56 protein-coding genes and 3 pseudogenes (1 of these 59 running past the window's edge) are annotated in these 57,671 nt (G+C 63.9%); 45 read left to right on the forward strand and 14 right to left on the reverse strand.

Annotation, left to right across the window (positions count from 1 at the left end; translation table 11 throughout):
- Positions 1–585 precede the first annotated feature (585 nt).
- Complete coding sequence (locus tag BST13_RS21090; protein WP_083165971.1) at positions 586–1,116, reverse strand: PaaI family thioesterase; 531 nt, start codon at positions 1,114–1,116, stop codon at positions 586–588.
- Between the two features lie 4 nt (positions 1,117–1,120).
- Positions 1,121–2,020 (reverse strand): quinone oxidoreductase family protein, encoded by a 900-nt coding sequence (locus BST13_RS21095; RefSeq protein WP_211296140.1) that lies wholly within the window; start codon positions 2,018–2,020, stop codon positions 1,121–1,123.
- Positions 2,021–2,159: 139 nt separating this feature from the next.
- On the opposite strand from BST13_RS21095, the gene BST13_RS21100 reads away from it, so the two are divergent.
- Positions 2,160–2,837 (forward strand): TetR/AcrR family transcriptional regulator, encoded by a 678-nt coding sequence (locus BST13_RS21100; protein WP_211296141.1) that lies wholly within the window; start codon positions 2,160–2,162, stop codon positions 2,835–2,837.
- Between the two features lie 6 nt (positions 2,838–2,843).
- Complete coding sequence (locus BST13_RS21105; protein WP_211296142.1) at positions 2,844–3,614, forward strand: DUF899 family protein; 771 nt, start codon at positions 2,844–2,846, stop codon at positions 3,612–3,614.
- Positions 3,615–4,058: 444 nt separating this feature from the next.
- Here BST13_RS21105 and BST13_RS21110 read toward each other — a convergent pair whose 3' ends face one another.
- Positions 4,059–4,493 carry a pyridoxamine 5'-phosphate oxidase family protein gene (locus BST13_RS21110; protein ID WP_211296143.1) on the reverse strand — a complete coding sequence of 145 codons (435 nt, stop codon included), beginning with the start codon at positions 4,491–4,493 and terminating at the stop codon, positions 4,059–4,061.
- 276 nt (positions 4,494–4,769) lie between these two features.
- On the opposite strand from BST13_RS21110, the pseudogene BST13_RS21115 reads away from it, so the two are divergent.
- From BST13_RS21115 to BST13_RS21125, 3 genes and pseudogenes are all read left to right on the forward strand, one after another.
- Positions 4,770–5,158: pseudogene (locus tag BST13_RS21115) on the forward strand (nitroreductase family deazaflavin-dependent oxidoreductase).
- Positions 5,159–5,268: 110 nt separating this feature from the next.
- Positions 5,269–5,820 (forward strand): YaeQ family protein, encoded by a 552-nt coding sequence (locus BST13_RS21120; protein ID WP_083165974.1) that lies wholly within the window; start codon positions 5,269–5,271, stop codon positions 5,818–5,820.
- Positions 5,821–6,473: 653 nt separating this feature from the next.
- Entirely contained in the window at positions 6,474–6,743 is a 270-nt protein-coding gene (locus BST13_RS21125) for a hypothetical protein (RefSeq protein ID WP_083165975.1), read from the forward strand.
- A 544-nt stretch (positions 6,744–7,287) separates the two neighbouring features.
- Here BST13_RS21125 and BST13_RS21130 read toward each other — a convergent pair.
- Positions 7,288–7,698, reverse strand: a complete 411-nt coding sequence (locus tag BST13_RS21130) for a MerR family transcriptional regulator (protein WP_083165976.1) — start codon at positions 7,696–7,698, stop codon at positions 7,288–7,290.
- Positions 7,699–7,759: 61 nt separating this feature from the next.
- Between BST13_RS21130 and BST13_RS21135 the strand changes: the two genes are divergently transcribed.
- The 6 genes and pseudogenes from BST13_RS21135 to BST13_RS21160 all read left to right on the forward strand — a co-directional run bounded on the left by BST13_RS21135 (position 7,760) and on the right by BST13_RS21160 (position 14,578).
- A complete protein-coding gene (locus tag BST13_RS21135; RefSeq protein WP_083165977.1) occupies positions 7,760–8,641 on the forward strand; it encodes a polysaccharide deacetylase family protein in 882 nt (293 codons plus the stop codon).
- Between the two features lie 98 nt (positions 8,642–8,739).
- A pseudogene (locus tag BST13_RS21140) lies at positions 8,740–8,997 on the forward strand (hypothetical protein); the annotation flags it as partial.
- Positions 8,998–9,281: 284 nt separating this feature from the next.
- Positions 9,282–10,862, forward strand: coding sequence for a purine-cytosine permease family protein (locus tag BST13_RS21145; protein WP_083166066.1), 1,581 nt, complete (start codon positions 9,282–9,284; stop codon positions 10,860–10,862).
- The gene (locus tag BST13_RS21150; protein WP_083165978.1) at positions 10,862–12,172 is read left to right on the forward strand and encodes an NtaA/DmoA family FMN-dependent monooxygenase; all 1,311 of its coding nucleotides are present in this window, start codon (positions 10,862–10,864) and stop codon (positions 12,170–12,172) included. The genes BST13_RS21145 and BST13_RS21150 overlap by 1 nt, the downstream gene beginning before the upstream one ends.
- A gap of 264 nt (positions 12,173–12,436) precedes the next feature.
- Positions 12,437–13,474 (forward strand): acyl-CoA dehydrogenase family protein, encoded by a 1,038-nt coding sequence (locus BST13_RS21155; RefSeq protein WP_245839757.1) that lies wholly within the window; start codon positions 12,437–12,439, stop codon positions 13,472–13,474.
- A gap of 294 nt (positions 13,475–13,768) precedes the next feature.
- Positions 13,769–14,578, forward strand: a complete 810-nt coding sequence (locus BST13_RS21160; RefSeq protein WP_083165980.1) for an LLM class F420-dependent oxidoreductase — start codon at positions 13,769–13,771, stop codon at positions 14,576–14,578.
- Positions 14,579–14,628: 50 nt separating this feature from the next.
- Here the strand turns inward: BST13_RS21160 and BST13_RS39795 are convergent.
- A pseudogene (locus tag BST13_RS39795) lies at positions 14,629–14,804 on the reverse strand (NAD(P)(+) transhydrogenase (Re/Si-specific) subunit beta); the annotation flags it as partial.
- A 302-nt stretch (positions 14,805–15,106) separates the two neighbouring features.
- Between BST13_RS39795 and BST13_RS21165 the strand changes: the two are divergent.
- The 17 genes from BST13_RS21165 (at position 15,107) to BST13_RS21245 (ending at position 34,085) form a co-directional block, all read left to right on the forward strand.
- Complete coding sequence (locus tag BST13_RS21165) at positions 15,107–15,898, forward strand: IclR family transcriptional regulator (protein ID WP_245839758.1); 792 nt, start codon at positions 15,107–15,109, stop codon at positions 15,896–15,898.
- An 84-nt stretch (positions 15,899–15,982) separates the two neighbouring features.
- On the forward strand, positions 15,983–16,963 hold the full coding sequence (locus BST13_RS21170) for a zinc-dependent alcohol dehydrogenase (protein WP_158087174.1): 981 nt from the start codon (positions 15,983–15,985) through the stop codon (positions 16,961–16,963).
- Positions 16,960–17,688, forward strand: a complete 729-nt coding sequence (locus tag BST13_RS21175) for an SDR family NAD(P)-dependent oxidoreductase (protein ID WP_142282819.1) — start codon at positions 16,960–16,962, stop codon at positions 17,686–17,688. The genes BST13_RS21170 and BST13_RS21175 overlap by 4 nt, the downstream gene beginning before the upstream one ends.
- 287 nt (positions 17,689–17,975) lie before the next feature.
- The gene (hisD, locus tag BST13_RS21180; RefSeq protein ID WP_158087175.1) at positions 17,976–19,313 is read left to right on the forward strand and encodes a histidinol dehydrogenase; all 1,338 of its coding nucleotides are present in this window, start codon (positions 17,976–17,978) and stop codon (positions 19,311–19,313) included.
- 147 nt (positions 19,314–19,460) lie between these two features.
- Complete coding sequence (locus tag BST13_RS21185; protein WP_158087176.1) at positions 19,461–20,906, forward strand: purine-cytosine permease family protein; 1,446 nt, start codon at positions 19,461–19,463, stop codon at positions 20,904–20,906.
- The gene (locus tag BST13_RS21190) at positions 20,903–22,117 is read left to right on the forward strand and encodes an alpha-hydroxy acid oxidase (RefSeq protein ID WP_083165986.1); all 1,215 of its coding nucleotides are present in this window, start codon (positions 20,903–20,905) and stop codon (positions 22,115–22,117) included. The genes BST13_RS21185 and BST13_RS21190 overlap by 4 nt, the downstream gene beginning before the upstream one ends.
- A gap of 88 nt (positions 22,118–22,205) precedes the next feature.
- Positions 22,206–23,774, forward strand: coding sequence for a histidine ammonia-lyase (gene hutH, locus BST13_RS21195; protein ID WP_083165987.1), 1,569 nt, complete (start codon positions 22,206–22,208; stop codon positions 23,772–23,774).
- A gap of 35 nt (positions 23,775–23,809) precedes the next feature.
- Complete coding sequence (locus BST13_RS21200; RefSeq protein WP_083166067.1) at positions 23,810–24,916, forward strand: aminotransferase class I/II-fold pyridoxal phosphate-dependent enzyme; 1,107 nt, start codon at positions 23,810–23,812, stop codon at positions 24,914–24,916.
- Between the two features lie 60 nt (positions 24,917–24,976).
- Positions 24,977–25,186: a hypothetical protein gene (locus BST13_RS21205; RefSeq protein ID WP_083165988.1), complete on the forward strand. Its 210-nt coding sequence runs from the start codon at positions 24,977–24,979 to the stop codon at positions 25,184–25,186.
- Positions 25,183–26,472 (forward strand): MFS transporter, encoded by a 1,290-nt coding sequence (locus tag BST13_RS21210; RefSeq protein WP_083165989.1) that lies wholly within the window; start codon positions 25,183–25,185, stop codon positions 26,470–26,472. The genes BST13_RS21205 and BST13_RS21210 overlap by 4 nt, the downstream gene beginning before the upstream one ends.
- 148 nt (positions 26,473–26,620) lie before the next feature.
- Entirely contained in the window at positions 26,621–27,883 is a 1,263-nt protein-coding gene (locus BST13_RS21215; RefSeq protein ID WP_083165990.1) for an ATP-binding protein, read from the forward strand.
- 620 nt (positions 27,884–28,503) lie between these two features.
- Positions 28,504–29,937 (forward strand): ferredoxin reductase domain-containing protein, encoded by a 1,434-nt coding sequence (locus BST13_RS21220; protein ID WP_211296145.1) that lies wholly within the window; start codon positions 28,504–28,506, stop codon positions 29,935–29,937.
- A gap of 113 nt (positions 29,938–30,050) precedes the next feature.
- A complete protein-coding gene (locus BST13_RS21225; protein ID WP_083165991.1) occupies positions 30,051–30,524 on the forward strand; it encodes a MarR family winged helix-turn-helix transcriptional regulator in 474 nt (157 codons plus the stop codon).
- Positions 30,524–31,390 carry an isocitrate lyase/PEP mutase family protein gene (locus BST13_RS21230; RefSeq protein ID WP_083165992.1) on the forward strand — a complete coding sequence of 289 codons (867 nt, stop codon included), beginning with the start codon at positions 30,524–30,526 and terminating at the stop codon, positions 31,388–31,390. The genes BST13_RS21225 and BST13_RS21230 overlap by 1 nt, the downstream gene beginning before the upstream one ends.
- Positions 31,387–32,787 (forward strand): 3-isopropylmalate dehydratase large subunit, encoded by a 1,401-nt coding sequence (locus BST13_RS21235; protein ID WP_083165993.1) that lies wholly within the window; start codon positions 31,387–31,389, stop codon positions 32,785–32,787. Before BST13_RS21230 ends, BST13_RS21235 begins: the two co-directional genes overlap by 4 nt.
- Positions 32,788–32,790: 3 nt before the next feature.
- Positions 32,791–33,441 (forward strand): 3-isopropylmalate dehydratase small subunit, encoded by a 651-nt coding sequence (gene leuD / locus BST13_RS21240; RefSeq protein ID WP_083165994.1) that lies wholly within the window; start codon positions 32,791–32,793, stop codon positions 33,439–33,441.
- Positions 33,432–34,085, forward strand: a complete 654-nt coding sequence (locus BST13_RS21245; protein ID WP_083165995.1) for an isochorismatase family protein — start codon at positions 33,432–33,434, stop codon at positions 34,083–34,085. The genes leuD and BST13_RS21245 overlap by 10 nt, the downstream gene beginning before the upstream one ends.
- A 57-nt stretch (positions 34,086–34,142) precedes the next feature.
- Here BST13_RS21245 and BST13_RS21250 read toward each other — a convergent pair whose 3' ends face one another.
- The 4 genes from BST13_RS21250 to BST13_RS21265 all read right to left on the reverse strand — a co-directional run bounded on the left by BST13_RS21250 (position 34,143) and on the right by BST13_RS21265 (position 38,496).
- Entirely contained in the window at positions 34,143–35,309 is a 1,167-nt protein-coding gene (locus BST13_RS21250) for a 4-hydroxybenzoate 3-monooxygenase (protein ID WP_083165996.1), read from the reverse strand.
- Between the two features lie 147 nt (positions 35,310–35,456).
- Positions 35,457–35,996: an AraC family transcriptional regulator gene (locus BST13_RS21255; RefSeq protein ID WP_245839762.1), complete on the reverse strand. Its 540-nt coding sequence runs from the start codon at positions 35,994–35,996 to the stop codon at positions 35,457–35,459.
- 362 nt (positions 35,997–36,358) lie between these two features.
- Positions 36,359–37,468 (reverse strand): oxygenase MpaB family protein, encoded by a 1,110-nt coding sequence (locus tag BST13_RS21260; protein ID WP_083165997.1) that lies wholly within the window; start codon positions 37,466–37,468, stop codon positions 36,359–36,361.
- A gap of 461 nt (positions 37,469–37,929) precedes the next feature.
- Positions 37,930–38,496 (reverse strand): TetR/AcrR family transcriptional regulator, encoded by a 567-nt coding sequence (locus tag BST13_RS21265; protein ID WP_083165998.1) that lies wholly within the window; start codon positions 38,494–38,496, stop codon positions 37,930–37,932.
- 95 nt (positions 38,497–38,591) lie between these two features.
- Here BST13_RS21265 and BST13_RS21270 point away from each other — a divergent pair, with 95 nt between their 5' ends.
- The 5 genes from BST13_RS21270 (at position 38,592) to BST13_RS21285 (ending at position 42,706) form a co-directional block, all read left to right on the forward strand.
- Positions 38,592–39,446 (forward strand): alpha/beta hydrolase, encoded by an 855-nt coding sequence (locus tag BST13_RS21270; protein WP_083165999.1) that lies wholly within the window; start codon positions 38,592–38,594, stop codon positions 39,444–39,446.
- Between the two features lie 56 nt (positions 39,447–39,502).
- Positions 39,503–39,649, forward strand: coding sequence for a hypothetical protein (locus BST13_RS38325; RefSeq protein WP_095533647.1), 147 nt, complete (start codon positions 39,503–39,505; stop codon positions 39,647–39,649).
- Between the two features lie 102 nt (positions 39,650–39,751).
- Entirely contained in the window at positions 39,752–41,437 is a 1,686-nt protein-coding gene (locus BST13_RS21275; RefSeq protein WP_083166000.1) for a GMC family oxidoreductase, read from the forward strand.
- Between the two features lie 143 nt (positions 41,438–41,580).
- A complete protein-coding gene (locus BST13_RS21280; protein ID WP_245839759.1) occupies positions 41,581–42,129 on the forward strand; it encodes a GNAT family N-acetyltransferase in 549 nt (182 codons plus the stop codon).
- Between the two features lie 61 nt (positions 42,130–42,190).
- Positions 42,191–42,706: a GNAT family N-acetyltransferase gene (locus BST13_RS21285; protein WP_083166001.1), complete on the forward strand. Its 516-nt coding sequence runs from the start codon at positions 42,191–42,193 to the stop codon at positions 42,704–42,706.
- A 46-nt stretch (positions 42,707–42,752) separates the two neighbouring features.
- Here the strand turns inward: BST13_RS21285 and BST13_RS21290 are convergent, their stop codons facing one another.
- Positions 42,753–43,367, reverse strand: coding sequence for a hypothetical protein (locus BST13_RS21290; protein WP_083166002.1), 615 nt, complete (start codon positions 43,365–43,367; stop codon positions 42,753–42,755).
- A 163-nt stretch (positions 43,368–43,530) separates the two neighbouring features.
- Between BST13_RS21290 and BST13_RS21295 the strand changes: the two genes are divergently transcribed.
- The 9 genes from BST13_RS21295 (at position 43,531) to BST13_RS21335 (ending at position 50,087) form a co-directional block, all read left to right on the forward strand.
- On the forward strand, positions 43,531–44,097 hold the full coding sequence (locus tag BST13_RS21295; RefSeq protein ID WP_083166003.1) for a hemerythrin domain-containing protein: 567 nt from the start codon (positions 43,531–43,533) through the stop codon (positions 44,095–44,097).
- Between the two features lie 130 nt (positions 44,098–44,227).
- Positions 44,228–45,598 (forward strand): NAD(P)/FAD-dependent oxidoreductase, encoded by a 1,371-nt coding sequence (locus tag BST13_RS21300; RefSeq protein ID WP_083166004.1) that lies wholly within the window; start codon positions 44,228–44,230, stop codon positions 45,596–45,598.
- Positions 45,599–45,733: 135 nt separating this feature from the next.
- Positions 45,734–46,189 carry a hypothetical protein gene (locus tag BST13_RS21305; protein ID WP_083166005.1) on the forward strand — a complete coding sequence of 152 codons (456 nt, stop codon included), beginning with the start codon at positions 45,734–45,736 and terminating at the stop codon, positions 46,187–46,189.
- A 56-nt stretch (positions 46,190–46,245) separates the two neighbouring features.
- Positions 46,246–46,608, forward strand: coding sequence for a metallopeptidase family protein (locus BST13_RS21310; protein ID WP_083166006.1), 363 nt, complete (start codon positions 46,246–46,248; stop codon positions 46,606–46,608).
- Positions 46,609–46,776: 168 nt separating this feature from the next.
- A complete protein-coding gene (locus tag BST13_RS21315; RefSeq protein ID WP_083166007.1) occupies positions 46,777–47,685 on the forward strand; it encodes an acyl-ACP desaturase in 909 nt (302 codons plus the stop codon).
- Positions 47,686–47,929: 244 nt separating this feature from the next.
- On the forward strand, positions 47,930–48,154 hold the full coding sequence (locus BST13_RS40330; protein WP_083166008.1) for a phosphotransferase: 225 nt from the start codon (positions 47,930–47,932) through the stop codon (positions 48,152–48,154).
- Positions 48,151–48,780: a hypothetical protein gene (locus BST13_RS39485; RefSeq protein WP_083166009.1), complete on the forward strand. Its 630-nt coding sequence runs from the start codon at positions 48,151–48,153 to the stop codon at positions 48,778–48,780. The genes BST13_RS40330 and BST13_RS39485 overlap by 4 nt, the downstream gene beginning before the upstream one ends.
- A gap of 275 nt (positions 48,781–49,055) precedes the next feature.
- Entirely contained in the window at positions 49,056–49,247 is a 192-nt protein-coding gene (locus BST13_RS21330) for a CsbD family protein (protein ID WP_083166010.1), read from the forward strand.
- A gap of 21 nt (positions 49,248–49,268) precedes the next feature.
- Entirely contained in the window at positions 49,269–50,087 is an 819-nt protein-coding gene (locus BST13_RS21335; RefSeq protein WP_083166011.1) for a DUF1206 domain-containing protein, read from the forward strand.
- Between the two features lie 12 nt (positions 50,088–50,099).
- On the opposite strand, the gene BST13_RS21340 is transcribed toward BST13_RS21335, so the two are convergent.
- Entirely contained in the window at positions 50,100–50,711 is a 612-nt protein-coding gene (locus BST13_RS21340) for an LGFP repeat-containing protein (protein WP_083166012.1), read from the reverse strand.
- A 266-nt stretch (positions 50,712–50,977) separates the two neighbouring features.
- A complete protein-coding gene (locus tag BST13_RS21345) occupies positions 50,978–51,775 on the reverse strand; it encodes a transporter substrate-binding domain-containing protein (protein WP_083166071.1) in 798 nt (265 codons plus the stop codon).
- Positions 51,776–52,436: 661 nt separating this feature from the next.
- Between BST13_RS21345 and BST13_RS21350 the strand changes: the two genes are divergently transcribed.
- Positions 52,437–53,765 carry a phenylacetate--CoA ligase family protein gene (locus BST13_RS21350; RefSeq protein WP_211296146.1) on the forward strand — a complete coding sequence of 443 codons (1,329 nt, stop codon included), beginning with the start codon at positions 52,437–52,439 and terminating at the stop codon, positions 53,763–53,765.
- A gap of 26 nt (positions 53,766–53,791) precedes the next feature.
- Here BST13_RS21350 and BST13_RS21355 read toward each other — a convergent pair whose 3' ends face one another.
- On the reverse strand, positions 53,792–54,448 hold the full coding sequence (locus BST13_RS21355; RefSeq protein WP_083166014.1) for an AmiS/UreI family transporter: 657 nt from the start codon (positions 54,446–54,448) through the stop codon (positions 53,792–53,794).
- 253 nt (positions 54,449–54,701) lie between these two features.
- Entirely contained in the window at positions 54,702–55,697 is a 996-nt protein-coding gene (locus BST13_RS21360) for a helix-turn-helix transcriptional regulator (RefSeq protein WP_083166015.1), read from the reverse strand.
- A gap of 444 nt (positions 55,698–56,141) precedes the next feature.
- On the opposite strand from BST13_RS21360, the gene BST13_RS21365 reads away from it, so the two are divergent.
- Together BST13_RS21365 and ureC are read left to right on the forward strand one after the other, a co-directional pair.
- A complete protein-coding gene (locus tag BST13_RS21365) occupies positions 56,142–56,843 on the forward strand; it encodes an urease subunit beta (RefSeq protein ID WP_083166016.1) in 702 nt (233 codons plus the stop codon).
- Between the two features lies 1 nt (position 56,844).
- Positions 56,845–57,671, forward strand: the beginning of a protein-coding gene (ureC, locus tag BST13_RS21370; RefSeq protein WP_083166017.1) for an urease subunit alpha. It continues 895 nt past the right edge of the window; 827 of the gene's 1,722 nt are visible here — the first part of the coding sequence; it begins with the start codon at positions 56,845–56,847; its stop codon lies off the right edge, out of view.

Consider the following 57,671-nt stretch of genomic DNA (forward strand, 5'->3'; position numbering starts at 1 on the left):
TGCCCCAGATTCAATGAGAAAGACACGCGGTTGCCCCACATTCAATGAGAATGCCCCAACATCAATGAGAACGGTCAGTGGTGCTTTGAACCCAATTCATCTGTGATACACGGTAACTCGCGACGCTGGAAACATAAGACAATTCGTCACTGTGACGTAATGGCGCCGACGTAAGGCGGCCATCGAAGCGGGGGTCTGAAACAACCCACACCGGATCCATGCGAGCCGGCACCCCGTCGAAGCGCGCAACGTTTCGCCTAACGCCCGAATCACTCATTAAGCGATTGCAACGCGCGCCGATCTCGACGGTCATGCAACCGATCCGGCAGTGTCGGCCCGTCGGTGAGCGCACGGCCATCCGTCTGCCAGCAGGGATGACGACCGAATCGTCAAGGGATGCGAGCCCCTTCAACTAATGCAACCCGGCATGGCTTTCGTACCGATAAGCTACATTATGTCAACTAAAGTCCTCCGCTTTCACCAGATGAATCACGGCGGTTCCGAATGACCCTCACTGTTGGGTGCCAGATCAGTTGAGACTTTGCCACTACATGTGGGACTTGATGTCAGTGATGTGAGACTCCCTTACCCGTACCGCACTTCAATCGACTGCGTGTCGACAACCAGGCAGGTCGTTGTGGCCCGCGCGTAGACCTTGCCGGCCTTGTCGATCAGACTTGCTTCTGCCATGGCTGTCTGGCGCCCGAGATGGAGCACTTTGCCGGTCGCGTGCAATTGGCCGGTCTGCGTGCGCACGGCGCGCAGCATGTTGACCTTGAGTTCCAGGGTCGTGTAGCCCCGCCCTCGCGGCAACATCGAATGGACGGCGCAGCCCATAACCGAATCCAGCACGGTCGATATCGCGCCGCCGTGCACCATGCCGATCGGGTTGTATTGCGATTCATGCGGATTGAAGGTCATCACGACGCGGCCGTCGTCGATCTCCTCGAACGCGAAGCCGATCAGTTCACAGATCGGCGGATGCGGGATATCGCCGGCGAGTATCGCGTCGAGGAAGGCGCGCCCGCTTGTGGCGTGTCCAGCGTTCGCCAGTTGTTGAGGGTCATCCCAATGGATGATGCGTTCCCGTACCTGCGGAGCGTTGCGCACGGCCATGGCATCAGACCTCCAGCACGATCTTGCCGAACGGGCGCTCCTCGTGGAGATAGCGAAGCGCTTCGGCGGCGCGCTCCAACGGGTAGGTCCGTTCGACAAGGGGTACGACTGTTCCGTGGGCGATAAGCTCCATGACCTGGTTCCACGCCTGCAGTTTGGTCGTCGGCGACTGCGCGGCGAGCATGAATCCGAACATGCGGGCCCGCTTCCAGATGATGTCGGTCACGTCGATTCGGGCTTGGCGACCGACGGTGTAGCCGAGCGTCACGTGCGTGCCGTCGAGCGCGAGCGCACCCAGGGCCTGTTCGGTGAAGGCACCGCCGAGGCTCTCGATTACGACATCAACCCCTGTACCGCCGGTGATCCGTCGGACGCCGTCGCCAATGCCTTCTCCACTGAGATCGATGACATTGTCGTAGCCACGCTCTGCGGCGCGCCTGGCTTTTTCGGCACTGCCCGCCGTCGAGATCACGGTTGCCGCCCCAAGCGCCCTGGCCAGTTGGTAGGTCGCGTTGCCGACCGACCCGCCGATCGCCGGCGCAAAGACCGTCTTGCCAGCAGCGAAACCCGCTTGCGTCAGGGTGATCATCGCGGTCAGGTAAGCGACGGGCAGGCTCGCCGCAACGACATCGTCGATGCCTTCCGGAACCGGCAGGATGTCGTCGGACCGGACAGCGACATACTCTTCCCACGATCCGTTCTCGGCGACGCCGTAGGCCCCGGTGAAGGCGACGCGGCTGCCAACCGCCAGTCCCGACGTGCCGGCATCGTCAATGATCCCGGCACCTTCATTGCCCAGCACCAGTGGCGATTTCGCCCGCGGAAAGGCTCCCTCCACGATCGTGTGCTCCAGTGGCGTCACGCCGGCCGCCGTGACGCGCACGACGACGCGATCGGCGGCCACCCGGGGTTTGGGTGCGTCAACCTGTTCGAGGCCTTCGTACCCGTTGAACTGCGTTGCCAACATTGTGCGCATGATTTCCTCCTATAGAGACTGATCTGTCTGCTTTTCAAGATAGAGACAGGTCTGTATCATTGTCAAGGTGGTTGGGCAGATAAGTACGGTGGCACCGGACAGGCGTCCGCGCCGAGGAGCTCCGCGCAAGGGAGAGCCGGGCGCGCGCGAGCGGATTTTGGCGGCAGCGAGCAGACTCTTCTATCAGGAGGGGATCCGTGCGGTCGGCGTCGACACCGTCATCGCCGAATCGGGAGTGGCAAAGGCCAGCTTCTACCGCACCTTCCAGAGCAAAGACGCACTGATCGAAGCCTTCGTGACGGAACGCGACCGCCTGTTCTGGCTCTGGTGGGACAATACCGTCGACGAGCGCAGCGATGACCCACTCGCGATGCTCGACGCACTTTTGGCCGGGGTGGCCAGACAAATCGAGCACCCTGACTATCGCGGGTGCCCGTTCCTGAACACCGCTACCGAATTTCCGGACAACACCCACCCTGGACGAATTGTAGCGCGGGCCAACAAGGACGAATTGCGAAGGCGTCTTACCGAATTGTGCACGCGCGTCGGTGTCGCGAATCCGGAACACGTTGGGGCACAGCTCTTCCTGCTGATCAACGGCGCTTATGCAGCAGGACAGATGGCGAGCGACAGTGACCTTTCCAGCACCCTTGTCTCTGCTGCCCACAATCTGATCAGCCCGCCTTCAACTTCGGTTGCCCCCAGCCAGCAGCGACGCAAAGCACCTCCTCGATCGAAAGGATGAAATGCCATGGTGCCCAAGGGCAAGCCACGCGATATGACCGAGTGGCAGCAAACACTGCGCGACCCGAACGTCACGTTCCCCGGCGAGTCGAGTGAATACCGGTGCGCACGCAACGAACTGCTGAAGGCCGAAGACGAACTGCGTCGATTGAACGAAGAGGTCGCCGCTCGGCGCCGCGCGCTGCCCGCAGGCGGTCTCGTCGAGGAGGACTACCTCTTTGAGTCCGCGGATGACGGCAGCATGGTGAGGTTCTCGGAGTTGTTCACGCCAGGTAAGGGCGCCCTGGTGATCTATCACATGATGTTCCCCCGGTGGTCCAAGGACGAGCGGGCCGGCGCCTCTACAGGCAAGACGGCATTGCTACCCCTAGTCGAACAGCCCTGTCCCTCATGCACTTCGGTCGTCGACGGACTTAACGGTCCCGCCGCGCACCTCGCCGACAAAGTTGATCTTGTGATCGTCGCCAAGGCGGACCCGGCCCGGTTGGGCACCTACGCACAGGAACGTGGCTGGACCAACCTACGGCTGATGTCCTGTCGGAACAACACGTTCAATCGCGACTACCACGGGGAAACCGCCGACGGCGAACAGATCCCCGTCCTCAACGTGTTCTCACGCGACGAGGACGGAATTCGCCACCGGTGGGCGAGCGAGCTCACATTCGTACGCGGAGACAACAGCCCGCTCGATCCGATCTGGCCGATCTGGGGCGTTCTCGACCTGACACCGAACGGACGCGGACAAACAGCCGCCTACCCTTCGATGCAATACGAGTGACAGCAGACCTCCGATCGCAACGACTCCCCCGTCACAATCGGCCAGTGCCAGTCACCAGGTCAGCAGCAAACTCCGTGGAGATGACGCCCCGCACACCTACCCAGGGTTAGTTCCCCCGCAATCCGCAGCCATCGGGGCTCGGCGCCCCCGCTGGGGCGACGCCAATCCGCTGCCCACCTCGGGAATACGGCGGGATCGAATACGGTGGGTTATCAGTAAACCACTGCATACTGCGTCAGCTGAATCATCACCCGCCTTCTTGCCAGCCACCGCCCTCCCGTCGCTTTTGGCTGCGTTCGGACGCGCGCATCTGGTCAGCTCAGTCAGGCCTCTACACCCCGAAGAGCAAACGGTGGCGGAGATCCTCCAGGGCTAGGGATCGGATATGCAGGGGTACCGGTAAACCACTGTGTACACACCACCGCGAACGAGCCATACCGCAAATTAGGTCTTTTTGGAGTAGTCGACGCTGAGCCAGTGCTCGGGACGCATCCGGAACAAAAGCGATTCTGCGTCAGGATTGTCCCTGGCGAACGACTCCACGAAGGCTTGGCCTGCCTCCTCGCCGAGATAGCGAACGGCGATCGCGCTCATGGTGGCGTCATCGGCCGTCTCGATCGAGGTCAACGACCCCTCGGCAGTGACGTAGCGGTACGGATAGGTCTCATCCTGAGCAGTGATGGAGAAGCGCCCGGCGGCGGTGATGAGGCGAGCTTTGAGCGACCCCGCCAAGCTGGAGACGAGAACCTCGCCGCCGGGCTCGTACGCGTACCAGATCGGTACCGTCAGCGGTGCGCGATCAGGGCGTTCAACGCCAATGACGCCAACGTGCAGATCAGCCAGGTAGGTCTCGCGTTCCGTGCTGGTCATCTTCGACATAATCTGACCAACCCCGAGTTCCCCGGCACGATTCCCGACCTCGGGCGCTGGAGTCGAGATGCACGTCGGCCCATCGCGCCGCGTCTGCGCTCCCTCACATACGCGAGTCAGTGAAGATTGTTATCAGCAGCAAGTTGATCTGCGAACTGTCGGCAGACCGCGAGCAGGGAGCGTGAATGGCGGCCCATCGGAGCCTGTCAGCTCGAAAGCTATCTTGGCTGTGCAGGACTCAGCTCGATTCTGCGGCCACTTGAAGATCGTTCAGAAAGGAGTCCCATGCGGGTGCCTCGTGCTGTCGCGCGATTCAATCGCCGCGTCACCAATCCGGTGGCTCGCTCGCTGACCCCGTGGCTCGCCTGCCTGGGGACGCTTGAGCACACCGGACGCAAGTCAGGCAAGCGCTACAAGACTCCCCTGTTGGTATTCAAGACCCAAGATGGCTTCGCCATTCTCCTCGGCTACGGACCTGAATCAGACTGGCTTCAAAACGTTTTGACTGGCGGCCCGACAGTGCTGCACAGACGGGGCAAAGGTGTCGTATTGGGCAGTCCGCGGGTCGTGAGCAAGACCGAAGCCTTACCCCTCGTCGCACCGGCACTCCGACTGCCCTATCGGTTGTTCCCCTCTACAACGAAGCAGCGTTGGTGCTGACGAAAACCCCGTAGGCGCGGGCCACCCATCCCAGAAGCTGGCGTTTCTCTCGGCCCGCGCGGCGGACTAACCACTCAAAGCGGCCCGACTGCTCGGCGTACACCACCTGGGTGGACACTATGACGTGGCCCTTTCTGCGACAGTATTCAAAGTCGAACTTGGCGTCTCCGATGTCGATCACGGTTACTACGCCGATCACACGCTGACCGTTGCCCGTCATCCCAGTGAAACCGATGAGCGAATGGTGGTGCGGTTGTTGGCGTTTGGGCTGCGCGCACACCGGCTCAGCGACGTCGACGGTGAGTTGGCGTTCGGGGCCGGCCTGTCCACCCCTGGCGTACCGGACTTGCGGCTCACTGACTACACCGGCCGGATCCTGGAGTGGATCAACGTCGGCCAGCCCGACGAACGCGTCTTGGGCAAGGCGGCCAGCCAGGCCGACCAGGTGCTGCTGTTCCCGTTCGCCGCCGGCGTGGCCACCTGGTGGCGCACCGTCGGCCCCAAAGTGGCGGGGCTGCCGAACCTGTCGGTGGTGCAGATACCACACGCACCGGTGCAGCAACTGGCCCAGACTGTCGATCGACGGGTCTCGGCGCAGGTGATGGTGATCGAAGGTCAGGTGACGATGACCGTAGGCGGAGTCGACGTAACCTTCACGCCCGAGCCATTGCAGTGAACGTCTGAGCCCGAGGTGCCAAGTCGATGGCGTCAGCGCCAAAGACGCTCACGTCATCATTGTCGGGGCGGCTCTGATCGGAATGGTCGCCGCCAGCGAGCTCGTAGATCGGGGCCAGACTGCCGATCCGAGCGCACCGGGGCCACGCTTTTCCTGAGCTGACCGGGGACGGGTTACGCAGAAATCAAATAGGCAGAGTTACCAGTAGAGGACGCCGTTTTCATCAGGTGAATCACGGAGTAATCGTGTGACTTCGGTACGGGTCGACGGGAACTGGACACCAGCGGTGCTCCCATCAGCGGTGAATGCTTGAACGTGCCAGTCAAAACGTGGTCGTGACGACGGCGTCTACCTTGTGCACATAAGGATTCACGGTCAGCACTTCCATGCCGATCAGCTTCTTGAATCCTCGCCCGCCACAACAATATTCGAATACGGGCCCCGCATCGACTGCAAACGGGAATCCCGCGTCAGAATGCCCGCGTAACCCAGAGAACGACTGCGTGCTTCCCGCGCGAATGCCGCTAAATAGCTGTGAACACTCTTTTTCGAGTAGCGCACTACGCGTGCGTCTTCCAATCGCTGCGCTCAGTCTTTTCCTCACAGAGGCCGACGAAACTCCCGCCGCCTCCCTTGAAAGAAGGGGAAACGAAATGTCACATACACATGCTGACACGCTCGAAGCCAGCATCGTCGCCATGAACGAGGCCTTGGCCGAGCTGTCCCAGCAACTGGTGCAACCAGATTCATCCACCGCGGCCGAATCCGTCGACCTGACCAGCATCATTCGTCGGCCGGGTTGGACGACGATCGCCGAGGCGATGCTGGTCGAGTCGATGGCCGCAACGATCACGCAGCACGCACGCGCACTCACCCATGCCCACAAGTCCCTGATCGCCGGCGCGCTGGCTGTCGGCGATTAGATCCGGCGCGCCTATCGGTGCCCGAATGGCCAGTACCGCCGTCGGCAACATGTTGCGGCCGGTGCCGGTACGGTCGCCGCCAGGCCCGGTGGAACCTTGGGAGCGCAAGCGGGTTACGCGGTCGGCGGGGCGCCGCCGCGCGCCACAACGCCACTCCGGCAAACGGTTCAACATTCATCCTGCCGTCACGGCGCACGTCACCCGCACTTCTACGCCAAGGCCGCAGAGTCAGCGCTAGTGCATGAAACAGCAGCGTCCCTGGCGAGGGGCGGGGACACAACGAGATGCGCAACTGGGACTCTCCCGGAGGTTGTCGGCACGAGCTTCTCGCTCCCGAGGCTTTGTCGCGCGCAACGTCGTTGAACCCGATGCGGCGGCAACTCAGATAGCCAGTTGGCGGACGACCCAGATTCTGTTGCGACCTGTCGGGCGACAATGGAGCCGGGGCAGCTGCGGAGCCCGCCGGCGGCCGCACACCGATCCGCAAGGCCCGACGCTGCCCCCTGTCGTGACGCGTCCCGGTAAGGCGTCGGCCCAACCGTGACTACGCGGGCAGGCCGTCGGAAACTTCTGGCGATTCGGCCACCGACTCATCAGCGGCGCCCGACGCCGCCGCGATCACCTCGTCGAGCACGTCGCGCGAAGCCGCCAATTCCCGCATGGCGCGGTCCAATCGGTCCCGCTCGGCACGGAGCTCGGCCACCAGTCTCGGTGTGGCCTCTCGGGCGGGTCCGCCGTCGGTGTCGCGCATGCACGGCAGCAGACCGGCGATGGTGTTGCTACGCAGGCCCGCAGCGAACAACTCCTGGATGTGTATCACCCGGTCCACTGCCACCTCGGCGTACTCGCGCTGCCCGCTGGGCGTCCTCGCGGCGGCCAGCAGCCCCTGCTGCTCGTAATAGCGCAACGACCGTTCGCTCACCCCAGTACGCCGAGACAGCTCGCCAATCCGCATGGTGCCATTTATACCGTCGAGGATTGCCTCTGACATTGGTGTCAGCTCCTACCGTGCCAACATGACCACACTCCCCTTCACGTACAGCCCCATCACCGAACGCCCGCCACTGGCCTGGCCGAACGGCAGCCGTGTGGCGGTGTACATCGGCCTGAACATCGAGTACTTCCACCCCGACTTCCCGTCAACGAGCATCTGGCCGGGCACCGCCGAGCTGAAGCCGGATGCGCTCAATCACGGCTGGCGCGACTACGGCACCCGGGTGGGCATCTGGCGCACCATCGATGCCCTGGACCGGTACGGTGTGCGTGCCTCCGCGCTGCTCAATTCCGATGTCGCCGAGCATTTTCCGCAGATCGTAGCGGCCGGCAAGGAACGCGACTGGGCCTGGCTTGCGCACGGACAGACCAATTCGACACTGCATACCGGATACACGCTGGACGAGGAACGCCGCCTCCTCGAGGGGATCACCCACACGATCACCGCGGCTACCGGCCGCGCACCGCACGGCTGGATGGGACCGGGGCTGACCGAGACGCATAACACCCCAGCACTACTGGCAGAGCTCGGCTATCAGTACGTATTGGACTGGACCAACGACGATCAGCCTTATCCGCTGACGGTGCCGGGCATGCTCAGCGTGCCTTACTCCGTCGAGCTCAACGACCTGCTGATCTTCGGAAAAGGTTTCACTGGAGCCGAATTCGTGCAGATGGTGATCGACCAGTACGAGCAACTGCATCGGGACGCCCCGACAGGTGGACGGGTCCTGGCGCTGGCACTGCATCCGTTCGTCATCGGCCAGGCATTCCGGCACCGGTACTTCGAGCAGGCCTTGGAATTCCTGGCCACCGCGCCGGATGTGTGGTTGACAACCAGCGATGACATCGCGGCGCACTATCTATTGGGCGACGCGGCATTGAAGCCGCCCCGTGGAGCCTGACGCCCGGGTGTTTTCGCGACCTAAAGGGCTCGCTGGCCACGCAGCAAGTGCTACGTTTCGCCGCGCACCTGGAGCCTTGGAAAAGGAGAGCAGCGATCGACACTGACTTCGACAAGTACACCGCGGACGCGGTGATGCTGTTCAGCCAGTCCGGGATCACCACCACCTTCGAGAACCTGGAAGGCTTTCCTCTGGATTGGCGGGAGCGCCCCGAAGGATTCGTCGAGTTCGTGCGTGCCCACCACGTACCGAGCTTCGTCGAATATGGCGAGTATCCGTACGTGACATCCGACGAGATCAAGAAGGCGTTGCGCCTCAAGGCGGCCTTCTCCGACATGCTCGACCAGATGCAGTAGCCGCACAACTGCGGTAGTGATTCGAGCTCAACGACATTCAGCACGTGTAGATGCCGACGTGCCGTCATCGTCGAGCTACGCCCAGATCGGCGATCGAACCGGCACCAGCATCCGACGCCGGGGTGCTCACAATTTCGGCTCGCCGCGCGGCGTTGCCCGCTGCCCCCGCCACGCTGATCACACCCGTCAAGTACACGGTGCTCGGGCTGCTTGTTTCGGCCGCTTAAAATCACATCGATGAGATGACTGTCGCAGACGTCGAACGTCACGAACGATCACCGTTCGTGTCTTCTGATGTTGCACTCAGCGCGGAACATGATGCCGGTGACGAATCGGGTCGCGGACACGGCGCTGTTGAAAGCCGGTCCATCGACTGGGTCACCCCGGCTGAGCGCCACGGCACCCCATGGCGAGTCAGCCCACTGTTCTTCATTGCGAACTGGAGCTTCTTCACCATCGCGTTGGGCTTCACCGGGCCTGCGCTGGGACTCAGCGTCGGATGGGCGGTGCTGGCATCTGCCCTCGGACTGCTGATCGGCACCTTCTTCATGGCGTTTCACGCGACCCAAGGACCACGGCTGGGTTTGCCACAGATCATTCAGTCTCGAGCGCAATTCGGGTTCTACGGCGTGATCGTCGTCGTCGCGATGTCGCTCACCTGCTATCTGGCGTTCGGGGTGGTGTACACCATCCTCACCGCGCAGGGGCTGGCGCAGATCTTCGGCTGGTCACCGGTGGCTGTCGGACTGGTGGTCAATGTCGTCGGCGGTTTGTTCGCGGTGGCCGGACACGACCATCTGCACCGCATCTCACAGCTGGTGTTCTATGTGACGGTTCCGCTGGTGCTGGTGTTGTCCGTGGCGGTGCTGCTCGGACACGCCGGAGGCGCTGCGCCGCCGTCCGAACATGGTTTCGTCGCTTCGGCGTTCTTCACGGTGTTCGCGGTGTCGGCGGCCTACAACATCGCACTGGCCCCGATCGTGTCCGACTACACCCGTTACCTGCCGGCACGCACCTCGCCGCGCTCACTGATTGCCAGTGTGTATGCGGGCGCGGGTGTTTCAGCGTTGTGGCTCATCTCCCTCGGCGCCTGGTTGTCTGCTCACTACCACGCCCAGGACGCGCTGGTGGCGTTGCATGACGCCGGCAACAGCGTGTTCAGCGGCTTCGGGGCAGTGTTGGCGTTGGCGTCGGCGGCTACGCTGATCGTCTGCACTGCAACCGCTGCCTACAGCGTGGCGCTGCAGTTCCTGACCGGCGTGGATCTCGTGAAGCGGGTGCGCCCGACCCGTGCGCTGCGAATAGCGGTGACCGCGGCGACGATCGCGATCTACCTGCTGGTGGCGCTGCCGTTCGGAGATCACGTCATCAACGCAGCCAGCAACGCGCTGTCGTTGATGTTGTTCCTGCTGGTGCCGTGGACGGCGGTCAACCTGACCGACTACTTCTTCGTCCGCCGCGGGGAGTACGCAATCACCGATCTGTTCACACCTGCCGGTGTGTACGGCGGTTGGTCGTGGCGCGGAATCGTCGCCTACTTTGCCGGTTTCGCCGCCATGGTGCCCTTCGCAGTGCTCCCCTTCTTCACCGGCTCGCTCGGTTCGCTGCTCGGCGGTATCGACATCTCCTGGCTGGCAGGCCTTCTGGTCGCCTCGGCGTTGTACTACGCATTCACTCGCAACCTCGACCGCAGCGCAGAACACGCCGCCATCACCCACAGCGACACCATGCTCAAGGACCGCTCCGTCACAGACTTCGCCACGCATCGGCCGACGGCCGAGCAGGGCTGCTCGACGGCGGCTAACCAGCGGGCGCAACCTCACCCGGAGTCGGGTGACCACCTACCACAGGAAGGCATCGAGTAGTGGCACGCGGCAAGCGATTCCATCTCGGCTGGTTCGCCAACTTTTGCGTCGACGGATGGAATGAGCAGTGGGGTTCCACCGGTGGCTTGAACTGGTCGGGGGACTTCTACGTCGAGCTGGTCCAGCACTTGGAGCGAGCCAAGTTCGACTACCTGTTGCTCGAAGACAAGCTCATGGTGTCCGACGCGTACGGCGGCAGCTACGAACGCGAACTCAAACACGCGCTGCACTCACCCAAACACGACCCTGCCCCGTTGATCCCGCTACTGGGCAACGTCACCAGTCATCTAGGGTTGATTGTCACCCTGTCAGCCACGTTCTATCCACCCTTCATGCTCGCCCGACTGTGTAACACCCTCGATCACCTCACCGGCGGACGAGTCGGCTGGAACATGGTCACCTCCGCCGAGGATCGTGCGGCGCAGAACTTTGGCCTGGATCAGCTGCCACGCCACGACGAACGCTACGCGAAGGCACACGAATACGTCGAACTCGTGCGGGCACTGTGGAATTCATGGGAACCCGACGCCGTGGTACGCGACCGGGAAACAGGCACATTCGCCGATCACACGAAGGTGAACGTCATCGACTTCGAGGGCACGTACTACAAGAGCCGCGGACCGCTCAACACGGTGCCCTCCCCGCAGTACCATCCGGTGCTCGCGCAAGCCGGTGGCTCCCCGCAGGGCAAGGACTTCGCCGCAAAATACGCCGACACCGTGGTCGGCACCGCCGCCGACCCGGCCGCCATGTCCGCCTACCGTGACGACATCCGGCACCGGGCTGAGGCTTACGGTCGCGACCCCGACGACATCAAGGTGTTGTTTCTGATCACTCCGCATCTGGCCGACACCGATGAGGAAGCCCGACACAAGCTCGAGCGGCTGGTCAACAATGAGTACTACCTGGAGAAGACACTGGCCCACCTGGCCGCCATCACCGAAATCGACTTCACCAAGTTCGATTTCGACAAGCCACTGCCCGAGGACCTACAGACCAACGGCGAGCGCGGCTCGTTGGAGGCGTTCATCCAGCGCGGAAGCGGTAAGACGCTGCGCGAGCTCACCGCGGCCTACCTGTCCACCGAGGACGCACTAGTCGGAACACCGGCGACTGTCGCCGACCGCCTCGAGATGTTGATGGATGCGGTCGGGGGGGACGGTTTCCTGATCACCGCACCGGGAATGCGCCTGACGCGGCGATACGTCATCGAGGTGGTCGACGGACTCGTGCCCGAACTGCAGCGGCGCGGGCTGACGCGTACTGAGTACGAACATCGGTTGTTCAAGGACAACCTCCTGTCATTCTAGATTCCGCTAGAATCTGGCAGACTCCAAACCTGATGTGTCGCTGGCAAGACGGCAAAAATCGACGCCATGACCGTCGCTGATGCCCCAAGATCTGCCACGGCTCCCGACGCGGAGGCACCGTCCCCACAGCCAGAAGTCGTGAGCGCGACCAGCCCGCTGGCCAACGGTTTTCAAAGTCGCTACTTCACGACCGCGGACTACCGTCGGTTCCATGACCGGGCACCACGGTACGACGCCGAAAATGCCTTCTTCGCAGAGGATTTCGTGGAGATCGCCGCGACCGGCTACCTGAAGGCGCCGCTGCCGAAACGACTCGGCGGCGACGGACTGTCGTTGATCGACCTGGCCCACGAGCAACGCACCCTGGCTTACTGGGCGCCGGCGACAGCGCTCGCCCTCAATATGCATCTCTATTGGGCGGGATCGGCTGCCCATGCCGCAGAACATGCTGTCGGCAACCTTGAGTGGCTGTTGCGCGACATCGCCGCCGGAGACGTTTTTGCCGCAGGGCATGGAGAGCCGGGCAACGATGTGGGACTGGATGATTCGCTGGTGCGTGCCGTCCCGCAACCTGATGGCTCCTACCGAATCACTGGACGCAAGGTATTCACCTCCCTTTCGCCGGTATGGGACCAGATCGGCGTCCATGCACGCGACGACTCAGATCCTTCCAATCCGCTGATAGTGCACACCTTCGTCGACCGCGACACCGCCGGCGTACGAGTCGAGGAGACGTGGAACGCGCTCGGTGTGCGGGCAACCGCAAGTCACGACACGGTCTTCGATGATGCGCGCGCCGAAGCTCACAAGACGGTGGCCATCCACCCGGTGGGCCCGAACTACCCTGAATACCTTGGGTTCCTGCTGGGATGGTATTTGCCGCTGTTGTCGAACGTGTACTTCGGCATTGCCAGACGCGCACTGGACATCGCGATCCTCGGCGCGCAGACCCGCTCATCGCTGCGGGGGGATGCAAAGCGCCACGCTCACAAGCCCGCGGTGCAGCGACAGATCGCCCATGCCGAGATTCAGCTCGAGGCGGTCGCCGCCTTGGTGGACGCGGCAGCGAGCGGCGAGATCGGAGTTCTGCCGCCGCGGCGGGCACTGGCCGCCAAGGAGTTCGCCACTCGCACCGCACGTGAGGTGGTCGACATTGCGGTGCAGGTGGTCGGTGCGTCGGCGGTCTCCAAACACAGTGAGCTTGAACGGCTTTACCGCGACGTGCGGACCGGCACCTTGCATCCACCCAATACCGACGCCGTGTTGGAGAGCCTCGGCGCGATCACCCTGGGCCTTGCATAGGCAGTAGGTGCAGGCGCACACCGGATGTTGCTGCGAAACGAGGTCGGGCGGTTGAATCGGCTGCGCCACAACGCATCCATCCAGCCTGGCAGACGTGTCATCAACCACGCAGACCGAAACCACGGGCCTATGCACCGCACCTGCGTATGGTCCCGCGCGCTGTGGACAAGTTCGGAGGCCGGAGTTATGCGGCCGGTTGCGCTTGCGTCCACTCGACCCGCCGATCCGGAATAAAACCCGCACCCGGTGAACTTGGCTCGAGAGTTGCCTCTCTCCCCCGATCTAGGAGCATCCATGACCCGCCCCCTCCGCGTCGCAGTACAGATCCAGCCCGGCGGCACGCCGGACTACGCCACGTGGCGTGACGCCGTCCTGGCCGCCGACGACCTCGGCGTCGACGTAATCTTCGGTTACGACCACTTCCACCGCCCGGCCATGGAGGCCATCGTCGATGGCAAGCCCGTCCTGTCAGACGAGCAGCCCGACGTCGCCAACTTCGAGGGCTGGACCGCGCTCGCGTCATGGGGCGAGATCACGTCACACGCCGAGATCGGGCTCCTCGTCACCGGCGTCGGCTACCGCAACCCGGACCTGCTCACAGACATGGCACGCACCGTCGACCACATCAGCGGCGGCCGGCTCATCCTCGGCCTCGGCGCCGGATGGTACGAAAAGGACTACACCACCTACGGTTACGAATTCGGAACCTTCGGTTCTCGATTCGATCTGTTCGACGAGAGCCTGATCCGCATCGAGAACCGGCTCGCCGCACTGATTCCGCCGCCCGTGCGCAAGATACCGATCCTCATCGGCGGCACGGGGCCCAAGCGCTCACTGCCCGCCATTGCCCGGCATGCCGACATCTGGCACGCATTCCAAGACCTCGACGCGTTCCGCAGGTCCAGCGACCGCGTCGACGAGCTGGCAACGACGTTCGGCCGCAACGGCGCCGATATCGAACGCTCGACGCTGTGGGAGAACGCCCGAAGCGCCGATGCCTTCCGCGAAGCGGGAGTCACGTTGTTCCAGACCGAACTCACCGCCGACACAGGTTACGACCTCACGTCACTCAAGGAGGTGCTCACCTGGCGGGACAACGGGTGATTCCAGCCTGCGCGGCGACTCGCTCCTAGTTATTTCCCGAACCACCGCTCGTGTCCTGGCGATATGACCGAGTGGGCGTCGGCGAGCAGCTGGGCCGCGCCTTCGGCGTTGTTCTCGCGGTGCTCGCCGTAGTCCTTGTCCTCGGCCGGGCGTGCCTCTACGCCGAAACCCCGGCGATGGCGGAGATGAACGACCGGCTCATGCCTTTACACATGATGTAGGACAGCGCGTTCGCATGTGCGGCGCGCCGTCGGGACAAGCCGATCACCGGAACGGCGGCAGGGCAGAAGTCAGCTTTCCTTAGTGGCATGACGCAAGGGCGCAACCCTGGGCCTAAAGGCCCCGATATCCGGGCGGCAAGAATCGGCTGACGACGGTTTGCGGCTCGGAACCGAGACGACTCGGCAGTAATGACGTCGGCGAAGCGAGGGATTGACGCCCCGTCGTCTACCCTGATATCGCAGACCAAGGTCTTGAATTCGAGACGCCTGAGCGGGAAGAGGGACGGCGGTGGCGACAGCGAGTCGTGTGAAGTCGGCTGAACGCGTGATGGACGTGCTTGATCTGCTTGCTCGCCGCGGCATGCCAATGGCGACGATGGAAATCGCCGAGACGCTGTCGCTGCCGAAAAGCACGACGCACCACCTGCTCAATGTGATGCGCGAACGTCGTTTCGTGTCCTACTGGCCAGACCAGCGTGCCTGGACCCTCGGGGTTTCGGCATTCGAGGTGGGCGCCTCATACATGCGATCCGGCCCCCTGCACCGCGCCGGGCAACGCTACATGTTGGCTTTGACGACGGCGACCAATGAGACCTCGCACCTGGCGGTCCTGCAGGGCACCGACGTCATCTATTTGGACAAGCGGGAACCGTTGACCCCGGGTGTGCGCCTGGTGACCGAGATTGGGTCGCGATTGCCGGCGCACCTCACCGCAGTCGGCCGGGCGATCCTGAGCCGGCTCGACGCCGAACAACTGTCGGCGATGTACGACGGTTACTCATGGCAGTCCCGAACCGGACAAGGCCCCACTTCACTGGCAGATCTACGCGAGCTGCTCACCAGTGTTCGCGAGAACGGCTATGCCTATGAGCGCGGCACCACCACCTCGGGGATCGACTGCATCGCCAGCCCTGTGTTGACCCGTGATCGCCGCGCGGTGGCCGCCTTGGGCGTGGCATACATGTCCGCCACCAAGAGCGCTGACCAAGCCCGGGAGATGGCGAAGATCGTGGTGGAAACCGCCGGGGACTTTTCAGCCAGCTTCGGGGCACGCGTGGACGACATGCCCGGGGATGAGAACACTCTGGGCATTGCCTAGGTCCACCCTGCTGCTATTCCGCTTTCTCATCGAGTCTGGTATTCAAGACTTATGTCTTGTATCGCAGAATCTGGTGGTACAGCGGTGCATACCACAGCACTGCTGCTCAATGAGGACTTGTCATTGACGGTCGGCACCCGTGAGCTTGCCTCCCCTGGCGATGGCGAGGTGCTCGTCGATGTCGATTACGCCGGGATCTGCGGATCCGACATGCACGTCCTCCGAACCGGCGATTGGGTCGCGTACTGGCCGGCCACGCTAGGACATGAGGTCGCTGGTCGAGTGCGCGTGTCCAACCATCCGGGATTCGCACCTGGCGATGCGGTGGTGGCCGATTCGCGGATCCCGTGCCGGGTCGTGGAAGGTCACCTGCAATCGGACCGTCTGTGCGAGGATCTGCAGTGGCTCGGGGAAGCCCGCCCCGGCGGATACGCCGGCGCCATGGTGGTTCCCGGCGATAGCTTGTATCGCGTGCCGGTCGGGCTTGATTCCGTCGATGCCGTGCTCGCCGAACCCCTGGCAGTGGTCATGTGCGCGATCGACCAGCTGCCCGCCCGCATCCCCGAATCGGTGGCGATCCTCGGCTACGGCCCGATCGGAGCGCTCGCGCACGCCGAGGTATCACGACGCTGGCCACAAGCCAAGGTGACCGTGGTCGAACCAAACCCTCGTCGCGCTGACGTGGCGCGTGCCCACGGCGCGATGCATGGCATCCTCGACGGAGCCACGCGTCATCACATCGTGATCGATGCAGCCGGATATCCCGGCTCCCTGGAGGCGGCAATCGACGCCACCGCGTTCGGCGGCTCGGTGCTGCTCATCGCCCTGGGTCATGCAACGTCCACCGTCATGCCTGCCACCATCGTGGAGCACAGCCTGCACGTCGTGGGCAGCGTCGGGTTCGATGACCGCCATATCGACGAAGCGCTGGCCGCCCTAGCCGCCGAACCCGGCCGCTACAACCCGATCGTCACGGATACCGTCGAGCTGGACAAGATTCCCGCATTTCTCGCCGCCGGTGGTATGGGCGAATCCATCAAGGTGCTCATCCGGTGCGCGTCGTGAGCCAACCGCGTCGCTACCTGATCACCGGCGGCACCAGTGGAATCGGTGACATGTGCGCCCAGCACCTCACCGACGCAGGACATCATGTCTGGGTCACCGGCACCCGCGAACAATCAGTTTCAGCGGCCAAAGACCGCGGCACGGTCGTCGGTGGCAGTGTCGCCGACGCCGCCGACGGCGATGCGGTGGCCGCCGCCTTCGACGACGCTGTGCGCGCGTTCGGCGGGCTCGACGGCGTGTTCCTCAACGCCGGTATCGACGGGGAAGGCAAGCCCGCCGAACAACTCGACAGCGCGACTTTCCGCCGCGTGCTCGATGTGAACGTCGTCGGCATCCTGCACGGCGCCCAGGCCGCGCACCGCACCCTCACCCGCCCCGGAGCGATCGTGATAAACGCGTCGGTCAACGCGACACGTCCCGAAGCCCACTTCGCCGACTACAACGCCTCCAAGGCCGCTGCCGCGGCACTAGCAGCGACCCTGGCAATGGAGTGGAGCGCACAGGGAATCAGCGTCACCTGCGTCTGCCCCGGCTATTTCCGCACCAACATGACCGCCCAGTACCTCGATGACCCTGAGCTTGGCACCCAATTACTCGCTCGCATCCCCGCAGGCCGATTCGGCGACGCCACCGACATCGGATCAACAGTCGAGTTCCTTCTCGCCAATCAGGCCCCGTTCCTCAGTGGCGCCGCCATCCCCATCGCGGGTGCCGCCAACCTCTAGAGAAACCACGCACGGTGCAGCGTCCGATCTGCCGGCGGCCTCCCCTGCCGTCGGCATATCGGTATGCCTTCACCTTCCTGACCAGCGGATACCACCCGCAAACAGACACCGCGACGCCGCTGGTTGCGGTGGGTTGCGGGCGCTCACCGCTGAAGAATCCCTATCCTGGGGAAACGCCAGCAATGTTCCCTAATGTCTTGCATTAGAGATCGAAGTCTCATATACAAGACAGGCAGCGGTTGTGACCGCCGCCTCACCTCAGTCGCCAACCCTTTGGAGCCATGCAGATGTCAACCGACCGACCCATCCTCGAGCGCGGCCTCTGGCAGGAAATGTCGGCTGCCGACCGCGCCGACCTCAATGACCGCGGCAGCGCCAAGATCTTCGACCCGGCCTTGCGCGAAGGCGTCCTGGAAATCATCGAAGACGTCCGACAAAACGGCGACGCCGGCCTGGTCCGTGCACTGGAGAAGTGGGACAAGATTTCAATCACCCCTGACCGGATCCGCGTCTCCGCCGAGGAATTCGCGGCCGCGCGGGAAAAGGTCAGCCCCGAACTGCTGACTGCTATCCGCGACCTGCTCGCGCACCTGAAGTCATTCAACGAACAACTGACCCAGCACGGTGACTGGAGCTTTGAGAGCGAGCCCGGGCTTACCGTCGGCGAGAAGGTCACCCCGATCGCAAGTGCAGGGTTGTTTGTTCCCAGCGGCAAAGGGTCCTACCCGTCGGTTATGGCGCAGCTGGGTTCCCCTGCCGTCGTGGCCGGCGTTCAGCAGATCGCTGTCGTGGTGCCTCCGATTCCCGGTGGGGACGGTGAGGTTGATCCGGCGGTGCTCGTGGTGGCCGACGAGCTGGGTATCCATGATGTGTTCCGTGCCAACGGCCCGGCTGGTATTGCCGCGCTGGCCTTTGGCACCGAGACGGTGCCCCAGGTCCGCAAGGTGTGTGGCCCCGGCAGCCCGCCAGTCACCTGTGCCCAGGTCGAGGTGCAGCGCTACGGCACCGTAAGCGTCATGCTGCTGGGCCCAAGCGAATCACTCATCCTGGCCGACGATTCCGCTGATCCATACCTGTTGGCCGCCGATCTGCTCAACGAAGCCGAGCACGGTCCCGACTCGACGAGCGTGTTCGTCACCGACAGCCAGGCCCTCATCGACGCTGTGCAGGTCGAGGTCGCCAAGCAGTTGCTCGACCTGCCGGCCGACCGCGCCGAGTATGCGCGCCTGGCCCTGGGCAAAAACGGTGGCGCCGTACTGACCACCTCGGTGGAGGAGTCCGCCGAGGTCGCCAACACCTTCGCCCCCGAGCACATGCAGATCGCCGTTCGCGACGAGGACCACGTGCTCAACCTGATCGTCGACGCGGGCGAGGTCCTCATCGGCCAGCACACCACCGTGTCGATGGCCAACTTCGTCATCGGCTGCCCTGCGGCTCTGCCGACCAGTGGCTACGCCAAGGTCAGCAGCGGCGTCACCGCGGATGCCTTCCGCAAGCGCACCGCCGTAGCCAAGTCCACTCCGCAGGCACTCAACCGGATGTCGAGCACCGTGATCGCCTTCACTCAGCACGAGGGTTTCCCGGCCCACGAATTCGCCGTGACCCGCAGGCTAGAACAGCGCTGACCAACCCGGCTTGTGTGGGCTGCAATGGCGCGGCCCACGCAACCCATCACTAGCACCGACGCACGTCCTGCCCAGCTGAATCCGCATCATCGCAGCACGATCTCCCCTCCCCGCGGCGCGCCGCACGGTTCAATGAAGGAACCCACCATGTCCGTCCTCAACCCAGAACAACGTTCCATCGAGTACGTGCCTCTCCACGAGCGTCACGGACGCGCCAGCAGCCTGTTCACCCTGTGGTTCGGCGCCAACCTTCAAGTCACCGCCATAGCAGCTGGTGCGATCTCGGTAGCCATCGGACTCTCGCTGCCCTGGGCGCTGCTCGCTTCACTAGTCGGCAACCTCATCGGCGCGGTGTTCATGGCATTGCACTCAGCCCAAGGGCCCATCCTGGGCATTCCTCAGATGATCCAGAGTCGCGCCCAGTTCGGGTTCTACGGCGCCGTGCTACCCCTGGTCCTCGTCATCCTGATGTACGTGGGCTACTTCGCCACAACTGCCGTGCAAGGCGGAGCGGCCTTCTCCAGCCTCACCGGCGTGGGCATCGACCCCTCGATCATTATCGTCGTCGCGTTGACCGTGGTGCTCACCATCTTCGGCTACCGCCTCATCCACGCATCAGAAAAATGGCTATCAGTCATCAGCGGTCTGGCCTTCGTATACCTGAGCTACCGTCTGGTCACCACCAACGACCTCAGCGCGGCGTGGCACGCCGGTGCCTTCTCCTGGGCGCAATTCCTGGCCGCCACGGCGATCGCGGCCACGTGGCAGCTGACCTACGCCCCCTACGTTGCCGACTACTCGCGCTACCTGCCCGCCGATACCTCAGTGCGCGCCTCGTTCTGGTTTACCTACGCCGGTGCGGTCACCTCCACCATGTTCATGTTCGCCTTCGGCGCCGGCGCCACCGCAGTCGCCGCGGACGCGTTCGCCGGCGGCTCAGTGGACTTCATCGTCAACCAGGCGGCAGGGTGGCACGCCCTCTTCTTCCTCATCATCATCGCCGGCGTGATCGGGGTGAACTCGCTCAACCTCTACGGCATGTTCATGTCGACCACCACGGTGCTCAACTCGGTGTTCAAACTAAAGGTCTCCCCGCTGTTGCGCGCGATGCTGATCGTCATCGTCGCAGCCGTGGCCACCACCATTGGCCTGGTCGGCAAGGACAACTTCTTGACCAACTTCAGCAACTTCATCCTGCTGCTGGCCTACTTCCTCATTCCGTGGACTTCGATCAACCTTGCCGATTTCTACGTCGTCCGCAAAGAGCGCTACAGCGTCGATGACATGTTCAAGCCGCGCGGTCACTACGGGGGCGTCGACTGGCGCGCCATGACCGCCTACCTTGTCGGCATCGTGGTCGAGGTGCCCTTCATCGCCAGCCCCTTCTACACCGGACCCGTGGCGAGCCGACTCGACGGCGCCGACATCTCCTGGATCCTGGGTATCTTTGTCGCCGGCGGCCTCTACATCTTCCTCATGAAGCGCTTTCCGACCCGATCCGGTTATCCCGCACCGACATTCGCCATCCCGTCCCACCCCAGCCCGCACGCCGCGCAGAGCACCGCCGGTGAGCAGGAAGCGGCACCCGCATGAAACCGCGTGAAGTACGCGCCCTGATCCAGCTCAAAGCGCCCCGCCTCGACCGCCGCGCCGCAGCATTGGAGGCCTGCAAGACCCTCGAGGACCTGCACAGGCTGGCCCGGCGACGGCTCCCTCGCCCCGTCGCCGACTACGTCGACGGCGGCGCCGATGAAGAACTGTCGCTGGCCGACAACGTCGCTGCCTTCCGGCGGTGGAGATTCACACCCAGCGTGCTCATCGACGTCGCCGACGTCGACACCTCGACCACGCTGCTGGGACACCACAGCGCCCTGCCGCTGGGGTTGGCCCCCACCGGCTACACCCGAATGATCTCCCCACTGGGGGAGCCGGCGGTCGCCGCGGCCGCCGGGCGTGCGGGCGTTCCCTACGTCCTGTCCACGATGGCCTCAACCTCACTGGAAGACCTTGCCGCTCAACGCAATGCCGACGACGACAGGTGGTTTCAGCTCTACATCTGGAAAGACCGCGACCTCACCGCCCAGCTGGTAACGCGTGCGGCCGCCGCGGGATACCGCGTCTTGGAGATCGCTGTGGACACCGCCGTCTCCGGCCACCGGGTGCGCGACGTGCGCAACGGTCTGACCATCCCGCCGCAGATGACCCTCAAGGGTCTGGTCGATATCGGCATGCGCCCGGCCTACTGGACCAAGATGCTGGCTAGCCCGGCCCTGCAGTTCGCCAACGTCACCGCCGGGGCCGACAGCGAGGGCTACACCATCGAAAACATCACCAAACAATTCGATGCCTCCGTGACCTGGGAGGCACTGGGCCGCATCCGCGACCTGTGGCCTGGACCCATCGTCCTCAAAGGCCCCCTGGGCCCAGAGGACACCGTGCGCGCCCGCGAACTCGGCATCAACGGCGTGCACCTGTCCAACCACGGCGGACGCCAGCTCGACCGCACCGTGGCTCCTGTCGATCTCGTGGCACCCGTACGCGACGCCGCCGGAGCCGACTTCGCCGTCTTCGTCGACTCCGGCGTGCGCCACGGTGCCGACATCGCCACCGCCCTCGCCCTGGGCGCCGACGCGGCGTTCATCGGCCGCCCCTACCTGTGGGGTCTCGTCGCCGGAGGCCACGCCGGAGTCGACAAGGCGATAGGGCTGTTGTCCGACCAGTTCGCCCGAACCATGGCGCTGCTCGGGGTCGCCAGCGTCGACGAACTACGCAAACGCGGACGCACCCTGCTGCAACAGCACTGACCTGAAGGCAGGGCCATGCAACCACAACGCCACCTCCCAACATCAAAAACGAGACTCAAGTCTGGAATACAAGACAGAAAGTAGATTGATGGCCAACCCCCACACCACTTTGCAGCCCACCCGCGTCGTCTCAGTGGGTCTCAACCCGGTCAGCTTCGCCGACGTGGTCGCGGTGGCCCGCGACGATGCAGCCGTGACATTGTCCGACGAGGCGATGGCCGCGGTCAGCGCCAGTCGAGTGCGCATCGAAGCCCTGGCCGAAGACCCGACACCGGTGTATGGGGTCTCCACCGGCTTCGGCGCACTGGCCACCCGACACATCCCACCGCAGCTGCGAACACAGTTGCAGCGCAGCCTGATTCGCTCACATGCCGCCGGTTCAGGTGAAGAGGTCGAACGCGAGGTCGTGCGCGCGATGATGCTGCTGCGGTTGTCAACGCTGGCCTCCGGACGCACCGGCGTACGGCCCGAAGTCCTCCAGGCCTACGCCGACCTGCTCACCGAGGGCTTGACGCCCGTTGTCTACGAATACGGCAGCCTAGGCTGCTCGGGCGATCTGGCCCCGTTGGCTCACGTCGCGCTGGCGCTCATCGGCGAAGGGAACGTCCGAACTCGCGACGGTGCACTCAGACCTGCAGCCGAAGCGTTGGCAGCGCACGGCCTTTCACCTGTCGTGCTTGCCGAGAAGGAAGGTCTGGCGCTCATCAACGGCACCGACGGCATGCTCGGTCAACTGGTCCTGGCACTAACCGACCTCGATGCGCTGCTGCGGTTGGCCGATATTGCTGCTGCGATGAGCGTGGAGGGCCTGCTGGGCACCGAGCGCGTATTCGCCGCCGATCTACAGGCTCTGCGGCCGCACCCGGGCCAGGCCGCGGCCGCCGCGAACATGACGAAGCTCTTGGCTGACTCCGCGATTGTGGCCAGCCACAAAACCGACAATTGCACCGTCGTCCAAGATGCCTACTCGCTGCGCTGTGCACCGCAGGTCGCTGGCGCAGCCCGCGACACTGTCGAGCACGCGCTTCAGGTCGCCCAGCGCGAACTGGCCAGCGCCATCGATAATCCGGTCGTCACTCTCGATGGCCGGGTGGAGTCCAACGGCAACTTCCACGGAGCCCCAGTGGCCTACGTCCTGGACTTCCTGGCCATCGTGGTCGCCGACCTCGCCTCCATCAGCGAGCGGCGCACCGACCGATTCCTGGACCCGGCACGCAACCACGGACTCAACGCCTTCCTTGCTGATGACCCAGGCGTGGACAGCGGTCACATGATCGCCCAGTACACCCAGGCGGGCATCGTCTCGGAACTCAAACGGCTGGCCACCCCAGCCAGTGTCGATTCGATTCCTTCTTCGGCCATGCAGGAAGACCACGTGTCGATGGGCTGGTCCGCCGCACGCAAGTTGCGCCGCGCAATCGACGGACTCACCCGAGTCTTGGCCGTGGAGGTCCTCACCGCTGCCCGCGCCCTCCAGCTGCGCGCCCCGCTGACCCCCGCACCGGCCACCGCTGCGGTCGTAGCAACCGTTCGCGAGCAGGTGGCCGGTCCTGGCACCGACCGCTATCTGTCCCCCGAGATCGCCGCCGTGGTCGACCTAGCCCGCAGTGGCGCATTAGTGGCCGCCGCGGAAAGTGTCACCGGCGCACTGTCATGACCCACTCCGCCCCGCCCAACCAACCGAGAGCCACCATGTCTGCCCCCACCGCTGGACCCACCGTGCGGCCGCGACCCGCGGTCGCCGCACTCCCCCGCTACTCGCGCGCCGCGGGGCTGAGCCAGGTGCGCTGGCGCGCATCGTCCAATGAATCAACCGTGCCTCCCTCACCCCGCGTGCAGGAGGCCATCGCCCGGGCCGCCGCCTGTACACACCTCTACCCCTCACTGCAAGGCGATCTGCTCATCGCCGATCTCAGTGCCCGACTGCAGCTAGCCCCCGAACAGATCGTCGTCGGCGGTGGATCCTTGGCACTGCTGCAACACGCTCTGGGCGCCTACACCGGATCCGGCAGTGAAGTGGTGTACGCATGGCGCAGCTACGAGGCCTACCCGATCCTCATCGGCGTCGTCGGTGCCACACCCGTACCGGTCGCCCTCGACTCCACCCACACCCACGACGTCGACGCCATGCTGGCCGCGATCACTTGGGCCACCCAGGCGATCATCGTGTGCAACCCCAACAATCCGACCGGCACCGAACTGTCCCGCAGCGAGATCGAGCGCCTTATCACCTCGGTGCCGGCAAACGTCCTGGTGCTGCTCGACGAGGCCTACCAGGAGTTCGCCACCACCGCCGTCGATGGCATCAGCCTGGTCCGCCAATACCCCAACGTGGTGGCGTTCCGTACGTTCTCGAAGGCCTACGGACTAGCTGGGCTGCGTGCCGGCTACATGATTGCCCACCCCGACGTCGCGGACAACGTCCGGGCCGCGACGCCACCGTTTGGCCTCAGCCTGCTCGCCGAAGCCGGCGCCCGCGCCGCGTGGTCCGACACCACCCACACCGACCACATTGTCGACGTGGTGTGCCAGGGCCGCGAGTACCTGCGCCGGGAAGCCGCTAGGCGGGGGCTCGATACTCCTGTCAGCGGCGCCAACTTCGTCTGGTTCCCCGTCGGTCCCCGCACCGCTGAGCTTCAGCGAGCCTGTGTGGCACACGGGGTCTCGGTGCGCGCCTTCGACGGGGAAGGTGTCCGCGTGACTGTCGGTGAACGAGAGGCCGAGGACGCGGTCCTGGCAGCGATAGACAGTCTGCACCTGAGCACGACCGACTCTGAGCTGTCCCCCCTCGTGCACTAGGGCGCCCCTGACCCGAGGCGGCCGGCGTGGCCCCCGCGCGACTCCACCGAAAGGACCGTCATGAGCATCCTGCGCACCCTGACCGCGCTGGCGGCCACCCGCCCCAGCCTCACCGCCGACAACGAGGAAAAGGCCGTCTGGTTGGAACGAAAGGCCGCCCTGCTCAGCGCCATCGCCGCACACGGCGGCCTCGATGTGGCTCGGGCGCAACACCTAATCGACGCCAGCCTGAGCCGCGCTGACAACCTGCGCCGCGAACAGAAGCGATGAGAGGACGCCCCTCCGAGGAGTTCTGTGCCGCAGTCACACCCGCTGCGGGACTCCCCGACACCTCCGTACTCGACGGACGCACCGGGTGGCAAGTGGTGTGGGCGGTGCATGCGCTGACCGCTGTTACCTACGGCTCTGCATATTCCTTTTCCGCGGCGTTTCCCGGATTAGCCGAAGAGTTTCATGCCTCCCGCTCGGCGGTGGCACTGGTGTTCTCGTTGGCTGCTGGCGGGTTTCACCTGTTCGGAGCCCTGGCCGGCAGACTCGCCGACCGATTCTCCACACGCCTGATGTGTCTGAGCGGGGTTCTGGTGATGGCCACCGGATGTATGGCCGCCTCCCGCGCGCCAAGCCTGGCCACGCTCTACCTCTCCTACGGCATCGGCGTCGGTGTGGGCATCGGCCTTCTTTACGTTCCGTCGATGGCTGCGGTGCAGAGCTGGTTTGTCACCAAGCGTTCCACCGCCGCGGGCATCGCCACAGCCGGGCTGGGCATCGGCACAGTCGCAGCACCGCTGACTGTCGGCGCCTTCCTACCGACGGTCGGCTGGCGGACCTGCTTCCTCATCCTGGGGGCTGCCGTAGCGCTTGTGGGTTTACCTGCGGCACTGATGGTTCAACGACATCCCGCCAGTCACCTTGCCACGGTGACAGCACCACCGCGACCGCTTCTGCGGGTGCTGCGCACCCCATCGTTTGTCCGGTTCTATCTATCGGTGCTGTTGGCCTCGATCTGCACGTTCATCCCCTACGTCCACCTCGTGCCCGCCGCCCGCGACCAAGGTTATTCCCTGCAACTCGGCACGCTGCTGATAGCGCTTATCGGCGTGGGCAATATCGCAGGGCGCTTTGTCCTCGGAGGCATCGCCGATCGCATCGGCCGGCTGCGCGTGTTGGCGTGGCTCACCGTCGTCCTGGGATGCTCGTTTTTAGGCTGGGCAGCCAGCAGCACTCTGCCGGTCTTGATCGGCTTTGCTCTCGTGTTCGGCCTAAGCTACGGCGGCTGCGTCAGCCTGTACCCCGCGGTGTCCGCAGATCTGTTCGGCGACAAGGGAATCGGTGCCACCCTCGGAGCTCTCTACACCGGGGTCGGACTAGCAGCACTCAGTGGACCAACCCTGGCCGGCTATCTGCGCGACAGCACCCACGGCTACACCGCGACCGCGTTGACCGGCGCGGCAGCGGCGATGGTCGCCGCTGCGCTGACGTTCAGCCTGCATCGCCGCACCCCGCCGATCGCACCCCGATCTAGCCCTCCGCAAGGACCTGCGCATGAGCACCCCTGACCCTCAGCTGCGGCTGCGCCAGGAACGGCTAGCGCCGATTGTCTTGGAGCACAGCCCACCTGAGCCTCGCATGAGCGCATACAGCGCATCCTCACCCCCGATTCGGCAAGCCGCCTCCGCCACCGGACCATCACGATCGGATCACACAATGACTTGGCACATCAGGGATTTCGCCGCAGAAGACCTCGACGCGGCGATCCGGCTGGAGACTGTGTCGGCCACGACCGCCGAACCTCCCCTATTCGGGGCGGCCGACGTCGTCAGCAGCCTGCAGGCCCGCCATCCCGCCGTCGTTGCCGTGGCACAGGGCACCGTCATCGGTGTCGCGGTCAGCCGCGTCGACCACGATCGCGCCTGGGTCCTTCGGCTATCCCTGGACCCGCAGTGGCGCCGACGCGGCCTCGGCAGCGCCCTGCTGGGCGAGCTAGAGCACCGGCTCCTGCTGCGCGGCGTGCGCCGGGTGGCCGCACTACTGCCCGACGGCGAAACCGGCACACTGGCCTTCACCAACTCCGGATTCAGCCCCCGCGGCGGCATCGTTCTGTTCGACAAGCAGGAGACGATGTCACCACTGTCAGCCGGGCTTCTCGCACAGCTCGGTGGAGCCGTCCCCCAAGCAGGTCTCTGGCAGCAAATCGCTGGAATGAACCACGAGAAGCTGCTCATCGAACGCCGCATCATCCTGCCGCTGTCACGTCCCGAGGATGCCGCCGAGCATGGCGTCACCGCACCCCGAGCCATCATGCTGTTCGGGCCACCAGGCACCGGGAAAACCACCTTCGCCCGGGCCATCGCCAGCCGCCTGGGCTGGCCGTTCGTGGAGATCTTCCCGTCGCGGCTGTCTTCGGGCGACGGTGGCCTGGCCGCCGGCATCAACAACACCTTCGAACAGCTCCACGATCTGGACAACGTGGTCGCCTTCATCGACGAGGTCGAAGAAGTCGCCGCGCACCGCGGGCCTGGCTCCAGCGCCGCCACCGCCGTCGTCAACGAACTGCTGAAAAGCCTTGTCCGATTCCGCAATCGGTCCGCACGACTGCTCATCTGCGCGACGAACTCTGTGCGAGATCTCGACACAGCATTTCTGCGACACGGGCGTTTCGACTACGTCTTGCCCATCGGCCCACCGGATGACGATGCGCGGACCGCTCTATGGCAACGCTACGTCGACGGCACCGAGATCGACATCCCCGCCTTGGTCGCAGCAACCCACGGATACACCCCCGCCGACATCACCCACGCGGCACAAGGTGTCGCCCAAGCTACCTTCGAACGCAGCGTGGACACCGGAACACGGTGCACCGCAACCACTGACGACTACCTGCACACCGTGAGCAACACCCGCCCGACACTCACAGCCCAGCAGGTCTCCGACTTCAACGACGACATCCACGGATACGGCCGCTCCTAGCCGGTTCGAACGTTCCGCCGCACCCGATCATCCGCTTCGATAAGCAACTTGCTCTCGACTGCGTATCGCACCAACTGCTTGGTGGTACCGATGCGGCCCATCAGCCGGCGCCAAATCAATGCCGCCGCAGAACGCGGCGGCGAACAGCCGAATGCCCACGTCGAACTGCGCCACGTCCGGCAGATCGGGCACCAAACGTTCCCACCCTCGTCTCGACCGACACGGCGCTACGCCTAAGCAGGAATACGATCGCAAACCAACAGCCGAGCTGAGACGAGGTCTGGCCATCCCGCTGTACTCCAATGGTTTTCATTCGATGTGGCAGTGCAGCACTGAAGGATCGAGGACGATGCGCGGCGTGCCGCGTCAACGCTGCGCATCTCACTGACACTGAGAAACCCACCGATTTTGACCGCGGGACGAAAGCTGACGGCACGTGCCGACGTAGACGCTGGCGCAACCAGGTCGACAGAGGCAGTTGGTCCCCGCACGCCTACACCATTTGCACCATATTCGCTGATCAAGACGCATACTTCACCCGATGCCCGAGTGGTCATGGGGGCCATAACTTTTCGTGGTGAGCCGGTCGACGGCCCGGCAAGGCACCCGAAAGGCACCTAGTGACCACTGCACTGTTGACCAGGCCCGACGACCGCCGTATCGATCTTCCCCCGGCCCCTGCGCAGCGCGTCGGCCTCCCCAACACCGCCACCGCCACCGCCACCGCCATGGGTGAGGATTGCGCGCCACGCTTACCGTTGCTGCGGCGACTGCTCAAGCACCCGCGCATGATGCACTACAACCGGCTCATCGTCTTCGTGGTGATCGTCAACCTGGGATGGGCGGTGTACGGGGCCACCGCGGGGAACTGGTGGACATCGCAGCACACCGGTCTGTCGGAGATCGCCTTCATGGCGCAAACGAATCTGGCGGCCGCGGTGCTGTTTCGTCAGCAGTACATCCTCAATGCGGCGGCGTGGCTGGCCACACGGGCGCCGAAGTCGTGGCCGCTGCAGGTGCGGTGGACGCTGGGCAAGTATTTCCACCTCGGCGGTCTGCACGTGGGCACTGCGGTAGCCGGGACGTTGTGGTACCTGGCGCTGGCGACCTCGATGATCCGCGACGCCATCGCCGGCGTGGGCGATGCGTCAGGCGCCAACACGATCTTCGTGGCCACCCTGGCCACCACGTTCTCGGTGATGGTGGTGATGGCGCTTCCACGACTGCGCGCCGCCCAGCACGACCGCTTCGAGATCACTCACCGGTTCTGCGGCTGGACGGCGCTGATCCTGATGTGGATCAACACCCTGTTCGTCATCAATGGTGACCGCGGCGGCCGGTCGTTCGGCGCGGCCATGCTGACCGCTCCGGCGTTCTGGTTGGTCGTGGCCAGCGCGGGGCTGGCCATCTGGCCGTGGCTGCTGCTGCGCCGCGTTCCGGTCGGCTGCGCGCGCCCGTCGTCACACGCGATGATCGTGCGCCTGAATCACCGCGGGATTCCCCGGGTCGGCACCACCCGTGCGATCAGCCGCCATCCCCTGGTGGGCTGGCATCACTTCGCCAACGTGCCTGCCGCCCCGGGCACGACCGGCTACCGGATGCTGGTGTCCCGCGCCGGCGACTGGACTTCGGAGTTCGTCGACAATCCGCCCACGCATGTGTGGGTGCGCGGCATCCCGGCCGTGGGCGTGGCCAATGTGCGCAGGTTGTTCAGCAAGGTGGTCATCGTGGCCACCGGCAGCGGCATCGGCCCTCTGCTGGGCCACCTGTTGGACACCTCGGTTCCCGCGCAGCTGGTCTGGGTGACCAAGAATCCGCGCCTGACCTACGGCGAAGGGTTCGTCGAGGAGATCGAAGCCGCCCAGCCCGATGCGATCATTTGGGACACCGATGCCCTCGGTAAGCCCGATGTGCTGCAACTGGCCTATCGGGCCTATGTCGAATCCGGTGCCGAGGCCGTCATCTGCGTCGCCAACCGCACCGTCACCGAACAGGTGGTGCACGGCTTCGAGCAATGTGGCATACCGGCCTTCGGCCCGATCTGGGACTCCTAATCGACATGCCCCCTTTCCGCGTTCGTCAGTCTGGTAGCGACGATCCGCCAAACCAGCGCACCGAACCGATATTTCCAATTGACAGCTAATACTGCGCAGTTTACCCTGCCTATATGCCGCAGCGTTCTCAGTCGCCGTCACGTACCGCCGTCCGGTCCGCCTACAACCTCCGACTACTGGTCAGCCGTCTCCGCCGCCGTCTCAAGGAGGTCTACGACAACCAGGACCTGACTCCATCCCAGATATCGGTGATCAGCCGCCTCTCACACGGCGGGCCGGCATCAACCAGCGACCTGGCCGTTGCCGAGGGTGTGCGTCGGCAATCGATGGCCGCGGTTGTGAACGCCCTCGAGGAGCGCGGGGTGGTGCACCGCCAATCCGATCCGCAGGACGCAAGGCGACAGCTAATTGTCTTGTCACCCAGCGCTGTCGAGACACTCGAGGGCACTCGCCAGCTGCGCGATCAATGGCTTGCCGATGTTCTGCAGCGGTCCTACAGCGACGAAGAACTCGCGGTCATCGACCATGCCCTGGTCCTGCTCGATCGAATGTTCACCACACCAACCGAATCGGAGAGGGAACGTTGATGGGTTCTACCACTGCGCTGAACGAGATGATCCATGCCCCCGAAATCGTCGTGATGCCAGGAGTTTTCGACCCTTTCAGTGCCAAGCTGGCCGAACGGGCGGGTTTCGCCGCCGTGCAATGCAGCGGGGCAGCCATCTCGGGGGTGCATTTCGGCCGGCCGGACTACTCGCTGATCTCGTTGGACGACATGCTCGCCTGCACGGCGCGCATCGTGCGTGCTGTGCGTATCCCGGTGATGGCCGACGGAGACAACGGATTCGGCAATGCCGTCAACACCCATTACGCGGTGCAGGCCTTCGAAGAGGCCGGCGCCGCCGGAGTGAATCTAGAGGATCAGATCACTCCGAAACGTTGCGGACACCTCGACGGTAAGCACATCCTCGATCTGCACGAAGCCACCATCAAGATCCGGGCTGCGGCCGAGGCCCGCCGTGACCCCGATTTTGTCATCAACGCGCGCACGGACGCGCTCGCCGTGGAAGGCATCGAAGGCGTAATCCAGCGGGGCAACGCGTATCTCGACGCAGGGGCCACCATGATCTTCGTCGAAGGGGTAACCTCGCGCGAGGAAATCCGTCAGGCCGCCGCCAACATCGACGGGCCGGTGGCGGTGAATGTCATCGAGGGCGGAAAGTCGCCCCACCACCTGACGTTCCGTGAGTTGCAGGATCTGGGAGTGGCGCGGGTGAGCCTGCCCGGGGCACTGCTGATGGCGGCTTTGGGCGGCATGCGGCATGCACTTGAGCGCATCCAGGCCGAGGACAGCACCGCCAATCTGGATGACCTGTTTGTGCCTTTCCGTGAAGCACACGACCTCATCGGCATGCGCGATATCGAAGAGCTCGAAAAGCGGTATCTCGCATGATTACCCAGCCTCGCACCATCATCGACAAGATCTGGGACCAGCACGTCGTTGAGGAACTCGAAGACGGCGTCTCGCTGCTGTACATCGACCGCATTCTGCTGCACGATCGCAGCGGCGGCCTGGCACTGCGATCGCTTCGAGATGAAAGGCGCGAGATATTCGACCGACGCCTTGTTTTCGGAACCATGGATCACGTGATCGATACCGTTCCAGGGCGAAACTCCTCCACTCCGGTACCCGGTGGTGCCATGTTCATCGAGGCATTCCGAGCCGAAGCGCACCGGCAGGACATCACATTGTTCGATATCGGCGATGTACGCCAGGGTATCTCGCATGTCGTCTTTCCCGAGCAAGGGATCGCGCTGCCGGGCACCACCATGGTCTGCGCCGACTCGCACACCCCCACCCTCGGCGCCGTCGGAGCGCTGGCCTGGGGAGTCGGCGTCACCGAATGTGAACACGCCCTGGCCACACAGACCCTGGCGATGCGCCACCCAGCGACCCTGCAAGCCCAATTCCACGGAGCTGCAGGCAGGCATGTATATGCCAAAGACCTTGTCCTGGCGTTGATCGCCGCCATCGGAGCTGGCGGGGCCACCGGGTACGCCATTGAGTTCGCCGGTGAGGCCGTCGAACGACTCGACGTCGAAGCACGACTGACTTTGTGCAACATGGCAACAGAGGCCGGGGCACGTACCGGTCTCATCGCACCCGATGCCACGCTGCTGTCGTACCTGGAGGGCCGCCCCTTCTGCCCCACCGGCGATAGCTGGGAGCTGGCCACGCGGACCTGGCTGGACCTGCGCACCGATCCGGGCGCCGTCTTCGATCGCACCGTACAACTCGACGCCGGATCGTTGGCGCCGCAGGTGACCTGGGGCACCAGCCCGCAGCATGCTTGCGCAGTCGACTCTCCCGTACCGGATCCGGAAGATACCAGCGACCCGGCCGCGGCCCAGCGGGCGCTGGACTACATGGGGCTGCATCCCGGCGTGTCACTGACCGGCTTGGCTGTTGACGCTGCTTTCATCGGCTCGTGCACCAATGCACGACTCAGCGACCTTCGCATCGCCGCCGGAGTGCTGCGCGGCCACACTGTCGCCGACGGCGTGACCGCGATCTGCACCCCGGGATCGACCGCTGTGCGCCGGGCAGCCGAGGCCGAAGGCCTCCATCGGGTGTTCATCGATGCCGGGTTTCAGTGGCGCGAATCCGGCTGCGGATTATGCTTTTTCGCCGGCGGAGACCGCTTTGCCCCCGGCAGCCGCGTCATCAGCTCCACCAACCGCAACTTCGAGAACCGGCAAGGCCCCGGCGTGCGAACGCACCTAGCCAGCCCGGCCACCGTGGCCGCCTCCGCCATCGCCGGACGCATCACCGACCCAAGGCAGGCATGACCGATGGAACCCTTCACCCGTATTACCGGTATCGCCGCACCGCTGCTGCGCGCCAACGTCGACACCGACGCCATCAGCCCGTCGCATTTCAAACCCGCCGAACTGTCCAAACACGGATTCCGCGACGCACTGTTCCTGGATTGGCGGCACAGCTCCGACGGAACCGCCGCACCCGGCTTCGTCCTCAACCAAGACCCATACCGGCAAGCCACGATTTTGGTGGCCGGCCCGAACTTCGGCTGCGGTAGCTCCCGGGAAACCGCTGTTTGGGCGTTACGAGATGCCGGCTTTCGCGCCGTCATCGCCCCCAGCTTCGCAATGATCTTCGAAACGAACTGTATCCGAAATGGCCTTCTACCCCTTGCGCTTCCACAAGACCTCCACCGACGACTGGTCGATGAAACCTTTGTGCCTCACGGCCAACCTCGCATCGAAATCGACCTGGTCAACTGCCAAGTCGGCGCCGTGGCAGGCCCATGCCACAGCTTCACCATCGATCCCCGCGCCCGCGACCAACTGCTCAGCGGCCTCGATGCCATCGGGCAGACCCTGCAGTACCGCACTGACATCGAACGATTCCGCCACAAAGACCAGCAACACCGTCCCTGGATCTACCCAACACCGTCTCCTGAAGCACCCATCACATGGCCCTGATCTCCCTTGACCCCAACGCCGCACTGGTCCTTGTCGATCTGCAGAAGGCCATCGCCCAAGCAGCACCCGCGCAACCTGTCATCGCGCACGCAGCACAACTGGCCGAAGCCTTTCGCAGCCACGGGCTCACCGTTGTGCTCGTGCAGCTGGCATCGCGCCACGGCTCGACCGCACCCGGGCGTACCGATATGCCCCGGCCCCAACACCAAACCTGCACATCACCATCGGACTGGCATCACATCGTCGACGAGCTGGCCGGGCATCCCGACGACATCCTCATCACCAAACGGAACTGGGGAGCCTTCTATGGCACCGACCTCGACCTACACCTGCGCCGCCGCCATATCAGCCAGATCGTTCTCGGCGGCGTAGCCACCAGCATCGGAGTCGAATCCACGGCACGCTCAGCCCACGAACACGGCTACCACCTCGCATTGGTCGTCGACGCCATGGCCGACCTAGACCCCATCTCGCATCAGCACAGCATCGAGAAGATCTTTCCTCGCCTCGGCCAGATCACCACGAGCGCAGAAATCCTGACACTCCTGGCCGCGCGAGAGAAGTCCGATCCACTTCCCGCGCAGCCGTTCGTCCCGCCGGCCCAGCTAGGTGAACCCGGGAGTCCACAAAGTCGACACGCCTAGGTTCGCGATGTCAACAACGTTGGGATTCTGCTGCCGAGCAGCCTACGAGCGCTGGCCCTAGTTACCAGAAATACTCACCGGTGACATCATGCGTTCCAACTCGGCGCGCGCCAGCCGCTTACGGAATTCGCCCGCATAAGAGGAGTCCCCGGCATCGTGCATGACATTCGTAATCCACACCGCGTGCACTTGCGCATCCCAGATGTGGCGCAGGCAGGTCTGCGAGTAATTCTCAAGCTGGACCGAATCAGCCTGTTGCACATAGCGTGTGGCCGCGCGTGCGAACACTTCGGCGTCGTAGAGCGCCAGGCTCATCCCCTTGGCGCTCATCGGCGAAACCAAATGGGCTGCATCCCCCAGTAGATACAGCGCCCCGTATCGCATCGGGCTGTGTACGACATTGCGCAGTGGCACGATTTGCTTGTCTGTGATTGGCCCGGTTGCCCCTAGTGGCCGGCCGAATCGGGCGTCGACTTCACTCCAGATCCGCTTGTCCGGCCACTGTTCGACGGCATCGGTCAGGGGGCATTGCAGATAGAAGCGGCTCAGGTTCGGCCCGCGGGTGATCTGTGCGGCAAAACCTCTGGAGTGCACAGCCATTACCGCGGGTGGATCCGCCGGAACGGCGGAAAGAAAAGCGAGCCATGCGTATCCGTGCTCGTACGAGTAGCTCGTGAGAATACCGGCAGGGATAGATTGCCGACTGATTCCACGGTAGCCATCGCAGCCAGCTACGAAATCACAGTTGATCGCCTCGTCGGTGCCCGCTGCATCCCGATAACGGACGGTCGGCCGTGGCGACTCCAGTCCGTGCAGGGCGACGTCGACTTCGAAACGCAGATCGCCGCCGTCGCGCAGGAACACCTCAATAAGATTGCTGACCAAAACCTGCTGAGGACAAAAGATTCCGGGCTCGTCGTCAAGGACGTCCAGGGCTCTCCATATCCGTTCCTGTCCGTCGATACGCAGCGGCATACCCTCTGAATCGAAGTCGTCAAGGGCGATCTGGGCTTCGATGACTTCAGCCAAGCCCCATTCCCGGAACATGCGGACACCACGACCGTCCAGTGACCCGGCCCGCTGGCGCTGCTCGACATACTTGCGGCTGCGCTTTTCCAACACGACGCAATCAATACCGTTGCGAAGAAGGAAGTTACCGAGGGTAAGTCCCGCCACGCCGGCGCCGATGATGACTACGACAGTGTCTTGCTCGCTGCGGCTCACGTGTGTTCAACGCTCCTGATAGGCATCGGGCGCCCCGGGGCGGGCGCACTGCTCGTCACCACTTTGGCGCCCATTGCTGATTGCTTCCCACCGATAACTGGCCCTGCGATACTGAAAAGTCGCCAACCTCGGATTCGTATCGCGCGGTCACATGCCCCGGGGATCCAGCGTGGCTTGGTATCGCCCGGGAGTTTGACCGACGATGGCAGTGAACGCGTCAATGAAGCTTGTCGGGTTCGACCATCCGCACTCGATCGCGGTATCGGTTACGGACCGGCCGCTGGTGAGATGGGCCAGAGCGTGGTGTATGCGCAGAATGGTTCGCCAGCGTATGAAGCTCGTACCGAGCTCATCGTGAAACAGGCGGCTCAGAGTGCGAGCACTGGCGCCGGTGGTGCGCCCTAGCTCGGCCAAGGTCGCCGACTGCCCCGGGTCGAGGCGCAGCAGTTCTGTGGCGGCTCGCAACCGGTCATCGCGCGGTTCGGGCAGATGCAGTGACTGGTCCGGGGCCTCGATCAGCTCATCGATCACAACGGCGCGGAGTCGGTCGACCGCTTGTGCGCTGCGCGACTTTTGCTGATCAGTCATCGATAGAAGTGCCTCGCGCAGAAGAGGACTTACCATGAAGACGCCGGGATGTCCGATCAGAGCCGCGCACGATTCGGCTGGGATCACGACCAGACGCACATCGGTCAAACCGTAGAAACGGTGGGAGTGCTCAAACCCCGGTGGAGTCCACGTAACCCGGGTCGCCGGGGCCACCCACGTGCCCTGCGCTGTCGCCGTAGCCACCACACCAGATGCCGCATATACCAGCTGGCCGTCAGTGTGGGAGTGGGCTTGCATGTGGAAGCCGTGCGCAAGCCAGCCAGCCCCATGAAACGCCTCCATAGGGGACGCCAGCACTGCTTGGCCACCGTTTTCCATCACCGGCGACCCTATCTGCACTCAGCCGGCCAAATCGTCTGACGTGGTGGACCACGCCTCTCCTGAGACGGTCGTTGCTCGGCCGTTGACTCGCCTCAGTGCCAACCCAGCGCAGCCACTCGTTAACCCGAAGCCGGCACCTCATTCGCCTCATCTATTGGCGCACTCTCGCGTGCAGCGCGGCGGGCGCGGCTTTCCCGGAGTGCTTGCTGTGCGGACTCGAGGGTGATTTTGCGTGGATCGATCCCCTCCCGCTCGAAGCCCCTCACCGCGATCGGCAAGTACAAGTACTTCAGCGGGAGCAGACGCTCGGCAACCGCGTAGAACCGCCGATACATATGCATGAATCGGCGAGAAATATCCTCGTCCTCGGCGGTCCACTCTAGATTGAACAGCTCCTGCACGTGAGGCGGGTAGCTATTGACAACGACTTGCCGCCGCCCAGCCCACCACGGCCACACAAATTTCTTCATCACTGGGGGCCACCACCACGGCGCCAGGCGGCGCTCCATGAATTGTTCCAGCATGACCTGCGTTACCTGAGATTTCACCAGACGATTACGTTCGATGTTGTCCAGATACCGCTCGAAATCGTCGTATGTGTCGGGCTGAGAACTATCGTCCACACCCAACAGGCTGTACCACTCCTTGGATTCCTCAAATATCTGCTCTTTTATCGCCCGCGGCATGGATCCGTCGAAATACAGCTGGTCGATTATTACTATCAACAGATAATAGAAGAAGGTGACATGCGCGAAGTAGAAGGTTTCTGCATTCAAAGAGTGATACGTACCGTCATGCAGAGTGCCTTTGACGGGCTTGTGCATATTCCGAGTTTTCAGTCCGTACTTCTTCGCTTCTTCCGGAGCGTCGTACACCGTGCCATAAATGTACTCCCGAGATCTCTTGGTCCGCTCCTTATATATTTTGGTGCGAGCGGCGAAGGAACTGTCACCAGTGAAAAGAACAGAACGCGAGGTCGCTTGCCCCATTTGCGGCCATGCCCCAGCAATGGGGCCCATGACGGGACTGCCAAAAAATACGACATCGAGACGTCCCCAATACTTCCATATCAGAGAACCAGGAGGTATCGGATGCTGACAAAGATCTTTCCGGGACAAACTGTCATCGCCGGTCAGTTCTGTCACGTTGACTTCGTTCGGAATCACCTGCTCCGGATCAAACGTTGTCTGCATGATTTTCTTGAGCGCCTTAAGCCCCCGGGCCGCCATGTCAAACTCCTTGCGTTGCCGAACCCCACTACTGGGTGAACCTCAGTACTCGGCCGTTCACACTCTCCGTCGCCGGCAGCTGATCGACTGTGCTCTCAGCATAAGCACCGCAATGTCGGACTGCGTCCTATTGCACTGCAGAAAAGATGCTCGCCTGCCGCGCGCCTCGACACCGCCTACGCCGCAGTCGTCGACGGGCGCATGCACCTGTCGAATGTGGATTTTTTGCCAGTAGAGATTACGTTTTCATGAGATGAATGACCTCCGCCTGAATTCCGGCCCCACCGAGGGTGCCGCTCATCGCAATACGTCTGGCGACCGACCGGATAACGGGAGCATTGTCGTTCAATGCGGCGGTCGACAGCGCGTGGACGTTGTTTGCTGAAAATGCCGCTTCTCAACGGTTCAGGAAGGCTCGAGTGGCGGTAGGCGCGACCAGTCCCTCAATGCCCCGGTGTGCATCAACGCTTGATCATGCGCAAGATCAGATCGACCGCGCCTTGCGAACGGGCCGCTGGGCTCAGGACGTTCTGAAAGAGCAGGCCACGAATCGCGGCAACCGCGACAGTGGCCATGCTCAGTGCTTCTTCGGTGTCGTGTCCTTCGCGTTCCGCGAGCGTGGCCAGCATCGTGGTGAGGTCGTCGAGCGAGTCGATGAACTCACGGAACTCCCCTGGGTTGTATGCGGCAAGTCCGGCGACGTGAAAGAAGCCGCGGGCACGCGACAACTGCTCCGGGCGGGTGTAGGCCCGCCAGATCGCCACGACGAGATCGTCAAAAGTGCCCTGCTGGGCGGTCTTCAAGAGCGCCTCGTTGTCACGAGACCGCTGCAGGGTGAGCATGGCCGCCAAGACGCCCGCGAGTGATCCGAAGTGGTAGCGCAGCAGGGCGTGGCTGGTCTCGGCCCGGGCGGCGACCTCACGCAGGGACATCTCTGGCGACGGGAGCGAGTCCTCGAAGGTATCGAGGAGCCGCGCCAGGAGACGGTCACGCGCGTCACCTTTGCGTTGATGGCTCGACGAGACCATTCGCACAGTTTATCCATTGGATAATATTGTCCGATGGATAAGAGTCGGCGTTGGTGCCTGCGCGGTGGGGCCGACCGAGTTGTGAAGGGCCTTCAATGACCTCCATGTGGCACGGCTGCCTCGCTGACACCGACTATTTCGAGATGCGTTCCAGCGGTGGGCACGGCTACGGCGTCTGGGTCACCATGCCACCCGGCTACGACCGCACCTCGATGCAGGCGCCTGTGGTGTATGTGCTCGACGGAAACTGGGCTGTGGGTCTGACGGCTCCGCTCATCGTCACCCAGTTGGACCCCATGCAGCGGATTCAGCCCTACATCCAAGTCAGCGTCGGCTATGCGGGCGAAGAAGCACAGGACTGGGATCGGCTGCGCAACAGAGACTTGGTGCCGCCCGGCGAGCGCATCGCCCAGGAGCTCGTCGATGCCCTGGAGATGGGAGTGCAAGCGGGCGCGAGAACACGAGAGGAAGCCGATGCCTACCTCGCCGAATTACGCGACACCCACGCCGACGTATTTCTGAGCTTCCTCACCGCCGAACTGCATCCTCGGATCCAACGCGAATATGGCACAGCCGCAAGCGGTCACGGTCTCTTCGGCTACTCCTACGGCGGACTTTTCAGCCTCTATGCCTGGCTCACCGGCAGCACGCCGTTCGCGAGCATCGGAGCGGGCAGTCCCGGCGTCGTCACCACAGACAGCCAGGTCTTCGCCAGCCTCCAGGCGATGGGCGATAACCCACCTGCCACCAAGCTGCACGTCACCTTCAACGACCGAGAGCTTCTCGGACACCTAGCCATCTACCGGAACCTCGCGATGAACACAGCCACGGTTCTTGATCGCCTCACCTCTCGCGGCCGAGCCGTCACCAGCGAAATCCTGCATGAGACTCACGTGACCGGCCTACAGGCATCATTCCTCAGCTATCTCAGAACCTGCCGCGCAGCATAAGCGCGTCCCATCGCGAATCCGCCCGAACAGGCTGGTTGTCGGCGGACAATTGCTGTATGTCCACAGCGCTCTGGATCCTCATTGCGGTGCTCGCCGTCGGCACCATCGCCGGCGGACTGTTACGGATACGGGCCTGGTTGCAGAGGCCCGTCCCGCCGGAGGTGATCGAGGCCGCGCGGCGTCGCGACGAAGAAAAAGACTGACCACGCCACACTCGCTGCGTATTACCTTGCCGCCCAAGGCGCGCTGATACGGTCACCGCACACGAGAACACGCATCCGACGCCTTGGAGGATCGATCCCGGAATGAGCCCCGTCGCCGAATACGACTTCATCATCGTAGGAGCGGGCAGTGCGGGCTGCCTGCTCGCCAATCGGCTCAGCGCCAACCCTGACCACCGCGTGCTCTTGATCGAAGCCGGCGGCAAAGACAACTGGTTCTGGATCAAAGTGCCGGTGGGCTATCTGTACACCATTGCCAACCCCCGTACCGACTGGTGCTTCACGACCGAGGCCGATCCGGGTCTGGCCGGCCGCAGCATTCACTACGCGCGGGGCCGCGTGATCGGCGGCTGCTCATCGATCAATGCCATGATCCACATGCGCGGGCAGTCAAGCGATTACGAGCTGTGGGCGCAAGCCACCGGTGACGACCGGTGGCTCTGGGGCGGCTCGGATGGTCCCGGCGAAACACTGGCGATCTACAAGGAACTGGAGGACTACTTCGGCGGAGCCGACGAGTGGCACGGCGCTGGTGGTGAGATCCGCGTCGAGCAGCCGCGAGTGCGCTGGAAGATCTTGGACGCCTGGCAGGCCGCCGCTGCCCAGGTGGGCATCGCCCCGATCGACGAATTCAACCGTGGCGACAACTCCGGTAGCGCCTACTTTCACGTCAACCAACGACGAGGCCGTCGCTGGTCGATGGCTGATGCTTTCCTGCATCCCATCGCCCACCGATCCAATCTCACCGTCTACACCCAGACCCAGGCTTTGAGGCTGCTGATGGACAACCAGGTCCATGACGATCAGCGGCGCGGCGCCTGGAAGACGGCTCAGCACCGCGTCACCGGCCTGCGGCTGCTCAAGGACGGCCAGAGCATCGACGTTCGTGCCCGTCGGGAGGTGATCCTGAGCGCCGGAGCGATCGGCTCACCGCATCTCATGCAGCTCTCGGGTCTGGGACCGGCCGGGCTGCTCACCCAGCATCACGTGCCGGTGGCCGTCGATCTGCCAGGAGTGGGCGAAAACCTCCAGGACCATCTGCAGCTGAGAACCGTCTACCGAGTCCAGGGAGCCCGGACCGTCAACACCCTGTACCGGAATTGGATCACCCGTGGCGGCATGGGACTTCAGTACATGACGCTGCGGTCAGGACCGATGACCATGCCGCCCTCCACGCTGGGGGCTTTCGCGAAAAGCGACCCGGCGCTGGCCAGTCCCGATTTGGAATGGCATGTGCAGCCCCTGTCGTTGCCCAAGTTCGGCGAACCCTTGCACAGCTTCGGGGCCATCACTCCCTCGGTCTGCAATCTGCGACCCAGTTCGCGCGGCCACGTGCGCCTGGCCGATGCCGATCCGCTGTCGAACCCAAAGATCTCGTGCAATTACCTGTCCACTGACGCTGACCGGAACATCGCCGTGAAGGGTCTCCGGATGACCCGCAAGATCATGGCGGCACCAGCGCTGGCCCGCTATGGCCCGCAAGAGTTGCTGCCCGGCCCCGACCTGGTGAGCGACGACGATCTGCAACAGGCCGCTGGTGAACTCGGTACGACGATCTTCCACCCGGTGGGCACCTGCACGATGGGAGCCTTTGACACACAAGGTGTTCCGCGGGCAGCCACCACGGTGCTCGACACCGACTGCCGCGTGTATCGCGTCGCCGGTCTTCGAGTCGTCGATGCCTCGGCGATGCCCACCATCACCTCCGGCAACACCAACGCGCCGGTCATGCTGATCGCGGAACGCGCTGCGCGGGCGATCCTGGGATGAGTCGGTCCGCTCCGACAAGTGAAACCGGGGATGCGCTGCGCGTGCCAAGCTCGATGATGTTGGCGGTTGGGGCAATTGGCGTCCTGTGTCATGGGCACTTAATGCGTTGGAGCCTGCGCCAGTGAGCTGTCACGATGAACCGCATGCCCGCCAACGAGTTGATTCGCATCAGGCAGGCCGTAGCGGAGGACGCGATGGCAGTTGCGCTCGCCCATGTCCGCTCATGGCAAGTGGGCTACCAGGGCCTGCTTCCGACCGGCTATCTCGACGCGTTGCGAGCCGAAGACAGGGCCGGCCGGTACGCCTTTGACCAGATGAACCCCGACGGTCCCTTCACCCAGGTCGCTGTCGCCGGGGACACGATCTGCGGCCACATCACCACAGGTCGTTGCCGCGACGATGACCGGCCAGGCAGTGGGGAAATCTGGGCAATCTATGTAGATCCGCCCAGATGGGGCTCCGGGATCGGTAAGCGGTTGATCACCGCTGGCTGCGAGCAACTCCGCAGTCGGGGCCATGTCGCGGCCTCCCTGTGGGTGCTGACGGGCAACGACCGCGCCCGCCGCTTCTACGAATCAGCCGGCTGGCACTGCGACGGTACACAACGAACCGACTCAATCGGCGGTCACCCGGTCCAGGAGGTGCGCTATCAGCGCTCCTTGCAAGCCTTTGAACCTGGTTCTCGTTCGTGACGAAGCGAGACACAGCCGCCGGGTTAGTACAGTGACGTCGACGAAGACAGGGAGTGAAGCGATGCGCTATGCCGCCATGCCGACCTCGCTTAGCACCGCTCGTCTGAACATGAAGCTTCGTGACGTGGGCGACGCCGAATGGAACCTCGCACTGCTCGGAGAACATGACGGCGGAGTAACCGAGTCTCTCCAGAGCGTCCGCGGTCGGATGGCCGCGCAACGGATTCTGGCCGAGCAGAACGGCATTGGGCTGCTCGCGATACGCCGTCGCACAGACGACGAACCGCTCGGTTACTGCGGTCTCATCGTGGGCCGCTGCACTCTCGACGAGCCTGAAATCGCTTACGAAATTTTCAAGCGCTTCCACAGTCAGGGCTACGCGACCGAGGCCGCCCGCGCGGTGATGGACGCTGCCTTCGCCACGGGTCGACGCCGGATCTGGTCGACCGTCGGCGCATGGAACACGCCCTCGCTACGGGTCTTGGAGAAAATCGGATTTGAACGCCACCACGAAACCGTGGACCACCGCGGCCGTCCTCTGATTTACCTCGTGCGACAGGCCCCAAGCCCGTCGTAGCCACCCGACGGGATCCCAGGTCCGGCGGGAATGACGGCGGCTCGCTTCAGAACTGCAGTGAGTAGGTGTTCGCCAGGTCGTCCTGGATGACGGTCGCATCGCGGATCGTGGTGTCCACGCTCAGTGAGTTGTGGAGGATGCGGGTCTCATAGCGCCACCCTTCCGGCAACCTGAGGCGGCGGGCGAGGCCGGGTAGATCCTCGATCGTCAAGCCTTTGTCGACGGTCTGGCTCCAGGTCTGCATGACCCACCGTCGGCCACCCGGGTCGACGAGTTCGAACACCGGTCGGCCGACGTCGAAGGTGAACACCGTGCGACGGTCGACGTGATTGACGTTGTAAGGGGCCGGGTTCTGCGAGGACAGTTTCACGGTGGCCTGCTCGATCATGGAGATTCCACCGAAGGTTCTGATTTCCTGCTGCTGATCGGCAACCTTGTCGATCGTGCTCATCAGCCAATATCGCGGACCGTTGAGCAGGGCCGCCATTGCTCCGTTCTCCTTCGCAATGGCTGCTGCGTCGAGCTTGTCCCACAGCTCGGTCGGGCAGTCGCTGAGCGGAAAACTGTTGTACACAGTGGCCTCCAGCCCGGATTCGCCCTTGCGTAGCAAAAGCACCTCGCCATAGCGCTTACCGAACACGTCCCCAGAGCGCTCAGCCATGGCGTTCCTCCACTTCAGCGGCCGTGGCGCAGCCTACCGTGACAGCGCGGACAGCTGACGACGTTGACGTTTGGTCTCCCGCTGCGGGGGTACAGAGGCGTGGTGGCGCGCACAGCCCGTAGCGCGCGCACTCGAACTGCCCCACGACTGGAGGTCTGTCGCCGTGGCCGAAATGATTGTCCAAACGCCCGAGGAAGTTGTCGCGTTCCTCAAAGCACAGCATGCCCTCATCGAGGACATGTTTGATCAGGTGCTTCTTGCATCCGACCCGAAAGCCCGCGAGAAGCCGTTTATCGCACTGCGCCAACTGCTCGCCGTGCACGAGACAGCCGAGGAGATGATTGTGCATCCTCGGGTACGCCGCGAGTTGGACGGCGACGATTCGATTGTCGATGCACGATTGCAGGAAGAACACGACGCCAAGGAGTTGCTTTCCGACATCGAGGCCCTCGACGTCACCTCTCAGCAGTTCATCGACGAGCTCACGAAGCTCAGGGATGCGGTACTCGAGCACGCCAAGCATGAGGAGAACGAGGAATTCCCCAAGCTGCAACGAGAACTCGATGCCAACGAGCTCAAGCAGATGGCGACAGCGGTGAAAACGGCCGAGGCGATCGCGCCGACCCGTCCGCATCCGGGTGTGGAATCGGCGAAGTTGAATTTCGCCGTGGGACCGTTCGCATCGTTGCTCGACCGCGCCCGCGACGTGATCAAACAAGCCATCGGCTAGAGGACCCAAAGTCGTCGGTTGTCAGAACCGCCAAGACGCGCGCGAAGGCCTCTCGCCTTCGGCTGACTGGTCGGCGTTTAAACCGTTGTGACACAGTTAGTTCGATACAGCGGTGGGAGGCTGATTCAATATGGGAAACGCACGCCCGAAGGTCCTGATCATCGGCGGAGGGTTCGGCGGCTTGTTCTGCGCCCGCCGGCTCGGAGGCCTCGACGTCGACGTCACGCTGCTGGACCGGGCAGCGTGCCACGTGTTTCAGCCGCTGCTCTATCAATGTGCCACAGGAACTTTGAGCATCGGCCAGATCAGCCGGTCGCTGCGCGAGGAACTCGCGCGTCACCGCAACGTGACGACACTGCTCGGCGAGGCCATCCGACTCGACGCCGCCGGGCGGCGCGTCACGGCTCGTCGTCCCGACGAGTCGACCTTCGATCTCGAGTACGACTATCTCGTGATCGCAGCCGGCATGCGTCAGTCGTACTTCGGCAAAGAGGAATTCGCCACCTGGGCGCCTGGCATGAAGACGCTCGACGATGCACTGAGTATCCGCCGCCGCGTTTTCGCCGCCTTCGAGATCGCCGAGACGTTGCCGGCCGGCCCGGAACGCGATCAGTGGCTCACGTTCGTCGTCACCGGCGCAGGCCCCACGGGTGTCGAATTGGCCGGGCAGATCAGGGAACTGGCAACCCGTTCACTAGCGAATGAGTTTCACAGCATCGAGCCCGAGGAAGCGCGCGTGCTGCTCGTCGACGGCGGAGACCGGGTACTGAAGAGCTTCCCGCCGGCACTCGCCGAGCGAGCGTCGCAGACTCTTGACGAACTGGGCGTCGAGCTGCACTTCGGCGTGCACGTCACCGACGTCCGGCGCGACGGTGTCACCGTGAGCCCCAAGGCCGGCGGCCCGGACAAGGACTACGCCGCACGCACGGTGTTGTGGACGGCGGGCGTCGAAGGCGTTCCCTTCGCGCGGCACGCTGCCGAGGCGCTCGGTGCGCGAACCGACCGGTCAGGGCGCATCTCGGTGAACCCCGATCTGTCGGTACCCAACCATCCTCAGGTGTTCGTCATCGGGGATCTTGCCGGCCGCGAGGGGTTGCCCGGTGTCGCGGAGAACGCGATGCAGGGCGGCTTGCACGTCGCCGCCTGCATCAAGCGTGACCTCGCCGGGCGCGGACGCAAAGACTTCCGGTATCGCGACCTGGGATCGGCGGCCTACATCAGCCGTGGACAGGCCGTGCTGCAGGCCGGGCCGGTGAAGCTCTCGGGCGTCCTCGGATGGCTCGGCTGGGGATTCATCCACATCGCCTTCCTCACCGGGGTGCGTAACCGCTTCAGCACGGTCGGAACGTGGATGGTGTCCATCGCGCGGGCCAACCGCAGCGACCGTTCCTTCATCCTGGGCGGCTCCGGCCATCCCGACGAGCCCTACACCTGGGAATCACCGGTGCACCAGGGTTACCACTCACCGGGCAAGAGCTCCGACACCAGTCAGACGGCGTAACGACGCCAGGCCCCGACATAACCCATTTTGTTATGAATGTTTATCCCAACTGTCACATGGGCAACTCTAGTAACGGCGGTCGGCGCTGCCGGCCCCGTCCGAACAGCAAAGAATAGAGTCGAATGGAACATCGGAATGAACACCATCCTGTACGTGCGTCCCACTGGCGTCGCCCTTGAAACACAAGCCTTCAGCCAAGCCGACATCGCCGAGCTCATCAAGGACTACGCGCTCGAAAGCCTGACCAGCACCGACCGGCAGTTCGACTTCTGGTTCGCCCCGTCGACCCAGTTCTGCCAACACCGGCCCAACCGTCGGGCCACCGAATTGCTCCTGGCGACAACACAATTCACGGCAAAGACAGTGCCGCTGCTGCGCGGTGGCGTCGTCGTGGCAACCCATGACGCCGACGGCAACCTCGACGGGCTGAGCTGGCACCAGTTGGACCTCCTGGCTTACAAGAGCCACTCACTGACCGAGCGTGACCATCGCGAACTCAACCGCCGGATCACGCACCATCGACACCCCGGACACATCGCGCAGTCCACACAGCAGCGCGCCAGAACCGAGCCGGTCCGCTACGGACGGTAAGGCCACGCGCCGGAATCGAATACGGTGCCCGAACCGGTTCTGGCACCATTGAGCAGGTGGATGCGCACTCGGAACCGGGTCGCATCGATCCGTTCGAAGATGCGATCGACCAGGCGCTGAGCTCCTTGCCTGCCAATCTCCGTGCGGCGATGAGCAATGTCGAGATCGTCGTCGAGGACGAGCCTCCCGACGGGCAACGGCTGCTCGGCCTGTACCGCGGAATACCGCTGCCGCGGAGGAACAGCGCGTACGGCGGAGTGCTTCCCGACAAGATCAGCATCTTCCGCGGTCCGATCACGCGACTCGCCGGCGGCGATGCGGATCGGCTACGTGCGGAAATCCGGTACGTCGTGCTGCACGAGATTGCGCACCACTTCGGCATCACCGACGAGCGGTTGATCGAGCTCGATCGCTACTGACGCGACCGACCGCCAAACAACCGGCGCACGAGCGTCGGCGATGCACAGCACCTAAGCGGCTATCTCTCGATGTCATCTTGACGCCATCAACCACTAACCTACGGTGCCGTAGGTTACGGTACCGTAGGTTCTAGACCGAGTACCAACAGTGGATGAAGGGACTGACCGATGGATGCCCAAGCAGCCGTGCTGTACGAACTGGAACCGGTTGTCGCACAGAACCTTGACCGTCACCTGGCGATGGCCCGCGAATGGTTCCCGCACGACTACGTGCCGTGGAGCCGCGGACGCGATTTCGCGTTCCTCGGCGGCGAAGACTGGCAGCCGGAGGACTCGCCGCTGGACCCCGTCGCCAAGGTGGCGATGACCGTCAACCTGCTGACCGAGGACAATCTGCCGTCGTATCACCGCGAGATCGCCACCCGTTTCTCCCGCGACGGCGCCTGGGGCACCTGGATCGGACAGTGGACCGCCGAGGAAGGCCGCCACAGCATCGTGCTCCGCGACTACCTGGTGGTAACGCGCGGCGTCGACCCTGTCGCCCTCGAACGCCTCCGGATGGAGCACACCGTCGCCGGGTACGACGCGGGCGACAGGACTCCTCTGGCGGTGCTGGCCTACGTGTCATTCCAAGAACTGGCCACGCGGGTCTCGCACCGCAACACCGGCCGAGCGTCGGGCTGCCCGGTGGCTGATCAGCTCCTCGCCCGCATTGCCGCCGACGAGAACCTGCACATGGTGTTCTACCGCAATCTGATGGCCGCGGCTCTGGAGGTCGCCCCTGACGCGGCGATGGCCGCGATCCGCGACGAGGTCATCAATTTCGCGATGCCCGGCCTGGGCATGGCCGACTTCGCCCAGAACGCCATCACCATCGCGAAAGCCGGGATCTACGACCTGCGCATCCACCATGACGACGTGCTGATTCCCGTATTGCGATTCTGGAACATCTTCGACCGCACCGACTTTGGCCCTGAGGGTGAGCGGGCTCGCGAGGAACTTGTCGGGTTCCTGGGGCTGCTCGATGAGCGTGCGCGGTACTACGAGGCAAAGCGGAAACACCGCCGTACCGCGTGACGGCCGGGCGGGCGTGGCGGGGTTTTCAGCGTGGGGGACTTTGACCCCACTGGATCGGCGGCCCGCGGTTCGGTGCCGCAAAACGAGTTGCCGGTCGGCGCCTGGAATGCGGATTCTCATGGTGTGGACATGCATCCCAACCAGCTGACGATCACCACGGACATGGTGCGCATTCTGGTGGGCGAGCAGTTTCCCCAATGGCGCGGTCTCCCGATTGAACAGATCGCTTCCTCGGGCACCGTCAATGCGTTGTTCCGAATCGGTGAGCGGCTCTCTGCTCGATTTCCGCTGGAATCAGAAGACGCCAAACGTTGTGGTCGACCACAGGCGACGGCTCGTCGGGATCATCGACGTCGGCGGACTGGGGCCGGCCGACCCCGCTCTCGACCTGGTGTGTGCCTGGCACTTGTTCAACGAGCCGGCACGACGCGACACTAGGCGTGAGTGGGCGGGAGGTCGATCGGCATGAGCGGGTGGTCGAGGCGCCTGTACGACCAATATCAACGCACCAGCGAGTTTCGGCTGCCCCCGAGCGGACGGGACAACGGCGTCCCAGCCGACACGTGGGTGGTGCTGACCGATCTGGCATCCACCGACGTCACTGAAGTTCTCGCCTTGTTGGCCCATTCCGGGGTGGGTGGCTACGCCGCACGGCAGGGGCAGTCGGGCAACGGTGACGCAGCGGTCACCCATCGCCTGTGGGTCGATGTCGCGCAGCGCCTGCGTGCGGAAGAAGTCCTGATGGGCTTCATGCGCAATCATCGCAGCGCCGAGCAAATGCCGCTTCCAAAGCCAAAGCCTAGAGAACGGAGGCCCCGAGGTCGGAGGCCCGAAAGCAGATCCGGCGCCACGGCGCCAAAGATCACTCGACACAGCGCGGCGGGCTGGATCGGGCGTTACTCCCTGGCTGGGTTGCTCGCGATCGCATTGCTCCTAAGCGTCGATCGCGGCACCACCACACCACTGAATTGCCTGCTCGCTTTCACAACCGGTGCGGCGCTGATGGCTATGGGCCACATCGGAACTAGTGTGCGCACCAGGTTGACCAATCGGGCTGTGGCCAGGCGCGCAGAAGCCCACCGACGCCGCAGATGACGCCCAGCAACCCCAAGACGCTCGTCGAATCATCGTGTGGCTCCCACAGCGCCGCGCCGTCTTCATAGTGCCCAGTCCATCCGTCCCCAGCGAACAGCGCCTCGCTGTCCCACCGAGGGCGCGGATCCAACTGACCTCGCCAAGTGGGCCGATCGGCGCGCCCCATGGCCGTAACCCGCCGCTGACGACACGCTGCTTCAACTGCGACAGGTTGACGACGAAAACGGGTACTCGCGTCTGAGGTTCATGAAAGCAGAGTTGGCAGGAGTGGTCCGATGAGCGGCACCGATAAAGCCAGGAACAAGATCGATCGGGTCAGGGGCAAGCTGAAGGAGACGATCGGGCGCGCAACCAGCGATCCCGATTTGGAAGCCCAGGGCAGGGCCGATCAGCGGGCGTCTCATTTGAAAGACGCAGGCGAAAAAGTCAAAGACGCGTTCCGTCCGCGGCGCCGCAGACAGCCATAGCCCCCACCACCGCTCCCCCAATTGGCCAATGAGAACAGTCCGAAGCGGGCCATCCGCTCGGCCACCACTCACCCCGTTGCCCGTGTCGCGGCTCGCGCCGGCTACGTCATCAGCGGCATCCTGCATCTGCTGATCGGGGACATCACCTTCCGGATCGCGACCGGGTCGGGAGGCGAAGCAGATCAGAACGGCGCCCTGAAAACCATCGCAGACACTACCTGGGGAAGTGTCGCCCTGTGGGTGACCGCCGCCGCGTTGGCACCCTTGATACTGTGGCGCCTCGCCGAAACGATCCTGGGGCTGCATCCCAGTGAGCGCCGCGACAACCCTGAAGATCGCGAAATCGGCAACCGGCTGAAGGCACTTGGTCTCGCGGTGGTTTACACCGCGGTCGCCGCCACCGCAGTGCAGTACGCGGTGGGAAGCGGCAAGTCCGGCGCCGTGCAGAACGCCGGACTCAGCGCCCGCCTCATGCACTCGCCGCAAGGCAAGGCAGTTCTCGTCGTATCGGGTGTCGTGATCGTTGTCATCGGCAGCTACTACGCCTTCAAGGGAGCGTCACGCCGATTCTGCAGAGACCTCACGGTTTCACCAGGACGTGTGGTGACCGTGATGGGCCTGTCCGGGTACGTGGCCGAAGGCCTGACATTGGCCGGCGCAGGTGCGTTGGTGATTGTCGCGGCGGTGCGTGCAGACCCGTCAAAAGCGACGGGGCTGGACGGCGCGGTGAAGACCCTCGCCCAGCTGCCTTACGGCACAGTTCTGATCTTGTGCGCAGCGTTGGGTTTTGTCGCGTACGGCTGTTACAGCCTGGTGCTGAGCCGCTACGCACGGATGTGACGGTAGCCGCCGCTACAGACCGGACGGTACGACCTTGTCGTTTACTGTCACCGTGACCTGACGGGTCTTCGGGTCGTACGCGATCTTGCCGTGCTCGAACGTCTCCACCAGCAAGTCGTCGACTGCGTTCTCGTCACTGGTGGGTGCGCCCAAAGGACCCACCGAGCCGTTCTCACCGGTGACCGCGGGTACGCCATCCGGGTTTCGTGGGACATTCCACGCCTCCCGGATCTTGCCCCAGGTGATGTACGCGGGCGTGTCCGCGTCGGCGTTCTTGGCGGTGATCACGCCACCCTGGAACTGCTGGAACAACACGCCGCTCTCACGTGCTCCTGCATTACGGTCACCCGTCAGTGGCTTACCTAGAGCATCCTTCTGATGCTGGGTTGCCGACTGGTACTTGGCAGCGATCGGGCCGGTCAGCGTCACCTCGACGTCTCGTTCCCCGATGAGCTTCACTTCCGCGGCAGGCGCCGGGGAGGCAGCCGTGGTGGTGGCAATCAACCCGACCTGCGGTGACGCCGGCTCCTCGGCGCTCTTTCCGGTGCTGCAGCCGACAATGACCAGCGCGGCGGCTGCGGCCAGGCCGAGGATTGCCGTATTGCGCGGTGCGATCGTCCTCATGTGTTCCTCTCGCGTCTTCCTGCGGTGTGGGCCCAAGTTGCTGAACCGCTCGCCCGGCAAGCACCGCAACCGAACCACGTGGGTGGCGCACCTGAGTAGAAGATCACGAATGCTCGATGAAATCCACCACCAATCGAACCGCCTGCCCTTCGAACCGTGGCATGCGGTGGCACGGGCTGGGAGAAAACAGCGAAAAGCCCTTGGTCGGGTCGGTCTTTGGCCCCAGTACAGAATGTGGGCTCGACGCCGCGCGAACTACCTTGATCTCACGGTCCGGTTACCGCGCCAAAGTACTTCTGGCTCAGCGCTGCATACGTTCCGTCGTTCAGAGTGATGTTCAGCCACTGGTTGATCCACTGCTGCAGGTCGGTCGCGGGTTGAGTGATGAGATAGGCCTTTTGCGAGAAGGTGAACGGGTGATCCAGGCTCTCGCCGCAGAGCTGAGGGTTCTGGCTTACGTGCCAACGGATCTCACTGGTGTCTGTGATCATCACGTCGGCAGCACCGCTCGTGATTTGCGAGAGAATCGTGTTGTTGTCGGGATAGTTCACCACTTGAGCGTTGTGCAGATGGTCTTTGTCGAATTCGGCATTGGTACCACCGGGGTTGACGACGACGCGGACACCGGGCCGGTCGATCGCGCTCAGCGTCTGGAACTTCGAACTGTCGGCACAACGAACGATTGCCGCCTTCCCATCACGTAGATAGGGAGAGCTGTAGAGGGCATGCTCGGCGCGCTTCAGCGTAATGCTGATGCCGCCCATGGCCACATCACACTTGTTGTTCAGATCGTCGACCAAGCTTGCCCACGTGGTGGGGACCACGTCTACCCGGACGCCCAGCCGACCAGCCATATCGCTGGCCATATCGATGTCGAGGCCGCTCCAGGCACCCGCGGGATCACGGTACGTGAACGGGCGGTAGTCACCGGTACTGCACACTCGAACCGTCCCGCGCTGCAGCACTTGTGACAATCCACCGGTGGCCGGCGTGGCTGGGGGTGACGTCGTCGTCCTCGATGTGCACGCCCCCGTCAGCACCAGTATGGCGACCACTGCGACCATGTTGACCACCCGTATCACGGTGACCGGCCCTCCCACTCGCGACACGACAGCGCCTCCGCTCGTTCGCTCACGGGCAAACAAACTCTTGCATCGAGCTGAGCTGCAGTGCATTTGAGCATCTTGGCCCAAAGTGGGCGGGGTCGCCACCGTCAGCTCAACCGACGCACGCTCGGCGCCATCTCGGCCACACTCAACGCACGACTCGACGAGCTCGCTACCGGTCGCACCACATGACTGGCAACCATCGACGGTGAGCACAATGCGCACAAGCAGAAGATCGCGCATTGCGCGGCTTGCGCGCACAAACGAGCCGTGACCGGCACGCCCGGGTGATAGTTGCTGCGCGCCCGAAAATCGGTGCGCGACCGGACGCACCACCTGTCGAAGGAGCATAGACATGAACGGACACACGCTCTTCTCACGGATAGTCGGATTCTTCCGTGCCGGCTACCCGACGGACGCACCCCGACTGGGTCATGTGGCATTGATCGCAATGTGCCCCGCAGCCGTCAGCGTAGTGCGACCGTCTGCGATGAACCCAAACACGTTTGGGTAACGGGTTTCTCGCGATGCCCACGGCGACAGTGGCAGACAGCGCATGCAGCGCCCGCGCCGCATGCGCTGTCCTCGTGACACACTCGGTTCAGAGATAGGAGCCGCCATGGAACGGGCCGCGTACGAACGCCTTCGCGCAGCACATCTCAGCGCCGTTCAAGGAGCACTCGACGATCACGTGGGCCGCCTCGACTGGTCGGCTGATCAGCTCCACCGCCACCGCGATCAGGCGTTGCGATCGCTTCTCGGCTACGCGCGCGAACGTTCGCCGTTCTACGCCGACCGACTGCGGGGTCTCGACCTCGATGCGCTCACCGCCACCGACCTGGCTTCGGTCCCCATCCTGACGAAGGCCGAGGCACAAGCCGACTGGGATGCGATCGTGACCGTACCCGATCTCAATCGCGTTACGGCAGAACGTGTTCTGAATGAACAGACCTGGTTCTCCTACACCTCTGGTGACCGGCAGGTGTTCAGCTCCGGCGGCTCAAGCGGAGTGCGCGGCGTGTACGTCTGGGACTGGCAGTTCTTCGTGACCACCGCATGCCTTGCCTGGCGTATCCAAGCCCGCGACGAGCGTAGACAAGGACCGGTGCCGAACGCGCGACTGGCGGTGCTCAGCGCAGGGCTGCCACCTCATGCCAGCACCCCGCTGTTCAACGTACCCACCGCCGTGGGCATGCAGACCGTCGTCATCGAAGCCGGCGCACCTTTCGACGAGGTACTCGCTACCGTCGAACGGCACGCACCGACCCACCTGGTGGGGTACGCCAGCGTAATCGGCCGCCTGGCGCGCGCAGCGCTGGCGGGTGACCTGCACATCCGCCCTGTGCGAGTGAGCACAAATTCCGAACCGTTGCTGCCCGCGGACCGCGAGGCGATCGTCAATGCCTGGCACGCTCCCCTGTACAACCTCTGGGGCTCAACGGAAATCGGGGTTCAGGCCGTCGGCTGCGCCCAGGGTTCCGGCCTACACGTGTGCGAGGACGAGGTCATCCTCGAATCGGTGGATGGACGCACGCTCGCGACCTGCTTGTCCAACCGGACGTTCCCCTTCATCCGCTACGACCTCGGCGACGAGATCACCATGACGTCCGAGCCATGTGCATGTGGCTTGGCGTACACGCGGGTCGCCGACATCAGCGGCCGGCGCGACGACGACTTCATGTACGGCCCACACATGGTGCCGGCCAGCGCCTTTCGGCACGTCCTCGGAACCGATCCCCGCATCGTCGAATACCAGGTGGTGCAGACCGAGAACGGCGCCGACATCCTCGTGGTGGCGCAGGCCGGGGTGGACGACCTGTCCCCCGCGCTCGCCAAGGCGATGCAGCGCTTTGGCGTCGCTTCACCGATCGTCCGGATACGTGCGGTCGAGAAGCTCGTGCGCAACGAAGGCAGCGGCAAGCTCAGGCGCTTCGTGCCCATGGCGTAGGCCGCAACCTGACGCGCGAGGGCAGATCAGACGCGTAGATCTGCCGCTGATTCATGGGCACGCAGGTCAGCCGGCACGTTGCGGCGGGCACTGCGCTGAGCCAGCGCCACCGAAAGCGCCGTCGCAATCACCAATACCACGAGCGCACCGAAGCCCACTGCCGCGGACGTCGTCCACACTCCGTTGAGCAGTAGCAGCGCCGGCACGGTGCACGTCGGAATACCCAGCAAAATCACGAACCATCCGGTGAAATGCCCCAGGTCGACGCGCCCGGCCCTGGTCACACCGAGTCCCAGCATCACGAAGAACAGCGACCATATGATCGCCCAGGTCGCCCAGATGACGGCGAACACCGGGTCGGTACCGACGCTCTTGATCGCAAGAAAAGTCACCACCACCGCAACGAATGAGCAGTACCAACCGAACCCCCGCGCATCGATGCCGAAGATCTGGATGAACCCGAACCACAGGTAGGTGAACCCGAACAGATAGCTCGGCCAGGCCGCATTGACGACGGCAAGGTCGCCTCCCGACTGCGCCAGTACCAGCGTCGGCACGACAATCTGAGCGGACCCGACGAACAAATTCAGCGGCGCAGCTCCGCGTCCATCGACCACTCCGATGGCCACCAGCCCATTGACGAGCAGCACTACTCCGACGAAAAGAAGTCCGACATTACCCATCAGCGGGCGATCCCTTCTGCGGACGGACCGGTCTGGCTGGTCGTTACGAAAATGGTTGGCCGCGGGTCGGTTTCGTGCGCTGCGCAGGGTGCGCCCTGCACATTGGTGATCGCGGTCCGGCGGGTGAGTCTCAGCATGTCGTGGGCCCCTGTCGTGTGACGGTGAGTTCTCGACAGCGTAGGAACGCTCGCGTCGGCGGAGCTATGGGAGGAATCTCCCATTTGGGGCGATCAGCGGGAGGCCGCAGCCGAATTCAGTCGGCTGCAACTCCCCCAGTGTTGAGGTCACGCAGCATTTTGCCGGACAGCAGCCCCCAGGACATGGCCTGGGACACGCACGACGCACGGTTGCTGGCGCCGAGTTTGGCTGTCGCACTCTCCAGATGGTGTCCCGCAGTGCGGACGCTGATGAACAGCCGGGCCGCAATCTGGTTGTTGGTCAGGCCCTGCGCGGCAAGGGTGAGCGCATCGAGTTCGCGAGGCGTGATCCCGAACGGCAGCGCGGCGCGCGTGATCAACATGACCGCCTGCAGGCTGTCCTGCTGGAAACGTGGCGCCGTCCCGATGCGCCGGACGTGCAGCCAGCCTGTGCCGTCGTGCCAACGTGAGGTGGTGCCGCCCACCGTGGCCAACGCCATCTCACCGACAAGCTTCTCATCCAGCGCCGAATCCCACTGGCCCCCCAACCGCAACAGATGCGCGCGGCCGGTCCGGTCGACCGCCCAGGCCTGAGCTTCCGGCCCCATCAGTTCGGCCACCATCCGCGGCCTCACCGAAAGATCCAGGTGTTCGGCCATCTGCAAACGCAGCGCGTCGATCTCGTCGACATCGTTGTCGCTGGGATAGCGCGGATCGTCGCAGTTGACGTGGAGGGTGCCGGCATAGGCGCCATCAGCGGTGACCAGCCGGGCCGACAGCCCCTCGTCGAATCCGGCCGGAGCGAAAACCCCGGTCACGGAGTACGTAGTGCGGTAAGCCGGAAAATCACGCCACCGCAGTGGCCCCAAGCTACGCCTGCGCATGGCATCGAACAACGGGTCGTGCTCGACAAACCACGTATTGAAGTGATCCATCACCCGATCGGGATAGCCATGGTTGGCCAGCGAGAGGTGCCGACGCTGAATCGGGTCCCAGAGGCAGATCGCCGAGGCCGACGATGCCACCCGCTTACCAAGGGCATCGAGTACCTCGCTAGCCAGGCATTCGATGCTGGTGTCACTGTCGAGCATCGCGGCGTAGGTGCCCGCCATCGCCAGAAGTCCCTTCCTGCCGTTGCCCCGAACTGATTGTGCCCTGCCTGCGTCGGGCCGCGGTTTCGGCAGATTGTATGCGGCGGTCCGCGAATTCACGCCGCTTTCGCGGACTTCTTACGACGTTCGGTAAGGCTCCTCTCCGGCACCGGCCGGGAAACTCGAAACCATCATCTGCAAGGCATGTTTGGTGAGAGTGCCACCTGCGAGACCGCGGCGAGCCCGCGCGTCAAATGGGAGATTCCTCCCATAGCCCCGCCGATGCGCCCGTTCCTACGCTGTCGAGAACTCACCGTCACACGACAGGGGCCCACGACACATGGCGAAACTCACCCGACACCTCACCGCCACCATGACCGCGGCTGATCCACCAGGTGTGCGCATCCCAGCAACCGGCTCAACCCCGCCCGTACCTGCAGGACTGTCCGTCGGCAAGGAAATCACGTGCATCTGACACCGAAAGATGAAGACCGGCTGCTGCTGTTTCTCGCCGCCGAACTGGCTCGCAAGCGGCGGGGCGCCGGACTGGCCCTGACCTACGCGGAGGCACGCGCCCTGATTGCCGACGAGGTCGCCGAGGCGGCACGCGCGGGCGCCACCGTTGCCGAGGCCGCGGCGCACGGTGCCGCCCTGTTGACCGACGACGATGTGCTGCCCGGCGTGCGCACGCTGCTGGGCTCGGTGCAGGTGGAGGCCTTCTTCGAAGACGGACAAAAGCTGGTCACCGTGCACGATGCGATCACGCCGGGTAACAGGACGGCCTCTGAACTCGCCGTCAACCCCGGCGAGATCCTCACCGCTGAAGGCGATCTGGAGCTCAACGCGGGCAGAGAGACCGCGTCGGTCACCGTCGAGAACACCGGTGACCGGCCGATCCAGGTGGGTTCGCACTTCCATTTCTTCGAAGCCAACCGGGCGCTGCGCTTCGACCGGAGCGCCGCCTTCGGGAAGCGTCTGGACATCCCCTCCGGAACCGCAGTGCGGTTCGAACCCGGTGAAGCACAAGATGTTTCGTTGACACAGTACGCGGGCGAGCAGATTGTCATCGGACAGAACGACGTAACGAACGGCCCGACCAGCACCGAACCAAGCGGAGAGCTCATGACCAGCATGCACAACCACGGCTTCCTCGATACGGAGGCATGAGATGACCTACCGGATCAGCCGCCAGCGCTACGCCGAGCTGTATGGCCCCACCGTCGGTGATCGAGTCCGACTGGCCGACACCGAGTTGCTGGCCAAGGTCGAGGCCGACGCCACGGTATACGGCGACGAAGCCGTCTTCGGTGGCGGTAAGACAATGCGCGAAGGCATGGCCGTGCACGGCGACGTGACCAACGGCGATGGCGCGTTGGATTTCGTCATCACCAACGTCCTGATCATCGACGCCGTCTTGGGTATCCGCAAGGCCGACATAGGGATTCGCAACGGTCGTATCGCCGGAATCGGCAAGTCCGGCAACCCGCGCACCATGGCCGGAGTCGACCCCGATCTTGTCATCGGCGCGGGCACCGATATTCGCTCCGGTGAGGGCATGATCGCCACCGCAGGCGCGATCGACGTACACGTGCACTTCGACAGCGCCGGACTGGTCGAGGAAGCCATCTCCAGCGGCATCACGACGATGATCGGCGGCGGCCTGGGGCCGGTCACGGTGGGTATCACCTCGTCGGGACCCACCAACCTGGCCCGGATGCTGCGAGCAGCCGAAGCCTTCCCGATGAACTTCGGTTTCATCGGAAATGGCAGCGCGTCGAGCGTCGCACCGCTGATCGAGCAGGGGCTTGCCGGCGCCATCGGTTACAAGATCCACGAGGATTGGGGCGCAACCCCCGCCGCCATCCGGGCATCCCTGGATGCCGGTGACGAATTGGACCTGCAGGTGCAGATCCACACCGACACCCTCAACGAGGCAGGGTTCTTCGAGGACACCATGGCCGCCATCGGCGGCCGGCCGATCCACACCTACCACGC

Source organism: Mycobacterium aquaticum, assembly GCF_002086485.1.
Classification (GTDB): Bacteria; Actinomycetota; Actinomycetes; order Mycobacteriales; family Mycobacteriaceae; genus Mycobacterium; species Mycobacterium aquaticum.

Bases quoted from the DNA above. Each gene is read 5' to 3' on its own strand.
- BST13_RS21190 (WP_083165986.1), top strand. From the start codon at position 20,903: ATGAAACCGCGTGAAGTACGCGCCCTGATCCAGCTCAAAGCGCCCCGC.
- BST13_RS21260 (WP_083165997.1), bottom strand. From the start codon at position 37,468: ATGGCGGCCCGGGGGCTTAAGGCGCTCAAGAAAATCATGCAGACAACG.
- BST13_RS21225 (WP_083165991.1), top strand. From the start codon at position 30,051: ATGCCGCAGCGTTCTCAGTCGCCGTCACGTACCGCCGTCCGGTCCGCC.
- BST13_RS21270 (WP_083165999.1), top strand. From the start codon at position 38,592: ATGACCTCCATGTGGCACGGCTGCCTCGCTGACACCGACTATTTCGAG.
- hutH (WP_083165987.1), top strand. From the start codon at position 22,206: ATGGCCAACCCCCACACCACTTTGCAGCCCACCCGCGTCGTCTCAGTG.
- BST13_RS40330 (WP_083166008.1), top strand. From the start codon at position 47,930: ATGCGTTGTTCCGAATCGGTGAGCGGCTCTCTGCTCGATTTCCGCTGG.
- BST13_RS21160 (WP_083165980.1), top strand. From the start codon at position 13,769: ATGACCCGCCCCCTCCGCGTCGCAGTACAGATCCAGCCCGGCGGCACG.
- BST13_RS21315 (WP_083166007.1), top strand. From the start codon at position 46,777: ATGGATGCCCAAGCAGCCGTGCTGTACGAACTGGAACCGGTTGTCGCA.
- BST13_RS21130 (WP_083165976.1), bottom strand. From the start codon at position 7,698: ATGCGGATTGGCGAGCTGTCTCGGCGTACTGGGGTGAGCGAACGGTCG.
- BST13_RS21350 (WP_211296146.1), top strand. From the start codon at position 52,437: ATGGAACGGGCCGCGTACGAACGCCTTCGCGCAGCACATCTCAGCGCC.
- BST13_RS21135 (WP_083165977.1), top strand. From the start codon at position 7,760: ATGACCACACTCCCCTTCACGTACAGCCCCATCACCGAACGCCCGCCA.
- BST13_RS21345 (WP_083166071.1), bottom strand. From the start codon at position 51,775: ATGGTCGCAGTGGTCGCCATACTGGTGCTGACGGGGGCGTGCACATCG.
- BST13_RS21215 (WP_083165990.1), top strand. From the start codon at position 26,621: ATGACTTGGCACATCAGGGATTTCGCCGCAGAAGACCTCGACGCGGCG.
- hisD (WP_158087175.1), top strand. From the start codon at position 17,976: ATGTCAACCGACCGACCCATCCTCGAGCGCGGCCTCTGGCAGGAAATG.
- BST13_RS38325 (WP_095533647.1), top strand. From the start codon at position 39,503: ATGTCCACAGCGCTCTGGATCCTCATTGCGGTGCTCGCCGTCGGCACC.
- BST13_RS21280 (WP_245839759.1), top strand. From the start codon at position 41,581: ATGCCCGCCAACGAGTTGATTCGCATCAGGCAGGCCGTAGCGGAGGAC.
- BST13_RS21330 (WP_083166010.1), top strand. From the start codon at position 49,056: ATGAGCGGCACCGATAAAGCCAGGAACAAGATCGATCGGGTCAGGGGC.
- BST13_RS21245 (WP_083165995.1), top strand. From the start codon at position 33,432: ATGGCCCTGATCTCCCTTGACCCCAACGCCGCACTGGTCCTTGTCGAT.
- BST13_RS21230 (WP_083165992.1), top strand. From the start codon at position 30,524: ATGGGTTCTACCACTGCGCTGAACGAGATGATCCATGCCCCCGAAATC.
- BST13_RS21205 (WP_083165988.1), top strand. From the start codon at position 24,977: ATGAGCATCCTGCGCACCCTGACCGCGCTGGCGGCCACCCGCCCCAGC.
- BST13_RS21300 (WP_083166004.1), top strand. From the start codon at position 44,228: ATGGGAAACGCACGCCCGAAGGTCCTGATCATCGGCGGAGGGTTCGGC.
- BST13_RS39485 (WP_083166009.1), top strand. From the start codon at position 48,151: ATGAGCGGGTGGTCGAGGCGCCTGTACGACCAATATCAACGCACCAGC.
- BST13_RS21235 (WP_083165993.1), top strand. From the start codon at position 31,387: ATGATTACCCAGCCTCGCACCATCATCGACAAGATCTGGGACCAGCAC.
- BST13_RS21105 (WP_211296142.1), top strand. From the start codon at position 2,844: ATGGTGCCCAAGGGCAAGCCACGCGATATGACCGAGTGGCAGCAAACA.
- BST13_RS21290 (WP_083166002.1), bottom strand. From the start codon at position 43,367: ATGGCTGAGCGCTCTGGGGACGTGTTCGGTAAGCGCTATGGCGAGGTG.
- BST13_RS21210 (WP_083165989.1), top strand. From the start codon at position 25,183: ATGAGAGGACGCCCCTCCGAGGAGTTCTGTGCCGCAGTCACACCCGCT.
- leuD (WP_083165994.1), top strand. From the start codon at position 32,791: ATGGAACCCTTCACCCGTATTACCGGTATCGCCGCACCGCTGCTGCGC.
- BST13_RS21110 (WP_211296143.1), bottom strand. From the start codon at position 4,493: ATGTCGAAGATGACCAGCACGGAACGCGAGACCTACCTGGCTGATCTG.
- BST13_RS21275 (WP_083166000.1), top strand. From the start codon at position 39,752: ATGAGCCCCGTCGCCGAATACGACTTCATCATCGTAGGAGCGGGCAGT.
- BST13_RS21360 (WP_083166015.1), bottom strand. From the start codon at position 55,697: ATGGCGGGCACCTACGCCGCGATGCTCGACAGTGACACCAGCATCGAA.
- BST13_RS21090 (WP_083165971.1), bottom strand. From the start codon at position 1,116: ATGGCCGTGCGCAACGCTCCGCAGGTACGGGAACGCATCATCCATTGG.
- BST13_RS21305 (WP_083166005.1), top strand. From the start codon at position 45,734: ATGAACACCATCCTGTACGTGCGTCCCACTGGCGTCGCCCTTGAAACA.
- BST13_RS21355 (WP_083166014.1), bottom strand. From the start codon at position 54,448: ATGGGTAATGTCGGACTTCTTTTCGTCGGAGTAGTGCTGCTCGTCAAT.
- BST13_RS21285 (WP_083166001.1), top strand. From the start codon at position 42,191: ATGCGCTATGCCGCCATGCCGACCTCGCTTAGCACCGCTCGTCTGAAC.
- BST13_RS21265 (WP_083165998.1), bottom strand. From the start codon at position 38,496: ATGGTCTCGTCGAGCCATCAACGCAAAGGTGACGCGCGTGACCGTCTC.
- BST13_RS21340 (WP_083166012.1), bottom strand. From the start codon at position 50,711: ATGAGGACGATCGCACCGCGCAATACGGCAATCCTCGGCCTGGCCGCA.
- BST13_RS21200 (WP_083166067.1), top strand. From the start codon at position 23,810: ATGTCTGCCCCCACCGCTGGACCCACCGTGCGGCCGCGACCCGCGGTC.
- BST13_RS21125 (WP_083165975.1), top strand. From the start codon at position 6,474: ATGTCACATACACATGCTGACACGCTCGAAGCCAGCATCGTCGCCATG.
- BST13_RS21185 (WP_158087176.1), top strand. From the start codon at position 19,461: ATGTCCGTCCTCAACCCAGAACAACGTTCCATCGAGTACGTGCCTCTC.